Annotated in this window: 54 protein-coding genes, 1 rRNA gene and 1 pseudogene (2 of these 56 running past the window's edge); 43 read left to right on the top strand and 13 right to left on the bottom strand. The window is 44.3% G+C overall.

Going from position 1 to position 57,671, the window contains the following annotated elements:
• Positions 1 to 460: the 5' portion of an AraC family transcriptional regulator gene (locus tag IGI86_RS16070; protein ID WP_016620306.1), read on the bottom strand. Its footprint begins 539 nt before the window's first position; 460 of the gene's 999 nt are visible here — the first part of the coding sequence; the start codon lies at positions 458 to 460; its stop codon lies beyond the left edge, outside the window.
• 69 nt (positions 461 to 529) lie between these two features.
• On the opposite strand from IGI86_RS16070, the gene IGI86_RS16065 reads away from it, so the two are divergent.
• The 6 genes from IGI86_RS16065 to IGI86_RS16040 all read left to right on the top strand — a co-directional run bounded on the left by IGI86_RS16065 (position 530) and on the right by IGI86_RS16040 (position 7,768).
• The gene (locus tag IGI86_RS16065; protein WP_016620307.1) at positions 530 to 1,456 is read left to right on the top strand and encodes an ROK family protein; all 927 of its coding nucleotides are present in this window, start codon (positions 530 to 532) and stop codon (positions 1,454 to 1,456) included.
• Positions 1,457 to 1,702: 246 nt separating this feature from the next.
• On the top strand, positions 1,703 to 2,143 hold the full coding sequence (locus IGI86_RS16060) for a MarR family winged helix-turn-helix transcriptional regulator (RefSeq protein ID WP_086298782.1): 441 nt from the start codon (positions 1,703 to 1,705) through the stop codon (positions 2,141 to 2,143).
• Complete coding sequence (locus IGI86_RS16055; protein WP_430617535.1) at positions 2,140 to 3,576, top strand: MDR family MFS transporter; 1,437 nt, start codon at positions 2,140 to 2,142, stop codon at positions 3,574 to 3,576. Before IGI86_RS16060 ends, IGI86_RS16055 begins: the two co-directional genes overlap by 4 nt.
• Before the next feature lie 156 nt (positions 3,577 to 3,732).
• The gene (rarD, locus tag IGI86_RS16050) at positions 3,733 to 4,638 is read left to right on the top strand and encodes an EamA family transporter RarD (protein ID WP_194188694.1); all 906 of its coding nucleotides are present in this window, start codon (positions 3,733 to 3,735) and stop codon (positions 4,636 to 4,638) included.
• A gap of 278 nt (positions 4,639 to 4,916) precedes the next feature.
• On the top strand, positions 4,917 to 5,759 hold the full coding sequence (licT, locus tag IGI86_RS16045; protein ID WP_005233287.1) for a BglG family transcription antiterminator LicT: 843 nt from the start codon (positions 4,917 to 4,919) through the stop codon (positions 5,757 to 5,759).
• Positions 5,760 to 5,896: 137 nt separating this feature from the next.
• Entirely contained in the window at positions 5,897 to 7,768 is a 1,872-nt protein-coding gene (locus IGI86_RS16040) for a beta-glucoside-specific PTS transporter subunit IIABC (RefSeq protein WP_194188695.1), read from the top strand.
• A gap of 187 nt (positions 7,769 to 7,955) precedes the next feature.
• Here IGI86_RS16040 and IGI86_RS16035 read toward each other — a convergent pair whose 3' ends face one another.
• Positions 7,956 to 8,627 carry a cyclic nucleotide-binding domain-containing protein gene (locus IGI86_RS16035; RefSeq protein ID WP_005233292.1) on the bottom strand — a complete coding sequence of 224 codons (672 nt, stop codon included), beginning with the start codon at positions 8,625 to 8,627 and terminating at the stop codon, positions 7,956 to 7,958.
• A 196-nt stretch (positions 8,628 to 8,823) separates the two neighbouring features.
• Between IGI86_RS16035 and IGI86_RS16030 the strand changes: the two genes are divergently transcribed.
• The 5 genes from IGI86_RS16030 to IGI86_RS16010 all read left to right on the top strand — a co-directional run bounded on the left by IGI86_RS16030 (position 8,824) and on the right by IGI86_RS16010 (position 13,055).
• A complete protein-coding gene (locus IGI86_RS16030) occupies positions 8,824 to 9,756 on the top strand; it encodes a phosphate/phosphite/phosphonate ABC transporter substrate-binding protein (RefSeq protein ID WP_008380209.1) in 933 nt (310 codons plus the stop codon).
• 160 nt (positions 9,757 to 9,916) lie between these two features.
• Entirely contained in the window at positions 9,917 to 10,708 is a 792-nt protein-coding gene (phnC, locus tag IGI86_RS16025; protein ID WP_005230661.1) for a phosphonate ABC transporter ATP-binding protein, read from the top strand.
• Complete coding sequence (gene phnE, locus IGI86_RS16020; protein WP_008380208.1) at positions 10,680 to 11,459, top strand: phosphonate ABC transporter, permease protein PhnE; 780 nt, start codon at positions 10,680 to 10,682, stop codon at positions 11,457 to 11,459. Before phnC ends, phnE (IGI86_RS16020) begins: the two co-directional genes overlap by 29 nt.
• Positions 11,456 to 12,238, top strand: coding sequence for a phosphonate ABC transporter, permease protein PhnE (gene phnE / locus IGI86_RS16015; RefSeq protein ID WP_005230666.1), 783 nt, complete (start codon positions 11,456 to 11,458; stop codon positions 12,236 to 12,238). The genes phnE (IGI86_RS16020) and phnE (IGI86_RS16015) overlap by 4 nt, the downstream gene beginning before the upstream one ends.
• Before the next feature lie 4 nt (positions 12,239 to 12,242).
• On the top strand, positions 12,243 to 13,055 hold the full coding sequence (locus tag IGI86_RS16010; RefSeq protein ID WP_005233299.1) for a metallophosphoesterase family protein: 813 nt from the start codon (positions 12,243 to 12,245) through the stop codon (positions 13,053 to 13,055).
• Positions 13,056 to 13,124: 69 nt separating this feature from the next.
• On the opposite strand, the gene IGI86_RS16005 is transcribed toward IGI86_RS16010, so the two are convergent.
• Both IGI86_RS16005 and IGI86_RS16000 read right to left on the bottom strand, forming a co-directional pair.
• Complete coding sequence (locus IGI86_RS16005) at positions 13,125 to 13,601, bottom strand: ImmA/IrrE family metallo-endopeptidase (RefSeq protein ID WP_034858679.1); 477 nt, start codon at positions 13,599 to 13,601, stop codon at positions 13,125 to 13,127.
• Between the two features lie 5 nt (positions 13,602 to 13,606).
• On the bottom strand, positions 13,607 to 13,939 hold the full coding sequence (locus IGI86_RS16000; protein ID WP_005230670.1) for a helix-turn-helix domain-containing protein: 333 nt from the start codon (positions 13,937 to 13,939) through the stop codon (positions 13,607 to 13,609).
• 163 nt (positions 13,940 to 14,102) lie between these two features.
• Between IGI86_RS16000 and IGI86_RS15995 the strand changes: the two genes are divergently transcribed.
• Complete coding sequence (locus IGI86_RS15995; protein WP_005233306.1) at positions 14,103 to 14,468, top strand: hypothetical protein; 366 nt, start codon at positions 14,103 to 14,105, stop codon at positions 14,466 to 14,468.
• Between the two features lie 54 nt (positions 14,469 to 14,522).
• Here IGI86_RS15995 and IGI86_RS15990 read toward each other — a convergent pair whose 3' ends face one another.
• Both IGI86_RS15990 and IGI86_RS15985 read right to left on the bottom strand, forming a co-directional pair.
• A complete protein-coding gene (locus tag IGI86_RS15990; RefSeq protein WP_194188696.1) occupies positions 14,523 to 16,274 on the bottom strand; it encodes an ABC transporter ATP-binding protein in 1,752 nt (583 codons plus the stop codon).
• Between the two features lie 59 nt (positions 16,275 to 16,333).
• Positions 16,334 to 17,179 (bottom strand): MarR family transcriptional regulator, encoded by an 846-nt coding sequence (locus IGI86_RS15985; RefSeq protein WP_016612002.1) that lies wholly within the window; start codon positions 17,177 to 17,179, stop codon positions 16,334 to 16,336.
• Positions 17,180 to 17,380: 201 nt separating this feature from the next.
• Here IGI86_RS15985 and IGI86_RS15980 point away from each other — a divergent pair, with 201 nt between their 5' ends.
• From IGI86_RS15980 to IGI86_RS15940, 9 genes are all read left to right on the top strand, one after another.
• Positions 17,381 to 17,986 carry an NADPH-dependent FMN reductase gene (locus IGI86_RS15980; RefSeq protein WP_005233311.1) on the top strand — a complete coding sequence of 202 codons (606 nt, stop codon included), beginning with the start codon at positions 17,381 to 17,383 and terminating at the stop codon, positions 17,984 to 17,986.
• Between the two features lie 35 nt (positions 17,987 to 18,021).
• Positions 18,022 to 18,543, top strand: a complete 522-nt coding sequence (locus tag IGI86_RS15975; protein WP_005233313.1) for an NADPH-dependent FMN reductase — start codon at positions 18,022 to 18,024, stop codon at positions 18,541 to 18,543.
• A gap of 222 nt (positions 18,544 to 18,765) precedes the next feature.
• Positions 18,766 to 19,605, top strand: a complete 840-nt coding sequence (locus IGI86_RS15970; RefSeq protein WP_008380189.1) for a glycosyltransferase family 8 protein — start codon at positions 18,766 to 18,768, stop codon at positions 19,603 to 19,605.
• A 297-nt stretch (positions 19,606 to 19,902) separates the two neighbouring features.
• Complete coding sequence (locus IGI86_RS15965; RefSeq protein WP_008380187.1) at positions 19,903 to 20,220, top strand: PTS cellobiose transporter subunit IIB; 318 nt, start codon at positions 19,903 to 19,905, stop codon at positions 20,218 to 20,220.
• Between the two features lie 54 nt (positions 20,221 to 20,274).
• Positions 20,275 to 22,299, top strand: a complete 2,025-nt coding sequence (locus IGI86_RS15960; RefSeq protein ID WP_086332734.1) for a BglG family transcription antiterminator — start codon at positions 20,275 to 20,277, stop codon at positions 22,297 to 22,299.
• Positions 22,300 to 22,321: 22 nt separating this feature from the next.
• Entirely contained in the window at positions 22,322 to 22,636 is a 315-nt protein-coding gene (locus tag IGI86_RS15955) for a PTS cellobiose transporter subunit IIA (RefSeq protein WP_016620318.1), read from the top strand.
• Positions 22,637 to 22,651: 15 nt separating this feature from the next.
• Positions 22,652 to 23,155: a hypothetical protein gene (locus tag IGI86_RS15950; RefSeq protein ID WP_086332733.1), complete on the top strand. Its 504-nt coding sequence runs from the start codon at positions 22,652 to 22,654 to the stop codon at positions 23,153 to 23,155.
• Between the two features lie 7 nt (positions 23,156 to 23,162).
• A complete protein-coding gene (celB, locus tag IGI86_RS15945; RefSeq protein WP_008380179.1) occupies positions 23,163 to 24,518 on the top strand; it encodes a PTS cellobiose transporter subunit IIC in 1,356 nt (451 codons plus the stop codon).
• A 126-nt stretch (positions 24,519 to 24,644) separates the two neighbouring features.
• A complete protein-coding gene (locus IGI86_RS15940) occupies positions 24,645 to 25,112 on the top strand; it encodes a TspO/MBR family protein (protein ID WP_005233316.1) in 468 nt (155 codons plus the stop codon).
• 47 nt (positions 25,113 to 25,159) lie between these two features.
• Here the strand turns inward: IGI86_RS15940 and IGI86_RS15935 are convergent, their stop codons facing one another.
• A complete protein-coding gene (locus tag IGI86_RS15935; protein ID WP_034872886.1) occupies positions 25,160 to 26,965 on the bottom strand; it encodes a M3 family oligoendopeptidase in 1,806 nt (601 codons plus the stop codon).
• Between the two features lie 391 nt (positions 26,966 to 27,356).
• On the opposite strand from IGI86_RS15935, the gene arcA reads away from it, so the two are divergent.
• The 8 genes from arcA to IGI86_RS15895 all read left to right on the top strand — a co-directional run bounded on the left by arcA (position 27,357) and on the right by IGI86_RS15895 (position 34,873).
• Entirely contained in the window at positions 27,357 to 28,580 is a 1,224-nt protein-coding gene (gene arcA, locus IGI86_RS15930) for an arginine deiminase (RefSeq protein WP_008380174.1), read from the top strand.
• Positions 28,581 to 28,599: 19 nt separating this feature from the next.
• Entirely contained in the window at positions 28,600 to 29,619 is a 1,020-nt protein-coding gene (gene argF, locus IGI86_RS15925) for an ornithine carbamoyltransferase (protein WP_008380172.1), read from the top strand.
• A 17-nt stretch (positions 29,620 to 29,636) separates the two neighbouring features.
• Positions 29,637 to 30,572 carry a carbamate kinase gene (arcC, locus tag IGI86_RS15920; RefSeq protein ID WP_005233327.1) on the top strand — a complete coding sequence of 312 codons (936 nt, stop codon included), beginning with the start codon at positions 29,637 to 29,639 and terminating at the stop codon, positions 30,570 to 30,572.
• Between the two features lie 42 nt (positions 30,573 to 30,614).
• Positions 30,615 to 31,304 carry a Crp/Fnr family transcriptional regulator gene (locus IGI86_RS15915; RefSeq protein WP_005233329.1) on the top strand — a complete coding sequence of 230 codons (690 nt, stop codon included), beginning with the start codon at positions 30,615 to 30,617 and terminating at the stop codon, positions 31,302 to 31,304.
• 44 nt (positions 31,305 to 31,348) lie between these two features.
• Positions 31,349 to 32,800, top strand: a complete 1,452-nt coding sequence (locus tag IGI86_RS15910; RefSeq protein ID WP_008380167.1) for a YfcC family protein — start codon at positions 31,349 to 31,351, stop codon at positions 32,798 to 32,800.
• A gap of 77 nt (positions 32,801 to 32,877) precedes the next feature.
• On the top strand, positions 32,878 to 33,384 hold the full coding sequence (locus tag IGI86_RS15905; RefSeq protein WP_005233333.1) for an arginine repressor: 507 nt from the start codon (positions 32,878 to 32,880) through the stop codon (positions 33,382 to 33,384).
• 214 nt (positions 33,385 to 33,598) lie between these two features.
• Positions 33,599 to 34,114 (top strand): VanZ family protein, encoded by a 516-nt coding sequence (locus tag IGI86_RS15900; protein ID WP_008380164.1) that lies wholly within the window; start codon positions 33,599 to 33,601, stop codon positions 34,112 to 34,114.
• A gap of 63 nt (positions 34,115 to 34,177) precedes the next feature.
• Entirely contained in the window at positions 34,178 to 34,873 is a 696-nt protein-coding gene (locus tag IGI86_RS15895; protein ID WP_086332732.1) for a YoaK family protein, read from the top strand.
• 33 nt (positions 34,874 to 34,906) lie between these two features.
• Here IGI86_RS15895 and IGI86_RS15890 read toward each other — a convergent pair whose 3' ends face one another.
• From IGI86_RS15890 to IGI86_RS15880, 3 genes are all read right to left on the bottom strand, one after another.
• Positions 34,907 to 35,236, bottom strand: a complete 330-nt coding sequence (locus IGI86_RS15890) for an SdpI family protein (RefSeq protein WP_016611997.1) — start codon at positions 35,234 to 35,236, stop codon at positions 34,907 to 34,909.
• Positions 35,237 to 35,397: 161 nt separating this feature from the next.
• Positions 35,398 to 35,880: a VOC family protein gene (locus tag IGI86_RS15885; protein WP_005233337.1), complete on the bottom strand. Its 483-nt coding sequence runs from the start codon at positions 35,878 to 35,880 to the stop codon at positions 35,398 to 35,400.
• Between the two features lie 39 nt (positions 35,881 to 35,919).
• Entirely contained in the window at positions 35,920 to 36,798 is an 879-nt protein-coding gene (locus tag IGI86_RS15880; RefSeq protein WP_016611992.1) for an aldo/keto reductase, read from the bottom strand.
• Between the two features lie 97 nt (positions 36,799 to 36,895).
• Here IGI86_RS15880 and IGI86_RS15875 point away from each other — a divergent pair, with 97 nt between their 5' ends.
• The gene (locus IGI86_RS15875) at positions 36,896 to 37,264 is read left to right on the top strand and encodes a winged helix-turn-helix transcriptional regulator (RefSeq protein ID WP_005233339.1); all 369 of its coding nucleotides are present in this window, start codon (positions 36,896 to 36,898) and stop codon (positions 37,262 to 37,264) included.
• 64 nt (positions 37,265 to 37,328) lie between these two features.
• On the opposite strand, the gene IGI86_RS15870 is transcribed toward IGI86_RS15875, so the two are convergent.
• The 3 genes from IGI86_RS15870 to IGI86_RS15860 all read right to left on the bottom strand — a co-directional run bounded on the left by IGI86_RS15870 (position 37,329) and on the right by IGI86_RS15860 (position 40,433).
• On the bottom strand, positions 37,329 to 37,628 hold the full coding sequence (locus IGI86_RS15870) for a hypothetical protein (protein WP_005233340.1): 300 nt from the start codon (positions 37,626 to 37,628) through the stop codon (positions 37,329 to 37,331).
• A 154-nt stretch (positions 37,629 to 37,782) separates the two neighbouring features.
• Positions 37,783 to 39,180 carry a L,D-transpeptidase family protein gene (locus IGI86_RS15865; protein WP_005233342.1) on the bottom strand — a complete coding sequence of 466 codons (1,398 nt, stop codon included), beginning with the start codon at positions 39,178 to 39,180 and terminating at the stop codon, positions 37,783 to 37,785.
• A 269-nt stretch (positions 39,181 to 39,449) separates the two neighbouring features.
• Positions 39,450 to 40,433: an L-lactate dehydrogenase gene (locus tag IGI86_RS15860; RefSeq protein ID WP_005230720.1), complete on the bottom strand. Its 984-nt coding sequence runs from the start codon at positions 40,431 to 40,433 to the stop codon at positions 39,450 to 39,452.
• A gap of 355 nt (positions 40,434 to 40,788) precedes the next feature.
• Here IGI86_RS15860 and pth point away from each other — a divergent pair, with 355 nt between their 5' ends.
• The 13 genes and pseudogenes from pth to IGI86_RS15795 all read left to right on the top strand — a co-directional run.
• Positions 40,789 to 41,349, top strand: a complete 561-nt coding sequence (gene pth, locus IGI86_RS15855; RefSeq protein WP_008380153.1) for an aminoacyl-tRNA hydrolase — start codon at positions 40,789 to 40,791, stop codon at positions 41,347 to 41,349.
• Positions 41,350 to 41,360: 11 nt separating this feature from the next.
• The gene (mfd, locus tag IGI86_RS15850; protein ID WP_016611990.1) at positions 41,361 to 44,879 is read left to right on the top strand and encodes a transcription-repair coupling factor; all 3,519 of its coding nucleotides are present in this window, start codon (positions 41,361 to 41,363) and stop codon (positions 44,877 to 44,879) included.
• A gap of 15 nt (positions 44,880 to 44,894) precedes the next feature.
• The gene (locus IGI86_RS15845; protein WP_430617534.1) at positions 44,895 to 46,526 is read left to right on the top strand and encodes a polysaccharide biosynthesis protein; all 1,632 of its coding nucleotides are present in this window, start codon (positions 44,895 to 44,897) and stop codon (positions 46,524 to 46,526) included.
• Positions 46,513 to 46,779 (top strand): RNA-binding S4 domain-containing protein, encoded by a 267-nt coding sequence (locus tag IGI86_RS15840; protein ID WP_005230745.1) that lies wholly within the window; start codon positions 46,513 to 46,515, stop codon positions 46,777 to 46,779. Before IGI86_RS15845 ends, IGI86_RS15840 begins: the two co-directional genes overlap by 14 nt.
• A gap of 83 nt (positions 46,780 to 46,862) precedes the next feature.
• Positions 46,863 to 47,309, top strand: coding sequence for an FtsB family cell division protein (locus tag IGI86_RS15835; RefSeq protein ID WP_005233351.1), 447 nt, complete (start codon positions 46,863 to 46,865; stop codon positions 47,307 to 47,309).
• A gap of 74 nt (positions 47,310 to 47,383) precedes the next feature.
• On the top strand, positions 47,384 to 47,827 hold the full coding sequence (locus tag IGI86_RS15830; protein ID WP_005233352.1) for a S1 domain-containing RNA-binding protein: 444 nt from the start codon (positions 47,384 to 47,386) through the stop codon (positions 47,825 to 47,827).
• 100 nt (positions 47,828 to 47,927) lie between these two features.
• Complete coding sequence (gene tilS, locus IGI86_RS15825; RefSeq protein WP_430617958.1) at positions 47,928 to 49,328, top strand: tRNA lysidine(34) synthetase TilS; 1,401 nt, start codon at positions 47,928 to 47,930, stop codon at positions 49,326 to 49,328.
• 19 nt (positions 49,329 to 49,347) lie between these two features.
• Positions 49,348 to 49,893, top strand: coding sequence for a hypoxanthine phosphoribosyltransferase (gene hpt / locus IGI86_RS15820; RefSeq protein ID WP_005230750.1), 546 nt, complete (start codon positions 49,348 to 49,350; stop codon positions 49,891 to 49,893).
• A 73-nt stretch (positions 49,894 to 49,966) separates the two neighbouring features.
• A pseudogene (gene ftsH / locus IGI86_RS15815) lies at positions 49,967 to 51,968 on the top strand (ATP-dependent zinc metalloprotease FtsH); the annotation flags it as partial.
• Positions 51,969 to 52,217: 249 nt separating this feature from the next.
• Entirely contained in the window at positions 52,218 to 53,099 is an 882-nt protein-coding gene (gene hslO, locus IGI86_RS15810) for an Hsp33 family molecular chaperone HslO (protein WP_005233356.1), read from the top strand.
• A complete protein-coding gene (gene dusB, locus IGI86_RS15805; protein WP_144330818.1) occupies positions 53,100 to 54,113 on the top strand; it encodes a tRNA dihydrouridine synthase DusB in 1,014 nt (337 codons plus the stop codon).
• Positions 54,114 to 54,209: 96 nt separating this feature from the next.
• Positions 54,210 to 55,703 carry a lysine--tRNA ligase gene (gene lysS, locus IGI86_RS15800; RefSeq protein WP_430617533.1) on the top strand — a complete coding sequence of 498 codons (1,494 nt, stop codon included), beginning with the start codon at positions 54,210 to 54,212 and terminating at the stop codon, positions 55,701 to 55,703.
• Between the two features lie 663 nt (positions 55,704 to 56,366).
• Positions 56,367 to 57,671: ribosomal RNA gene (locus IGI86_RS15795) — 16S ribosomal RNA — on the top strand (it continues 255 nt past the right edge of the window).

Here is a 57,671-nt window from a genome sequence, read left to right as displayed (position 1 = left end):
AATTCCCGATCAAGCTATTATTTCGTTCTAACTGTAGGCAAAATAATGAAGTAAAGGTTTGATCATTAATTAATATATTGATGAGTAAGTCGTCTTCTTTTAATGGATCGATAGAGTGGGGAACATCGCGATCTAACACACAAAAATCGCCTTCAGTTAAGAGTATTTTTTGACCTTTGATGTATTGGGTACATTCGCCACTATAAACATAATTTATTTCAATAAAGTCATGAATGTGTTCAATCATCGGACCAAAACGATTGTGCTTTGCAATATATACCTGATTTCCTTGGAAAAACGGGGCTTTGGGCAGTCGGAAATGACCTGTCGCAGAATCAAATAAATCGTTACCGTTATCTGGAAGGTTCGGAATATTATTGATGCTCGTACCGGTTTTTCGTTGTTCTTTTTCATAGTCATTGATCTCTCTAAGGTAGGTTTCTAATTCTTGTTGGTTCAAGAGCGATAGCCTCCTATTAATTTAAGACATGGTATGTAATAAAAGTAGCAAGAGAAAGGAAAGATAGCAATGAAAACTTATTTGGCAATTGATATTGGCGGAACATATTTGAAATTTGCACTAATCGATGCGTTTGGAAAAATGCAAGACGTCCAAAGAGAGAAAACGCCGCAAACATTGTCCGGGTTAAAGCGATTGTTAGTATCGATCATAGCTGCACAAGGAAGAGATATTGCTGGGGTAGGAATTTGCTGCCCTGGTAAAATCGATCATACTCGAGGGATAATATTTAATGGAGGGGCATTACCGTTTCTACATGAATTTGCTATCTGTGATTTTATTGAAACAACATTTAATCTCCCTTGCTTAGTCTGCAATGATGGAAAGGCAGCAGCATTAGCTGAATTATGGTTGGGTAATCTAAAAGGAAAGAAGAATGCTGCAGCGATCGTTTTAGGAACGGGCGTTGGAGGTGGAATCATTTTAGATGGAGCGATTCTTCAGGGAGAGCATTTTCAGGCAGGGGAATTGAGTTTTTTGCCACGGACACCAGAATCTGGCGAAACAAAGAACCTCATGGGAGTTACGACTTCAGCTGTTCAATTTATTCAGCGTGCTGCAAAAGAATTAGGGTTACCAGATTTAGATGATGGAAAAGCTGTTTTTGAGACTTTAGAAATGGGGGATCCACGAATAAAAGAGCTCTTTAAAAACTATTGTCGAGAAGTTGTTCATATTATTTTGACGTTGCAAGCTGTGCTAGATATTGAAAAAGTAGTGATTGGTGGAGGCATTAGTCAGCAACCGCAATTGATCAGGGAAATTAAAGTTCTTTACCAGAATGTCAAGAAGCAGTCTTCTTTGGTTGAGGAAACCATCACTTCTGTTGTTATCGAAAAATGTAAATTTGGTAATGAAGCGAATCTTCTAGGGGCACTTTATTTGCTGCAATTAAAAATAAACGAGAAACAAAAAGATGTGTTTAACAATAACTAACGAGTGGAACCGCAGGCCTACAGGAGGAAATGGTCTTTTCTGTAGGTGTTTTTTTGTGGAGGCAAATATTTGTGAAGAATGACTGAAACATGAGCTGTGATTTGTTCTATTTTACTTTTATTTGCTGTACCCGCTCTCAATGTCAATCCTTTCTTGACAATAGATAGGTACCTATGTAAAATGGAGAACGGACTTTTAACTAGGTACCTATCTAAATAGTGAAGAGGCGAAAGGAGCTGAAGATCGATGGTTTCCGAACAAGAAATCGTGGAACGATTGTTTGAAGTGTATAAATTAAATCGGCGGTATGCGGAACAAAAGTATGGACGCTTTATGCCGGGACGGGGGCAGTTCAATTGCTTACTGGTATTGGACGAAAAAGGCACGTTGACCCAAAAAGATCTCGCCGCGTATTTAGCGATTCGTTCGACATCCACTGGCGAACTACTAAAGAAACTGGCTGAAAAAGGGCTGATCCAAAAAGAAGTCGATCCGAAAGATAAACGCAGCTATTTGATTTCGCTGACAGAAGCAGGCAAGGAAGAGGCACAGCGAATGAAAGAAAAACGCAGCAAGGCGCACCAAGAAATGTTGACCTATTTGACGGCAGAAGAAAAACAAGCCTTTGGTCAAGCCTTAGCAAAAATCGAACAGTTTTATCTTGAGAAGGAGGCGGACGTTGATTGAGTGAAACAGTCCAACGAACGGAACGTCAGCGGACGCTGATTTTTATTAATTTAATGATTACATGTATTGCCGTATCCATGTTGGCGACCGCATTGACGACGGCTTTACCCGCCATCGTCAATGACTTGCAGATTTCCGTCACTACGGGCCAATGGCTGACTAGCGGGTATTCTTTGGCAATGGCGATCGTTATGCCCTTGACGGCATATCTTATGAATCGTGTGCCAACCAAAAAGCTCTATCTCGCTGCATTAGGAATCGCTCTGGTGGGTTTGCTGCTTTGTGCCACAGCGCCCAATTTTCTAGTCATGATGCTTGCTCGTATTTTGCAGGCCGTAGGCAATGGAATCTTGACCGCGATGGCACAAGTGATCCTCTTATCGATCTATCCGATCAATCGCATCGGTGTCGTGATGGGCTGGTATGGACTCTCAATCACCGCGACACCCGTGATCGCACCGACGATCGCTGGGCTGATCGTGGACCGGTTGAACTGGCATGCAATTTTTTATATCGTTGCCGTGATTGTTTTGATCTCATTGATTTGGGCCATAAAGGTTTTTGATGATGTGTTGCCAGTAAGCAACAGCAAATTTGATCAGACCTCTTTTGTTTTGAGTGCCTTTGCTTTTGGTGGGATCACTTTAGGCTTTGGAAACATCGGCAGCTATGGCTTTTTCAGCTTGCCGGTTTTAGGAACCTTAGCGATCGGTTTGGTAGCAGGTATCTTCTTTGTCTTCCGTCAGTTAAGAGCAGAAACCCCATTTTTGGATCTGCGGGTCTTAAAAACAAAAGAGTATGCCATCAGTGTCTTTGGCAGTATCATGCTTTACTTGGTCTTGATGGGTTCGGCGATGCTGATGCCACTTTACGTGCAGTCGATTTTAGGCAAATCAGCGACGATCTCAGGGTTAGTCGTTTTGCCAGGTTCCCTAGTCTCGGCTTTTTTAAGTCCGGTGGCTGGACGAATCTATGACAAAGTCGGCATCCGTCTGTTGACGATTTTCGGCGGCGGCTCACTGGTCTTGAGCAACATCGGCATGTATTTCATCCATATACACACGGGTATTTGGGTAGCAGTGGTCTTGAACATGCTGCGCTGTGCCGCCACAGGCTGTTTGTTGATGCCCTTCGTGACGTGGGGAAATAAAAATATTCCGCCGCAGTTGACGGCGCATGGAACAGCATTATTGACTTCTTTGCGGACGGTGGCAGGCGCTATCGGGACAGCATTATTTGTCGGGATCATGAATAGTGTGGCGCAAAACAGCACGACCTTAACGGGGACGAGTGCACTGCTTCACGGGATGAATGTTTCTTTCTTATTGATGACGATCGCTTCTGGTCTGCTGTTTGCAACGGGGCTATTTTTGATTCGTGATCAGAAACCAGAAGCCGTGTGGCTGGAAGGTGCGGAGGAACCGCTGGAATAAAGAGGGGCACCTTTCTTTGAAGGGTGCTTTTCTTGATTTATTTCATGAAACTCTATGAAAAACCAAAAAATTCGATATAATAAGATAACTTATGGTTTAGGAGGAGTATTTTTTTTCAGGAAAGACTTGTTTTCATGGAAAAAAATCAGGGAGAAAATGAAGAATAAAGGCGTTTATTTTGGGTTGTCTGCCTATGTCTTGTGGGGCTTGGTCACACTATATTGGAAAATAATCGTTGGGGTTTCGCCATTAGCAACGATGTGCTACCGAATCGTGTGGTCCTTTGTTTTTATGGTGCTGTTTATTTTGCTTTCCGGGAAGAAAAAGCAATTTTTACAAGAAGCGCGTCTGCTGTGGAAGAACAAAGTGTTTGCTGGACTGATCGTTTTAGCTTCTGTGCTGATCTCCATCAACTGGTTCACCTTTATCTTTGCGGTGAGTGCGGGCCATGTGATGCAAGCCAGCTTAGGCTATTATATCAATCCGCTAGTCAATGTCTTGTTAGCAACCGTTTTTTTGAAAGAACGTCTTAGTCGTACTGGCATGCTGGCGTGTCTGCTGGCAAGTATCGGGGTGATCTTATTATCGATCCAAACAGGAACGATTCCTTATGCCTCACTGATCATGGCCTTTTCCTTTAGTACGTATGGCTTGATCAAAAAAAGAATCCCTATTAGTTCCGTCACTGGGTTAACGATCGAGACGATGGTGATTTTTCCCTTTGCGCTCGTGTATATTTTAGGGTTTTCAACCGTAGGTTTTATGAATTATCCCTTGCAAACCAATCTCTTATTGATGGGTGCCGGGATCGTGACGGCTATTCCGTTGTTGCTGTTTGCGGAAGCCGCGAAAAATGTTTCTTACATTACGCTTGGGTTTATTCAATACATCAACCCGACGATCATGCTTTTGTTGGCCATCTTTTTGTTTCACGAAACCTATTCACTGGCCCAATTTTCCGCCTTTGCGTTTATTTGGCTAGGGATCGCGGTCTTCACCTATGGTACGTTAGGCACGGCTATGAAAGAGCGGCGCATGGGACAGCAAAGAAAGCAACTCTGATACATTAGGAATGGCTGCAGCTGAGCCATTCCTTTTTTTATTAAAAAACAACTCAATTTAGATAGTGAAGGATGTTGCAAGGAGAATTGTTCAATGGTATAACAAAGGAAAAGCACGTTGCAGAAATTCTGATTGAAAAGGGTTGCATCTGCCACAGGGGTGTGTTATTATTCTTTCAGTTACAAGGATTGTTACTGTTCGGCAGGCAAAACCAGAATTGACCGTAGCGCGCTAATGGGGAGATTCTAGGTTTTTTTATTTTGGAGTGAGGGAAAACGATGGTTATTGGGAAAATATTAAATAATAATGTCGTCATCTCGACCAATGATGCCGGTCAGGAAGTGATCTATATGGGTCGTGGCATTGCGTTTAAGAAAAAGGTCGGCGATCCAGTGGATGAAGCCTTTGTCGAAAAAGAATTTGTGTTAAAGGATACGTTTACCGCAAATCAGTTTCAGCAATTGTTTTCAGACATTCCTGTGGAAGAAGTCGAAGCCGTCAAGCAAGTGGTGGATGATGCAGAAGCATCCTTGGGGATCGAGCTGTCGCCAAATATTTATTTGACACTGACCGATCATATCCATTATGCGCTAGTTCGGGCACGTGAAGGCATTGAGCTGCCGAATCCATTGTTGTTTGAGACCCGCAAATTTTATCCGAAAGAGTATGCGGTTGCAGCAGATGCCGTTGCTTATTTTGAAAAAGTCTTCGGGATTTCATTGCCGGAATCGGAAATTGGCTTTATCGCCTTTCATATCGTCAATAGCGAACAAGCAAATGGTACGATGGAAACCACGATGCAAGCGGTAGAGATCGTTCGTGACGTACTGGCGATCATCAGTCGTTTTTATGGACGAGTCTTTAACCCAGATTCCTTGAACTATCAACGGATCACCACGCATTTACAGTATTTTGCGCAGCGCTATTTAAGCGATGAACTTTCGGGGGAAAAAGATGAATTTTTATTTGCCCTTGTGCAATCGAAGTACCCTAAAGCGTTTCAAACGGTCCAACGGATCAACGAATATTTGATCAAAACCTACGACAAATCGATCGGTGAATCAGAAATGATCTACTTAACGATCCATATCGAACGTGTCGTCAATGATCAAACCAATTAACATTCAATCATTAACGGATTGTTACTGTCAGGCAGGCAATACCCAGATTGAAAAGACAACAGTCAGCGAGGAAAAGACTCGTTGGACGGTCGTTTTTTCAATCTGGGTTTTTTTATTAAAAAAGGAGTGTTGAAAAAATGAGTTCAAATAAAGAAATTGCAGTTCGCGTCCTCGATGCGGTGGGCGGCAAAGAAAATGTCAATAGCGTGGTGCATTGTGCGACCCGCTTGCGTTTCAAATTAAAAGATGAGAACAAAGCGGATACGGCACGCTTGAATCAAGACGACGACGTGATCCAAGTCGTTCAAAGCGGCGGACAATACCAAGTGGTGATCGGCAGTCATGTCAGCGACGTTTACCGTGAATTGAATGGAGTAGCGAACTTCGATGGTGAAGCAGATAGCAAAGTCGACAAAGGCAACCTGTTGAATCAACTGGTGGATATTATTTCGTCGATCTTCACGCCGTTTTTAGGCGCAATGGCAGGTGCCGGGGTCTTAAAAGGCTTCTTGACGCTGGCAGTCACCTTGAATTGGTTAGCAGCTGATTCTGGGGTCTACACCGTATTGTATGCGATTGCCGATGGGTTGTTTACCTATTTACCAGTGATGTTGGCTTTTACTGCAGCGAAAAAGTTTCGCACCAATGAATTTCTAGCGGTTTCCTTAGCGATGGCGTTGGTTCATCCAGACATTACCGCTTTGGCTGGACAAACCTTGAGTTTCTTAGGCCTACCGGTCATTATTGGTGCGAGTGCTTATACGTCTTCCGTCATTCCGATTATTTTAGCGGTCTTTTTACAAAGCTATGTGGAGCGTTTCTTTAAAAAAGTCATTCCTAGCTTCTTACAGATCATCTGTGTACCTTTAGCGGTCTTCTTGATCATGGCGCCATTGACCTTTATTGTCGTCGGTCCACTAGGAACGATTTTAGGAAACTTGTTAGGTAGTGCTTACGACAGCATTTACCACTTCAGCCCACTGATCGCTGGTGCTGTTATGGGTGGTTTATGGCAAGTCTTTGTGATGTTTGGCATGCACTGGGGCTTTGTGCCGATCATCATGTTGAATCTCAGTCAAACCGGTGTCGATACCATGGTACCAATGCTGTTGCCAGCTGTCCTTTCTCAAGGTGGTGCAGCGCTAGCAGTGTTCTTTATGACAAAAAATGTGAAATTGAAAGGCTTGGCCCTTTCTTCAACGATCACCTCAATTTTTGGGATCACAGAACCGACGGTGTATGGGGTAACCTTGCCATTGAAAAAACCATTTATCGCCGCGTGTATCAGTGGTGCCATCGGGGGAGCCTTCATCGGCTTCAGCCAAGTCGAAAACTATACCTTTGGGTTAGTCAGCTTACTAAGTCTTCCTTCCTTTATCCCACAAGATACGAAAGATCTAAGTGGTCTGATCGCAGCTTCAATCGGAACGGCTATCGCTTTTGGCGCCGCGTTTGTCTTGACCTTCTTCTTACGTTTTGAAGATCAGCCAGCAACCGAAGCCAGTGCAGCACCAGCAAAAGAGCCAGCAGCACCCACAGATAGTTCGTCTAAAGAACGAGTGATCCTCAGTAGTCCGTTAGAAGGCAAAGTGGTTCCCTTAGCAGAAGTCAAAGACCAAGTCTTTTCTTCTGGTGCATTAGGAAAAGGCATCGCCATCGAACCGACCGTCGGGGCTTTGTATGCGCCGGCAGATGGCACCATCACGACGCTCTTTCCTACCGGCCATGCTGTTGGTTTGACCACTACGGATGGAGCAGAAGTCTTGATGCATATTGGTATGGATACCGTGGAACTAGATGGCAAAGGCTTTGAGGTCTTTGTTAAACAAGACGATCAAGTCAAACGCGGTGATTTGTTGGTGAAGTTTGATCTAGATACGATCAAAGCTGCCGGCTTATCCACGATTACACCAATCGTTGTGACGAATACGCCGCAATATTTAGATGTGATGGATATGAATCAAACCGATGTCTTGCAAGGAGAAGACTTCTTAGCCATCGTAAAATAAGCAAAAGAAACCCGATCCTCGACTGAATATCAGCAAGGATCGGGTTTTTTGTAAGAAAATAAGGCGCAGTTGCCGGTCTCGCTTGCCTTCTTCGGTGGAGAATGCTTGTCACAGCGCTAGTTAAGGGCAAGACCAACAGCAGGAACGCGTACTCAGGGAAAATCCGAACATTCTTATGAGCTGCTCCTTATACATGGCTTAAATTTTCGGCAAGCGACTCTAAAGCGGGGAAATCGAGAATTGCATAGCCCTGTTTTTGTTTTTCGATCAGCTTGTCTTCACGAAAGCTGGTAAAGGTTCGCAGCAGGTGGCGATAGCTGACATTCAAGATTGCGGCACAGGTGGTTAACTGAAAGGAAAAGTGTTGGTTTTCTTGATGCGCAAGAATAAATTTGGCCAACCGTGTCTCTACAGGTTCCGTCAATGAATTCGCTAAGTTGATCCCCGAATTCAAGCGGGAACTGAGCAACTGACAGATGGTTTGCAAAAAGCGGACGTCTTGTTGCAAGGTGCTGCGGTAGCGATTCAAAGGGATGCAGACGCAGACGCAAGCAGAAGCGGCTTTAACACTGCTTTTCGGCAAGAGTTCCCATAAAGAGGAAGCTTCCCCTAAAGGTGCAGCCGGCTTGGCGTAATCAATACAAATCGTTTGGGTATCCGAAGAGAAGGAATAGACCATCACGGTTCCTTCCACGAGAAAATACAAGTATTCAGAAGGCGTGCCCGTTCGAATCAGGTGCTCTTCTTTTTCAAAGGAATGCAAAGTGGCCATCGCTAACAAATCATTGTCCATATAAGATTGCAGATCGTATGTGTCAATGTAATTACTGAGGCGTGCGGTATCATCGATTTTTTTCATGGGAATCAGCCACTCCTGAATGGTTTTCTTTAAGTATAGCTTAGTTCCCCTTTTGACTCAACACGAACGATAAATAAAAACTAATGTAAATTGTATGTAAAAATAAGGTAAAATAGGACATGTGTCACTTCATTTTGAAGGGATACTTGGTATGATTTGAATGTAAGAAAGCTTCAAACCATTAGGAGGAGAAAAAATGCCATTGAAACGAATTGTTAAAGGAATGTTAGGAATTGCGTTAGTTGCAGCATTGACCGGCTGTGGGAATGGGAGCAGCAGCAGCGACAGCAGTGCCGCAGCCGAAAAAGAAAAGCTGGTGGTACAATTCGTACCGACCAATAATGACGGCTCGATGCAAGCCAAAGCAAAACCGTTTGCTGAGTATTTATCAAAAAAATTAGACCGTGAAGTAGAAGTAACGTTAGCAACGGATTATTCGACGATCGTAGAAGCGATGGCTTCTGGACAAGTTGATTTAGGGATCATGCCGCCAGCCGCTTATGTTCAAGCCAAAGACATGGATGCAGCAGAAGCGATTTTGACTTCTCAATTAGGTGCCTATGATCCAGAGACCGGCTTGCCATTAGAAGGGGAAAAAACCAATACCTTCAAAGGGGAGATCTTGGTACGTGCGGATAGCGATATGACAGAATTGACGGACTTAAAAGGGAAAAAAATCGCTACATTGAGTCCGAACTCTGCCAGCGGCTATATTTACCCAGTTGCCGAGTTGAAAGATGCAGGAGTTGATCCAACGACGGATGCTACATTAACGACGGTGAACGATATTCCAAGTGAGATCACTGCAGTCTTGAATGGTCAGATGGATGCCGCCTTTGTGTTTCAAGGGGCACGGAATGTCTTTGCTTCAAGCTTCCCAGATAACGATTTATTCGAAGATCTAAAAGTTCTTTACTTAACCGAAGGGGACATCCCGAATGACGCCATTGCCGTTCAACCGACGATGGATGCTGAACTAAAAGAGCAGATCAAAGAAGTGTTCTTGAATATGGCAGACGATGAAGAAGGCGCCGAAGCAATGAGCTTGTGGGGACACCAAGGGTATGAAGAAGCAGCTGATTCTGCTTACGATACCATTCGCGACTATACTAAACGAGCAGCAGAGTAAAAAAACAGGGATTGCGGTAGAAGGATAACGGGACACGGAGATGTGCAGCGATTTACTAGGGGAATAGGTGGAATACGCAGTATCAGTGCATTTTTTAGTGAGATAGACCGTGACCGATTGGGGAAACTTTGCCGCGGTCCCTACATAATGGAGAAGACAGATGATAACTTTTGAGAATGTATCCAAAGTCTACCCGAATGGGGTCAAAGGATTACAGAACATAGATGTAACGATTGAACAAGGAGAATTTGTGGCAATCATTGGTTTGAGCGGTGCTGGTAAGAGTACCTTTTTGCGCTCGATCAATCGCTTAGTGCCAATCACTGAAGGAGATATCCGGGTAGATGGCAAATCAGTCACGAAAGCCAATAAAAAAGAATTGCGCTTGATTCGCCGACAAATCGGATTGATCTCCCAAAGCTTCAATTTGGTCAAACGTAGTACTGTCCAAAAGAATGTGCTATCTGGTCGTTTGGGGTATTACGGGACATGGAAAAGTATTTTAGGGTTGTTTACGAAAGAAGACTACGAAAGAACGAAAGAAGCACTAGCGACTGTCGGCTTGTCAGACAAACTGCAAACGAGAAGCGACCAGTTGAGTGGTGGGCAACAGCAGCGGGTATCCATCGCCCGTGCCTTGGTCCAACAAGCACCAGTGATTTTAGCAGATGAACCCGTGGCATCGCTAGATCCCATCACCACAGAGAAAGTGATGGAGGATTTGAAGAAGATCAATCAAGAAATGGGCAAAACGATTGTCATCAATCTGCATTCGATTCCCTTGGCTCGTCAGTATGCAACAAGGATCATTGCCTTAAAAGCAGGTGCAATCGTTTTTGACGGCAACGCAGCCGCTTTGACGGATCAGCGTTTAGAACAAATCTATGGGAAAGCAATTTTTGAAGAAAAGGCAGGAGAAATCGATGAAACTGAAAGAAACAGTTCATTTTAATTGGTACAAACACCTGCTGCTGATTCTTTTATTGCTGCTCTTTTTTCAAAGCAGTGCCTGGATCACGGGGGCTGATTTTGCACAAGTGTGGTCGAATCGAAGCCAGATGACGGCTTTCATGGCTCGATTTTTGCATCCGGATTTTAGTTATTTACCGCAACTGATGATGCCCTTGATCAAGACATTGCAAATGTCCTTTTTAGGCACTGTTTTAGGAGTAGTCGCAGCGATACCGGTGAGTCTGTTGGCGACGACAGTCGTGACAGAAAGCCGGTGGGTCTCTGTGCCGATGCGTTTTCTCTTAGGTCTGGTGCGGACGATCCCCAATTTATTGTTGGCGGCATTGTTCGTAGCGATTTTTGGGATCGGTGAAGCCACTGGTGTTTTGACCATCGCGGTCTTTACCTTTGGGATGGTTTCACAGCTGATGTTCCAAGCGATCGAAACCATTGATTTTGCGCCAATCGAAGCAGCGGCGGCGGTAGGGGCAAATAAATTTCAAGTGACTGTTTGGGCGATCATACCTCAAGTCATCAGCCAGTTTGCCAGCTATACTTTTTATGCCTTTGAAGTCAATGTTCGAGCTTCGACGGTGTTAGGATATGTTGGTGCCGGCGGGATCGGGGTCATCTTGAACGCCTCATTGGCATTGTTGAATTATGAACGGGTCTCGATCATTATCTTGACGATTTTGCTAACGGTAGCGATCGTTGATTTTCTAAGTGAGCGGGTAAGGAGGTCATTCCTATGATGATCAGAGAAGTGAAGAAAACGACTTGGCTGTTATGGGGACTCTTTGCTATCTTACTGGCATTATCTGCAGCGACGCTGGATTATTCCGGATTGAGTACTTTTTCCTTAGCGATGGGAAGAGATGTCCTGCAAGGGTTGAGTCAGCCAGACTGGTCTTTCTTTTACGACGGTAGCGGGGAGGATCTGTGGAGCTTATTGTTACTGACGATCGGGATCGCCTGTCTAGGAACGATGATCGCAACAGTCTGCGCGATACCGGTGACCTTGCTGAGTGCCGCCAACCTATGGTCTTCTGCGCCGTGGGTCGCGAAGATCGGCAAAATGATCTGCAATATCTTGCGGGCATTTCCAGAGCTAGTTTATGCGATTATTTTTGTCCGTGTGGTAGGTCCGGGACCTTTCGCTGGGGTTATGGCGATCGGTGTCCACCAGATCGGTATGCTGGGCAAGCTGTTCACGGAAGAAATGGAAGCCATGGATGAGCGCTTGACGGAAGAGATGCAAGCAGTTGGTGCCAACTTTTGGCAGACGATGTTTTTCGTGCGGGTCCCTTACTTAGCACCCATCTATAGTTCCTTTGCATTGAATCATTTTGAAATTGCGGTCCGCAGTGCGGCAACGTTAGGGTTAGTCGGTGCTGGCGGGATCGGTGCACCATTGATTTTTGCTATTCAAACCAGAACCTGGAGCAAGGTAAGTATTATTTTGTTGGGCGTCGTTGTGACCGTCTTCTTATTAGACCAGTTGACTGGAATCATCAGAAAGAAATTGAGATAAACCTATGAATATATTGCATATATCAGATATCCATTTTCGAGAAAGTTACCTGCCTTGTGAGGAAGGGTATCAAGGAATGCTGGCAGCCATGCAAAATCCCTTGATTCCTCTTGAAGAGTGTATCCAAGATGCCAAGGCGCGAGGGGCGATCGATTTGGTGGTGATCAGTGGCGATTTGACCGAAGATGGCGCGCCTGCCGATTATGCCTCTTTGAAGCAATATTTAGAAAAAGCCTTTGGCTCAGTGCCGATCGTGGTAACGCTAGGTAATCACGATATCAAACGGCATTTTCGCCAAGGCTGGCAAGGTAAGTCAGTTGAAACGGCCAGTGATACGCCTTTTAATCAAGTCTATGAAACGGAGACATTGGCGATCGTGACTTTCGATAATTCCTGCTATGGCTATGCCGACGGTATCGTAGATGAACGACAGTTTGAATGGCTGCAAGCCACGCTGGCGCAGCTCAAAGAGAAAAAGATCGTTTTTGTGACGCACCATCATTTGTTGCCTTATCAAGCAAGCACGCCGGCATGGGCCGGTGCCAATCGTTTGGTGGCATTATTGCAGCAGTATCAGATCTCTTGTATTCTCAGTGGACATACCCATCATGCATTTACGGGAACGATCGCAGGGATTCCTTACTATACTGTGGCAAGTATGTCGTTTGTCGGGGAAGATGAAGGCGAGGGGATGGTCCGTTTTGAAGAACGCTATGGATACAATTTGTATCGTTTTGAGGAAGGCGCGCTGGTTCATCAATCCTCAGAAAACTATCGACCGAACCGCGTATTGATGCGGGTCAACATGCAAGGATAAAAAACAGACGTTCCGTAAACGCTGAATTTAGCAGCAGGAAAGGAACGTCTGTTTTTGTGCAAAAAAGGCTTAACCTTGATTGCCAAAGGTTTTGACAACTTCAATCGTGCCGTCGATATGGAAAAACAAGGTATAGTTTTCTTCGGTTTTGATACCGTCAAAGCGGCGAGCATAATAGGTGACTGCGTCTTTGAAGGTTTGTGGGGGGACACCTAAAAAATCAGCGCATGCCGCCAACGTTTTGCAGCCTTCTTCAAAACAAGCGATGATATCATAGGGCGTGACCACGATCGCAGAACCAATGTCACGGGCTTTGCGTTCTTGTTTGCGTTTTTCGTTGGTGTCTTGGGCGGTAATGTCGCCAGCACTGGTCAAATAATGACCGATTTCTTCACCGATGGTGCTCAAGAGGTCTTCTTGTGATTGGTCAGGGTTCAAGTAAATATGGTGATCGATGTACAATCCTTGCTGACCATCAGGCATATTTTTATCGAAAATAAAGTGCAAGTCTGGGTAGGCGGCCATCAGTTCTTCTACTTTATCCATTTCCATCATTCCTTTTGGGCGTGCCGCTGTTTTATAAATTCAATGTAGCTGAGGATATCTTCCATCTGCTCATCGGTGACGTCATCATCAATATGGGCCGCAACGGTTTGAACTTTTGCAGAGGGCGGCGTAAAGCCTGCCGGGACTTGTCTGCCTAATAAAAAATCGGTGGATACTTGAAAAATCTCCGCGAGTTTGACGATGGTCTCGCCATCGGGTTCGTTACGATCATTTTCGAAATGCGAATACGCTGCGCGGGTGATCCCTAGCTGATCTGCGATCTGCTGTTGGGTTTGGTTGGTTCGTAGTCTGAGTGTTCTTAGCCGTTCGCCAAGCATGAGTGATCGCCTCCTTTTTTGTAGTATAGCACGTTGGATATAATTTGTATCTATTTTTGTATTATTTGATATAAAAAATATCACATCAGTTGACGATACGAATCGTATCTTTTATACTGGAAACAGATGATATGAATCGTATCAAAAAGAATGGGGGAGGATCATGGATACATCGATCGTAACAGTTGTCTTGCCGTCACTCATTACTGGTGTACTTACTTATTTGGCTACCCGAGTATCCAGCAAAGCGAATTTGGAACAAACGAATATCGAAAATGCCCAAAAGCTTTACCTAAAATATGAACAGATCAATCAAGAATTGACCCATAAAATCGATCAGTTAGAAGAAGAAGTCCAAAAGACCGCCAAAACCTACCAAGAAGAAGTCTTGGTCTATCAAGGAAAGCTTGCTACTGCCCAAAGCGAAAGGGATTTATTGCGGGCAGAAAACCAGGTGCTGAAAGAATTACAGCGAGGGAATCAAGTGCCTGTGGCGCGTGAAGAGAAGCAACATTCAGCCGTTGGCTAATAGAAAAAAACTGCTTATCCATCAATAAGCAGTTTTTTTTCTAGTTTTTATTCTTTAATTGATCATTTGTTCATTCACGTAGGCAGCATAAAGCGGGTGATTGTTGATCAATTCTGCATGGGTACCTTGACCGGTAATGGTACCTTTTTCTATAAAGTAGATTTGATCGGCATCCACGATGGTCGACAAGCGATGGGCGATCACTAATGTCGTGCGCCCTTCCATTAGATGATCCAACGCCCGCTGGACCTTTTCTTCCGACTGAGAATCTAGGCTGGCGGTCGCTTCATCGAGCATCAGCAGCTTGGGGTCTCGCAAGAATGCTCGTGCGATGGCGATCCGTTGTTTTTGCCCGCCAGATAGTTTGACGCCGCGTTCGCCGATTTGTGTTTCTAGTTTTTCGGGGAACTCTTGGACGAACTGATCGGCATAAGCCAATGCCAGTCCTTGCCACAATTCCTCCTCTGACAGTGTTCGGCTTAATCCGTATTGCAAGTTTTCCCGAATCGTACCGGCAAAGACCGCACTGTCTTGGGAAACATAGCCGATCTGTGCCCGCCAGTCCTGCAGATCAATGTCAGCTATCGGCTGTTCACCAATCAGCAAGCGCCCGCTGGTGGGTTCATAAAAGCGTTCCAGTAAAGCGAAGATCGTGGATTTTCCGCCGCCGCTTGGTCCCGCAAAAGCAATCACGGTGTTGGGTTTGGCTTCAAAAGAAATGTTTTGCAAAATCGGCCGTTTGGGATCGTAACTGAAATCGATCTGTTCTGCCCGTAGGACTGCGCCGTCGATAGCGGCTTTGGGTGCTGCCTGGATCGGCTCCAGCGGCGTATCCAAAATTTCTTGGATCCGTTCCGTAGCACCCATCGCTTTTTGGACTTGTGAAAAGAACATCGCAAACGTCGTCACAGGCGCAATAATATTAAAGAGATACAGTAGAAAAGCAATCAATGCGCCACTCGTCAAGGTGCCGGCTTGGACACGGATCGCGCCATAACCGAGGATTCCTACGAGTAATCCCAGCATTGCCGTCGTCATGATTGGCTGCAAAATCGCACTAACTTTCGCATCCTTGACCCCGAGGGTAAAGATTGCCCCAATGTTGCGCCGACCGTTTTCTTGTTCACTAGCTTCTCCGTTGCTGGCTTTGATCAAACGGATCTCTGAGAGTTTTTCGCTGGCATCCGCATTGAAATCGGCAGTCGCTGCTTGTAGTTGGCGTCCTAGTTTCGACATGATCTTGCCGATCGGCCACATGATCAAGGTGATCAAAGGCACCGCACTGAACATGATCGCCGCCATCTTCCAATCCATCAAAAACAAGATGATCATCGAACCAACCAATTGGATCAAGCCAGTGACAAAGCTGGGAAATTGCGAGGTGACTAGTTCTTTGATCACGGAAGTATCATTAACGAGTCGCGAACTGCTTTCCCCCGACTTATGGTCATCAAAATAGCTGACTGGCAAATGCAGCAGATGTTTCCAAAGACGTTCTCGTAATGTTTTCACGGCACTTTCTCCCACATAGCGCAAGAGAAAGCCGCCTAAAGTGCCTACGCCTAATTGCAGCACAAAGGCTAGGATCAAAACGACCAGCATGGAGGTGCTGAACGTGGGGGTGCCGCTGGCATCGACTAGCGTTTTCGTCAGCTGCGGCACGACCAAACTGGCGGCACTCGTGATCAGGCTAAAGAGCATCCCTGAAAGAAACAAGCCTTTCTTGGGATTGACACTGACGATCAGGTGGATAAAGTCTTTCATTTTAAATTTGTTTTTGTTCACTGTTGGTGTCGTTGTTTCCATTCGTTTTCCTCCGCTACAAGCAAGATGTCCTGCAGCTTTTTCTTTTTCATTAGGTGCTATTAGAAATCCTGCCAATCATCTTCGGCTGCTTCGTCTTTAGAAGCGGAATCAGGTCTTGCTTTGCGGTCTTGTCCAAACCCGTAGGCATCAAAAAAGTTGCCTTTTCCCCATGTGTCCCGTGGATCATTCGCCTCGCTACTATCAAATGGCCCAAATGGCCCAAATGACCGATTGCCAAACATGCCGCGGTGTCCAGGAAATGGCATTTGCCGCATGGCTTCTTTGATCTGCTTTTTCATTTGACGCCGCTCGTCAGCGCCCATATCTTGCCAAGTATCTTTCATTTGTTGCTTCATTTTTCGGCGATCGTCATTCGTCATTTCCTGCCAATTTCCACCCCATTGCTTCATCATCTGTTCCCGGATCTCCTGCATAGCTTGTAGACGATCCATCGGGTCAATAAAGCGTTGCGTCTGTTGCTGAAAGTCAGCTTCCCACCCAGTGGCGATGTTTTCAAGCAGACGGGCAAATTCGGTTTGTTCTTCCTCTGTTAACCCAGCAAAAAACGTTTGACTGCTGGCGGCTTCTTTTTGTGCCAGTAATTTTTCTGCTTTTTTTCGTCCAGTCTCTGTCAGAAAGATTCGTTTGATCCTTTTGTCGGCTGCATCTTCTTTGCGTTGGATATCCCCACTGCTTTCCATTTTCTTCAATAGTTCTGCCAAGGAACTTGGCCGTAAATCTAAAACTTCTGCGAGGTAATTTTGCACCAAGCCATCTTCTAAATTTAAAACGGCTAGGACGCGTTGCTGTCCAGAAAGGCGTTGGTTATTTTGACTCATAAAAGCATTGCTGGCTTCGCTGATAAAACGAAGCTGTTTCATTAAGTGATCGGTCATTGTACTCATTGAGAACACTCCTTTTGAATTATTGTTCGGTACCTAATGATATCGATGAGTTGATTATAGTTCGGTGCCGAACGAATGTCAAGAGGAAGTAGCTGGGATTTTTTTCTAACAAAAAGTAAGCAAAGTGATTGACTTACTAAAAGTAAGTTTGATATGCTGAGTCCATCGTTAAAGAAAACACAATAAAAGGAGTACAAAAGAATGGTCTTTGGATTTGGGAAAAAAGAACAAATAATTGAAAAAGAAGTAATTAAAGAGGTGTATCGCACTCCGGAAAAGAAAAAAGCGCAAAAAATCGGAATCATCGTTGGCAGTACGAGAGAAGGCCGCGTGAGTCCGCAAGTAGCAAATTACGTTTTACAAACAGCACGAGCACATAGCGACCGCTCATTTGAAATCATTGATATCAAAGACTACGACTTGCCCTTTATGGGTACAGGCGAAGCGAACCAAGCGTGGAACGAAAAAATCGCTGAATTAGACGGCTATATCTTCATCGTACAAGAATACAATCATGGGCTATCGGCTTCCTTGAAAAATGCGTTAGACAGCGCCCGCGAGGAATGGTTCAACAAAGCAGCAGCAATCGTCAGCTATGGTTCAGCAGGGGGTATTCGGGCCGCTGAGCAAGTTCGCTTGATTTTGGCGGAACAAAAAGTAGCCACGGTGCGCACTAATCCAGCCTTCAACTTATTTACTGATTTTGAAAATTTTGCCACCTTTACTCCTGGCGAACATATGACGGCAGGAATGAACGATATGTTGACGGAATTATTGGACTGGGCCGACACATTTGCCAATCGTTAAAAAACAAACGAAAACAATCTTAGGAGGAACCTATCATGAAATTTGGTATTATTTTAGGCAGTACAAGAGAAGGACGCGTAAGTCCGCAAGTCGGAGCATATATTCAAGAAATTGCTACTCAACGGTCAGAGCATCAGTTTGAGATCGTTGATGTAAAGGCATTTGATTTACCGTTTATGGGAACGGCTGAGCCAAACATGGCGTGGAACAAAAAAATCGCTGAATTAGATGGCTATATCTTCATCGTACAAGAATACAACCACGGTTTTGCGGCTTCCTTGAAAAATGCCGTAGACTCTGCACGGGAAGAATGGTTTGATAAAGCAGCTGGGATCGTCAGTTATGGTTCTGGCGGTGGGATTCGTGCCGCTGAACAATTGCGTAACGTTTTAGCTGAACAAAAAGTTGCCACCGTGCGGACTAACCCAGCCTTCAATCTCTTCACAGATTTTGAAAATTTCAGTACCTTCAAACCCGGTGCGCACATGGCTGCAGGTGTCAATGACATGCTGGATGAATTGTTGTTGTGGTCAAAAGCTTTTGCCACGATTCGCTGATCTGTTTTAGGAGGTCACCATTTATCATCGATCATTTGCTGTTTCATTCATTGAATGGAGCAGCATTTTTTTGCGTTTCCAAGGAATGGTTTTCACTGGAAAGGCTATTTCACTGAAAGAATGACTAAAAATCGGGTATACTAGAAGAACAGAAGATGCGGGCAACTGCGTTCGATTTTTTGCCCAACGAGTGCATCCAGTAACAGAGGAGTGAACAAGAGCATGAATCTACTTTTTGCGATTGATGATCGATTCAGTGAACAATTAAAAACAACGTTATATTCAATCAAACGCCATACGACAGCAGCATCTTTCGATGTCTATGTCTTACAAGAAAAAGAATTGAGGCAAGGTGCAGAGCTAGAGGTCTTTTGTCAAAAATTGGCGATGACCTATCATCCCGTCATCATCGGTTCTGGTTCGATCTTTAAAACGGCACCAGTTAGTGACCGCTACCCAGAATCAATCTACTATCGATTGTTGGCACAAAATTACTTGCCGCAGCAGGTGGAAAAAATCCTGTATCTGGATGCGGATATTTTGTGCATCAATGATTTGCGCCCCTTGTATGAGCTGACGTTAGGGGATTTTCTGTATGCCGCTGCCAGTCATTCCAAGCTGACAGAAGTGACGACGGTCATCAATAAAGTCCGTTTGCGCAATTATGAGTCAGAAGGCTACTATAATTCAGGTGTCTTGCTGATGAATGTGCACCAGCTACGGCAAGAGGTCAAAGAAACAGAAATCGCAGCCTTCATTGAGAAAAATCATTTGAACCTCTTTTTGCCGGATCAAGATATTTTAAATGGGTTATATGGTGATCGGGTGCTGGCGATTCCTGATCAGCTCTATAACTATGATGTACGGAAAAACCGTACGTATGAGACGATCAGCCTAGGGGAATGGAGTTTGGATTGGGTCATCGAACATACCGTTTTGCTGCATTTTTGCGGCAAAGAGAAACCATGGAAGAAAGGCTATCGCAGCCGCTACGGTTCGTTATACAAATATGTAGAAAATGAACGGCGGAAGTTTGAAGAGGAACAATCAAAGAGCGTATGATTAAAAAAGCTTTACTTGGACAAAAGACAGGTAAAGCTTTTTTTTCGATCATTTTTTGAAGGGAATTCTTGTAAAATCAAGTAGACGCATCTAATTTGCTTCCGCATCGATAAGGAAACACCTTGTGTTCAAAAAGAAAGCGCTATCTATTATGATGACATTATCAACCCATTGCCATGCTAAATCAGGTGAGCAACTGATTTATTCAACGTAAGGAAAATCAGTACTACACCACTATTTAGCAGCTACTGAACATAGATAGTGAAAATGAGTGTATTCGTTAAGGAGGAAAACTATATGAAAAAAGCATTAATCATCTGTGCAGGCGGTATGTCTTCATCGGTCATTGCCAAAAAAACGACGGAATATTTTAAAGAGCGAGGAAAAGAAATTGAACTAGATGCAACGTCTGCCTCTCAAGGAGCAGCCACGATCGCCAAAGATGAATACGACCTATACTTAGTCAGCCCTCAAACTAAGATGTACTTTGCGAATCTTGAAAAAGCTGCCATCAAGTACCAACGACCCATCGTAAATATTCCGCCCCAAGCCTATGTTCCGATACCGATGGGTATTGAAAAATTAGCTGCTGTGGTAGAACAAAATATCAAATAGCAGTTCAAACAAGTAGCTAGATGAAAATAGGTTGATGAAAAAGGTTGATGAATAATGTTGAGTAAAAAAGAAATCATCATGCTAAAGATGCTCTACCAAAACCGCAACACATACACTAGCAGCAAACAGATCGCAAATCAACTGGGGGTCTCGGATCGGACTGCTCGCAAGTACCTTCAAGGTCTGGGGCTTATCCTGAAGAACCATAAGCTTGGTCAAATTTGTGCCAAGCAAGGACAGGGGTATCGCTTGAACATCACGGACCAGCGTTCCTTTGATCTGTTTTATTCAGAGAAGACCAATCTCAGGCCAACAGCTGACGATCTAACCACGATCAATGAAGCCAATGACCGGCAATATTTTTTGCTAAATCAATTGTTATTTGGGCATAAGCCCGTTTTTGTTGATGATTTAGCAGCGGATCTATGTGTTTCGCGCTCGACGATTTCAAATGATATCGTTGAAATCAAGCAATTATTAAAGCCTTATACGATCGAGTTGAAACATCGAACCAGCCAAGGCATTTATGTTGAAGGATCTGAAAACAGTCTGCGGCATTTCATCATGAATTACTTTTTCATGAATCGCCTGCAAGACAATCTTTATGCATTCTCAATGTACAAACATCTGTTAGAGGGGATAGCGATCGAGGAGATCGTGATCATCGTCTTGGACACCTGCCGTAAATACTTTTTGAAACTCTCTGATTTTATGATCTACACGATCGTCCTGCATATAGGCTTAGCGATAAAACGGCTGCAGTCGGGCTTTGAGATCCAGCTGCATCCGCAGGATCCTGAATTGGAACAAGAAGCAGAATACCAGTCGGCTATAGAGATCGTTGAGAAGATTCGCCAACAGATGGGCATTGCTTTGCCGCCAGAAGAGGCTTTTTATATCGCCATTCACTTAAAAAACAAACTAGTTTCCGAAACTATCCGTGAACAGATCGATTTAGATGATAACGAGGTCAAACAACAGCTGTTAGCTGTTTTGCATAAAATCGATCAAGAAACCGGCTTTTGCTTAGTCGAAGATCCACTGTTGATAGAAGGGCTGATGATGCATATCACCCCCTTATTGCAACGATTGAACAACGGCACGAGCATGGAGAATCCTTTGCTAGAGACCATCAAAAAAGATTACAGTGACTTTTTTCAGTTAACGATTCGGCATTTTTCTGATGTTCCCTTCTTTGCCCCCTATAGAGTGACCGAAGGAGAGCTTGCCTATTTGACGATCCATTTAACTGCTGCGATGGAACGCTTAGCGAATCAACAAAAAGCCAAGGTCATAGTGATCTGTGCAACAGGAATTGGTAGTTCGCAAATGTTAAAAAATCGTTTGGAACACGAACTTGGTTCAAAAATCGTGATTGAAGATATGATCAGCTATTACGAAATCAGTGAACAAAAACTAGCAGGGATCGATTTGATCATTTCATCCATCAAAGTACCAGATGTGGTTCTAAATATCCCCATCGTCACCGTCAGTGTTTTTTTAGATAAAAAAGATATCCAAAAAATCAATCGCCAGTTGAAGCAGTATAAAATCAAAAAACAGTATGGTAGCATACTGAAACAACAGCCGAAATCTTTATCTGACAAGGAGCGGGAATTGATTGAGACCAGCTTTCGCTCAGAACTTTTTCTGCTGATAGAGGAAGAGACTGACAAAGCAACTGTTATGGATCAGTTGCTGACGAAAATTGAAGGCTTGGAAAAACGTTCAGTGAAAGAAGCGCTAGGCAAGCAGCTTGCTTTACGAGAAGCCTATAGCTCAGTAGCCTTTTCGGATCATTTGGCGGTGGCGCACCCCATTGAACCGATCACCAATGATGCTTATGCGGCCGTTGCTATACTAAAACAAGGCATAAAATGGGATGACAAGCATGACCAGATCCAGCTGATTTTCTTACTTTCCCCTGACCGATTGGGGCAAGTAGAATTGAACAAAATCAGCCAACTGTTAGTACCGATCATTGAAGATGAATCATTTAAAGATGCACTCATAGCAAGTGGTGATTTTGAACATTTTATGAAATGTTTTATTGGGTATCACCTAGAAGCACATATATAGCACATGTAAGGGAGAAAGAACAATGGAATCAGAAAAATTACAAGAGACCGCTTTTCAAATCATTCTTAGCAGCGGGGATGCTCGGACAATCGTTCATGAAGCATTCCAAGAGATGCGCCAAGGAACTTTTGAAGCAGCACAAGCAAAACTGGATCAAGCAAATGAAGCACTAGTAGAGGCCCATAAAGCACAGACGGGCTTATTACAAGAATACGCCAGCGGCGAAAAAATCGACATGGAGATTATCATGGTCCATGCACAAGATCATCTAATGACAACGATGACTTTGCGAGAAGTGGCGATTGAAATGCTGGCGTTATACCAGCGAGAGCGGTAGAAAGGAAGGGAACAAATGACCAATCAAGAACAACAGAAAAAAATGGCAGAAAAAAATTTTCGGTTTAATCGCTTTTTATTTCTAAGGTATGTATTAGCAGTGTTTTTCTTTGCAAATCTTTATTGGTTATTGGCTGCGATGGCCAGCAATGCCCTACTCCTGATTCTTCCGCTGGCGCTGTTGGTTTTGGCTATTTCGGCAATTGGAGAATACGTGCGCCTTTATGGCAGCCACTCAGAGCAAATAGCAGAAAAACTGCGGTGGACGCGCTTGTTTTATCTTTGTCAACTGACGATGAACCTCCTTTTATGCGCCGTTTGTTTCTTCTCTCCTCTGTTTTCATTCGTTTTTCCTTTTCTTGATAATACACTGCACAATCGAGGCATTCTTACACTCTGGCTTAGTGTGGGGCTAACGTTAGCTGCGCTATGTTTGCAGCGTGTGAATAAGATCCGCCACAAAAAAGATACGTATTATGGATATATTAAAGAATACCAAAAACTCATTGAAGGGAAGTAGTTACATTATGGAACAATCAAATAGCAAGTTGTTCAGTCTCTTAGAAACGGCCGTCATGGGACCGTTAGGAAAAGTGGCACAGTTCAAAATCGTACGTGCCATCATGGCTGCTGGGATGGCTTCGATTCCTTTTACCATCGTTGGCTCGATGTTTTTAGTTATCAATGTATTGCCGCAGACCTTTACCTTTTTAGAAGATTTCTTCAATAATACTTTTTTCAGAGTCAGTGAATTGTATATGCTGGCAAACAGCACGACAATGGGACTTTTGGCATTATATTTTTGTATCGTTCTCGGCTATGAATACACCAAGATCTATGCGGAAGAAGAAGAGTTGGATCTTGCGCCTATGAGTGGGGCGTTACTATCGATGTTTGCCTTTTTCATGTCGATCCCACAATTGATGATTGTGGATGGCAACATGTCACGGATCACCGATCAAGAAAATGCCATCATCAATGGCTGGGCGATCGGTGGCGACGGGGTGGAGCGTTTAGGAACGACCGGGATATTTACCGGTATCATTATGGCGGTGTTGGCCGTTCAGTTGTACCGTTTATGTGTGACGAAAAAATGGGTCATCAAAATGCCTGAAGAAGTCCCATTAGGGGTTGCCCGTGCCTTTACAGCATTGATTCCCGCCTTTGTTGTGGCCTTCACGGTTCTTATCATCAATGGCGCATTAGTTGCAGCAGGAACGGATATTTTCCAAATCATTGCGGTACCTTTTGGGTTTGTTACCAATTTGACCAACAGTTGGTTAGGTTTGATGGTGATTTACTTTTTAGTCAGTGCATTATGGTTAGTAGGGATTCATGGCGCAAATATCATTTTCTCTGTATTGACGCCAATCACCTTAGGCAATTTGACAGCCAATGCTGAGGGCGCCAATTTTGCATTAGCTGGTGAGTTTAACAATGCGTATGTGACCGTCGGTGGTTCAGGGGCAACGCTAGGTCTCGCTTTATTCTTGGTTTATCTGGCGAAATCAAAACAATTAAGAGTGTTAGGAAAAGCTTCGATCATTCCAGCATTATTCAATATTAACGAGCCGTTGATTTTCGGGATTCCTTTGATTTATAATCCTTTCTTAGCGATTCCCTTTTTCTTAGCACCGATGGCATCCGCATCGATTGCCTATTTTGCGATCGAATTGGAAATCATTCGACCGATGATCGCCCAAATGCCATGGCCTTCTCCAATCGGCATCGGCGCATTTATTGGAAGTGGAGGCGATTGGAAAGCCGCAGTTTGTGCTTTCTTATGTGCAGGCGTTGCCTTTTTGATCTACTTCCCATTCGCTCGTTCTTATGACGCAGGCCTAGTCAAGCAAGAAGCCCAAGAAGGGGAACAAGCAGCATAAATCGAAAGGAATAAGAAAGAAACGTCCACACGGCCGTTTCTTTTTTTAAGCGTTCTATTCTGCTTTTTTTCGATTCGATGGTACGATGAAACTAGTGAGTTATGAAAAAAAGAAGGAGTGGAGAACATGAAATTTTTAATTTGGCTGGTCTGTGTGATCGGCATTGAAGCAACAGGAATCATCTCGAGTTTGTTTGCAGGGGACATTGCCGGAACGTATGCGCAAATGGAAAAACCCTTTTTAGCCCCTCCTGGCGGGATCATTGGGATCGTTTGGACGATTTTGTATGCCTTTATGGGAACGGCGTTGTATCTGTTGATCGTCGCCAAAGTCAATCCAGCGCTTAAAAAGAATGCCTACATCTTCTTTGCGATCCAGCAAGTATTAAACTTCTTTTGGAGTATCGTTTTCTTTGGCTGGAATGCTTACTGGGCAGGAACGGTCATTATTGTCTTGTTAGTGTTATCAGTGATTATTTGTATGATCCTCTTTGCTCGCATCGACAAAAAAGCGATGTACTTGTTTATTCCTTATTTGATTTGGTGTTTATACGCCGGCTACTTAACGATTGGCTTAACTTTATTGAATGCCTGATAGAAAAACCCTCTTCCAAGCGTCTTGTTGGAAGAGGGTTTTTTCTTTTAGATATAGTCTTCAGTCAATTCCATAAAGCTGGCAACATCTTTTAGGACCATGTCGATCCCTGCTTGCCAGAAGTCTGGTTTCGTTAAATCGACACCAAGGTGTTTTTGCGCCAGTTCTTCCGTCGTCATTGAAGCAGTATCTTGCAATAAAGCAATGTATTCTTCTTCAAAGCTAGACCCTTTTTCATTGGCATACGCGTAGATCCCCATACTAAAGAGGTAACCAAAGGTATAAGGGAAGTTGTAGAACGGCACATCGTCAATAAAGAAGTGCAATTTGGCTGCCCAGAAATGTGGGTGATAAGTCGCTAACCCATCCGCATAGCTTTCTTTTTGCGCCGCAGTCATCATTTCCGTGATTTGTTCCGCTGAAACCAAGCCCTTTTGACGAGCTTGATAGAAGCTGTTCTCAAAAATAAAACGTGCGTGGATGTTCATGAACATCGCGATCGCATTTTGCATTTTAGCATCCAATAGATTGATTTTTTCTTCTTTTGTCGTTGCTTCTTTGAGGGTTGCATCAGCAACGATCAATTCAGCAAAGGTACTTGCTGTTTCGGCAACGTTCATGGCATAGTTGCGGTTTAATTCTGGCAGCTCCCAAAGAACGCTGCTGTGAAACGCGTGACCTAGCTCATGGGCAAGCGTCGCTACTTCGTTGACTGAATTGCTGTAGGTCATGAAAATACGTGACTCTTTGGTTTCTGGCAAGCTGGTGCAATAGCCGCCAGGACGTTTGCCGGGACGATCTTCTGCTTCGATCCAGCTTTTTTCAAAAGCAACTTGGGCAAAGTCAGCCATTTTCGGACTGAACTTACGGAAGTTGGTCAAAATAAAGTCAGCTGCTTCATCAAAGGTGTAGGTTCTTTCTTCCATGTCCCCAAGGATGATTGGCGCATCTTGGTCTTGCCATTCCATTTTTTCTTTGCCGAAAAGCTGGGCTTTGCGAGTCAAGAAATCAACGATTGGCTGTTTGTTCTTTTGGATTGTGCCCCACATAGCATCCAATGTCGCTTTTTGCAGACGATTGTATTCTAATGGTTCCTTCAAGTAATCAGTGACACCGTGAAGTTTGAAGGTAGAAAGGCGGAAACCGTCTAAGTGGTTCAAGGTATCCGCAAAGAGGTCTTCTTTTTCTGCCCACGTCTTTTCCCAAGTGTCGAATAAACGCGCACGAACTTCCGGATCAGGATCACCCATCATTTTATTGAAGGCTTGACCAGCTGAAAACTTGATCGTCGTGCCGTCTTCTTGAAGGAAAGGAATTTCGATCGAGGCAACGATCGTATCGTAATGTTGGCTCCAAGCATTCAAGCCATCTAAATTTAAAGTGTTGATGATGGTCTCTTCTGCTTCGGATAACAATTCTTTGCCGTCGCGGCGAATCTCGCTTAAACGAAAAGCGACAGGTGCTAAGTTTTCCGCTTTAACTAGTGCTGTCCAATCATCCTCAGAAATTTCTGTCAATTTTTTCGAGAAAACGGTTTGTGCTGCTTGCAGTGCTGGCAATTTTGCGTAGAGGTCACCCGTCAGGATTTTGGCTTTGCTGTCATTGACATTCGCTGAAAGCAAGGCATTGATAAAGCTGCCGCATTGTGAAAATCCTTGACTAATAGTTGCGGATAAATCAAGTAACTCTTCTAATTTTGCTGCATCGTCTTCGCTGTTGGGCGACCATGCATCGACTGTTGTTCGGTAATTTGCAATTTGTTCTTCCAGTTGGCTCATGCGTTCTTTTAATTGAACAGAATCGCTGCCTCCCGGAAAGATTGTTTCCAGATTCCAATTGATTGAATAGGTCATTCCTATCAAACCCCTTTCTTTTCCTTCGATCTTATTAAGTATAGCATAACGAAATTTGGTCGCAACCATCAGAATCCTTATGAAATAAGGGTTCTTGATGAAACTGTACCAAAAACAAAAAATGGAATGTATAACTCCTTGATCTATTGATAGGGCGGAAAAACGTCAAAAATAAAAAAACTATCACATCCTCATCAAATTCTTAGAAAAAAATCGATGGATAAATATTACATATGAAAAAAAACAGCGAGTAAAAAAACGCCTGATGAGCGATATTCGCTTTTTCATGCATAATGCCAAATCCTTTGCGAAAAGAACACGAAATATACCACTGCGAAAGCGTATACAATTAGGTAGCATAGAGGTGTAAACAGAAGAAGGAGGAAGAAAAATGCCAAATGCTATTCATGTTTTTTCAGAGATTGGACGATTGAAGCAAGTCATGCTTCACCGCCCTGGTCGGGAATTGGAGAACCTTGTTCCTGATCATTTGAACCGCCTGCTATTTGATGATATTCCTTTTTTGGAACAAGCCAGAGCAGAACATGATCGGTTTGCGGAAGTCCTACGTCAAAATGATGTGGAGGTGTTGTATCTAGAAGATTTAGCTGCTGAATCGCTCACGTCACCAGAAATCAAACAGCAATTTCTCAAGGATTATTTAGCGGAAACTACAATCCAAAGTTCTGAGATCATCAAAGAAGTCACGGATTATTTTATGTCTTGTGACAATGATCGGGAACTGATCGACAAAACTATGGCTGGTTTAGCCAAAAATGAACTGGAGCTGCCAAATACCCAGAGCCTCGCTGGGACCGTGGATGATCAATACCCATTTCTGATCGATCCAATGCCAAATTTGTATTTTACACGAGATCCCTTTGCGACGATTGGTAACGGAGTATCCTTGAATCGCATGTATTCAGAAACAAGACGGCGCGAAACGTTATACGGCAAATATATTTTTGCTCATCATCCAATGTTCCAGCAAAATCCGCCTCATATGCTTTATGATCGCGCTCAACCAACCCGCATCGAAGGTGGCGACGAATTAGTTCTGTCAAAACATGTGTTGGCGATTGGTATCTCGCAACGAACGGATGCCGCTTCGATTGAGCAGCTGGCCCGCAAAGTGTTCGAAAATGAGCCAAGCTTTGAGTATGTTCTAGCGTTTGACATTGGTCAAGAGCGCAAATTCATGCATTTAGATACGGTATTTACAATGGTCGATCATGACAAGTTTACGATCCATCCAGAAATCGAAGGAGAGCTGACGGTTTATTCAATCTCACGAGCAGGTGATGGGGTGACGATCAAAGAAGAAAAGGACACGTTGGAAAATATTTTATGTCGCTATCTAGAACTAAATACGGTTGAATTGATTCGTTGCGGCGGCAGTGATTTGATTGCAGCAGCTCGGGAACAATGGAATGACGGTTCCAATACCTTGACGATCGCACCTGGCGAAGTCGTCGTATATGACCGCAATACCATCACCAATCAGAAGTTGGCAGAAGCCGGTATCAAATTGCACAAAATCTCCGGCAGTGAATTGGTTCGTGGTCGTGGCGGTCCTCGTTGCATGAGCATGCCATTTGTTAGAGAAGATATTTAAATCAGAGGAGGAATCATCGATGGAACAAGTATTTAAAGGAAGAAGTTTTTTAGCAGAAAAAGATTTTACGAAAGCCGAGTTAGAATACCTCATTGATTTTTCAATCTATTTAAAACAATTGAAAAAACAAAATATTTCTCATCGTTATTTAGAAGGCAAGAACATTGCCCTTTTGTTTGAAAAAACATCGACTCGGACACGGGCGGCCTTTACGACAGCTGCCATCGATCTTGGTGCCCATCCAGAATTTTTAGGCGCGAATGATATTCAGCTAGGCAAAAAAGAATCTGTCGAAGATACAGCAAAAGTTTTAGGCAGCATGTTTGACGGTATTGAGTTTCGTGGATTCAGTCAACAAGTCGTTGAAGATTTAGCCAAATTCTCCGGTGTTCCTGTTTGGAATGGCTTAACCGATGAATGGCACCCAACCCAAATGATCGCTGACTTTATGACCATCAAAGAAAACTTCGGCACCTTGGAAAACATTACGCTAGTTTATGTGGGCGACGGCCGGAACAATATGGCGAATAGTTTGTTAGTGACGGGGGCAATTTTAGGGGTCAACGTTCGTATCTGTGCACCAAAAGAACTTTTCCCAGCGCAAGAAGTGACAGACTATGCCAACAAATTTGCTAAAGAATCTGGCAGTCAGTTGATGGTAACAGATGATATCCAAAAAGGCGTCAAAGATGCAGACGTCTTGTATACCGATGTTTGGGTGTCAATGGGGGAAGAAGACCAGTTCGAAGAGCGGGTGAAGCTGTTGAAAGATTACCAGATCAACCGCGAAATGGTGATGGCCACCGGAAAACAAGACGATGGCTTGATCGTGCTGCACTGCTTGCCAGCGTTCCATGATACGAATACGACGTATGGAAAAATGATCGAAGAAAAATTTGGCATTTCTGAAATGGAGATCACAGACGATATTTTCCGTAGTCACTGGGGTCGTCAATTTGAAGAGGCTGAAAACCGGATGCACTCGATCAAAGCGATCATGGCAGTAACATTAGGCGATCTATTTATTCCTAGAGTGTGAGAAGGAGCAGTGAGCAGATGAGTGAAAAGAAACCAACGATCGTTGTCGCCCTTGGCGGCAACGCCATCTTAGCAGAAGATGCCAGTGCCAAAGGGCAAAAAGAGCGACTCAAACAGACCGTGGACTATCTGATTCCCTTGATCCGAAAAGACGTCAATTTGATCATTACTCATGGGAATGGTCCCCAAGTGGGAAACCTGGTTTTGCAGCAGCAAGCGAGCGATTCTAGCAAAAACCCAGCAATGCCTTTAGATACCTGTGTCGCCATGACCCAAGGCAGTATTGGCTATTGGTTGCAAAATGAGCTGAGAATCCAGTTGAAAGCAGCACAAATAGCGAAGCCGGTGGTGACTGTGGTCACGGAAATTACAGTCGATGCCCAAGATCCAGCATTTGCCCATCCGACAAAACCAATCGGGCCTTTCTTAACGGAAACGGCTGCCAAAGAAGCCATGGCGGCTTCAGATGCCATCTACCGGGAAGATGCTGGTCGTGGCTGGCGGAAAGTCGTGGCTAGTCCTGCACCACAAGCGATCCAAGAAGTTGCCAGCATCAAAGCGCTGATTGAACAAAACACGATCGTCATTTGTGCAGGAGGCGGCGGCATTCCCGTGCTAGACAATGGCCTGGGTGTTGAAGCCGTGATCGATAAAGATTTTGCTTCTGAAAAATTGGCTCGATTAGTCGATGCGGATCAGCTGATCATTTTAACGGGCGTAGAAAAAATCGCTTTGAACTTTGGCAAGGAAAGTGAGCAGTGGTTGGATCATGTGACCGCCGCGGAATTGGAAACCTATGTCGATGAAGGCCATTTTTCACCAGGTAGTATGTTGCCGAAAGTACAAGCCGCTTTGAACTTTGTCAAAATGGGGGCGGAAAAACGGGCAGTGATTACTTCTTTAGACAAGCTGGCAGCTATCGATGATGCTGGCACGCAGATCACCTGGAAGTAAGCGAAGCAGCAAAGCAAGACCCAAAACATTGGAGTGAGAAAAATGATCGACCACCAAATAAAAGATCCATCAACAAGAGCGAACAGCTTTCAATGGCTGGAAGAAGAAAATCAGCAGCGTTTGAAAGAGCATATTTACTGCCGTACGTACAAAAAAGGTCAAGTGCTTTTTTATGAAGGCGACGTAAGAGATCGGATATTCCTTGTGATAGAAGGACTTGTACGGATCGAAAAGACCGACGGAACTGATTCCTATTGTTATGTAGATTTTGTTGGGCCAGATCAGTTATTTCCTTTGATTGGCTTGTTTGAAAGAGACAACTATGATGTATCGGCATTCGCTGCAACAGACATTGTCGTGCAGTTTGCAGCGATGTCACTGTTTGAACCGCTAGTCGTTTCGTCTACAAGTCAGTTGCTGTGGCTCAATCAGCAAATGAGCCGGCAGTTGGAAAAGCAAAGACGCCGTGTCGAGTATTGTGTCACCTCCAGCGCGCAAACAAGAGTCGTCAATACGATTGGTCTTTTGATGATCGAGCATGGGCAGACACAAGGTGAGCAGATTCGCATCCCTTTTCCAGTTTTTATCAATGATATAGCCAAGTACAGTGGAACGACGCGAGAGACAGTCAGTCAAACGCTCAAGGCGCTCGTGCATAAAAGAAAGATTTATTATCGCTACAAAGAACTCATTATTTATGACCAAGATTATTTTTCTCATGTTGCCAAGTAATGGCTGGCAGCAAATAGGATCGATTCAAAAAAGGGGGAACACAGATGAAAAAAAAGCAAAAAGAAAAAAAGTCGCTGACATCATTCAGTATCTTATTTCTGATCATTATCGCCTTGACGGTCGCTTCCTGGCTCTTAGCAGGGCAGCCTTTTGCGCCTTCTTTACCAGCAGGCCAAGAAGAGATGGTCAGCCAAGTGGTGGGTGCCAAGTTTTCTGATTTCTTTATGGCGCCTTTTAACGGATTTCGTGATGCGATCGAGATCTGCGTGTTTATTCTCTGTTTGGGTGGTTTTTTGAATATCGTCACGCGAACAGGCGCTTTGGAAGCCGGGATTCAGCATTTGGTCAAAAAACTCAAAGGCAATGAGTTGATTTTGATTCCGATTTTAATGATCTTGTTTTCGATCGGCGGCTCCACTTATGGAATGGCAGAAGAAACGATTCCTTTTTATTCCTTATTAGCAATAACGATGGTGGCATCAGGTTTTGATACGATCGTCGCAGCAGGAACCGTTATGCTGGGTGCTGGTGCCGGCGTGATTGGCTCCACCGTCAATCCCTTTGCGACCGGCGTTGCGATGGATGCCTTGCGAAGCATCGATATTGCCCCAAACAATGGCACGATCTTAGTAGTCGGGGCATTGCTTTGGTTAGTCACGACCGCATACTGTATCTTTGTGGTGATGTCTTATGCCAAAAAAGTCAAAGCCGACAAAGGCTCCACGATCTTATCGCTGCAAGAGCAAAAAGAAATGGAAGAACATTTTGTCAAAGACACGAACGAAGCCTTGGTGTTTACGCAAAAACATCGCCTGATTTTGACGATTTTTGGCTTATCCTTTGTGATCATGGTGGTTTCCTTGATTCCTTGGGGCGACTTTGATATCCATGTGTTTGACGGTTGGACCGCCTTTTTGACCGGCAATAGCTTCGGTGAATGGTATTTTGGTGATTTGGCCATGTGGTTCTTCTACATCAGTATCATCATTGCGTTGATTCAAGGATTCTCAGAAAAAGAAATCGTGACCAACTTTATCGATGGGGTCAAAGACATTTTATCCGTTGTCTTGATCATCGTTGTGGCACGGGGTGCTTCCTACATTATGCAAACGACGTACTTGGATCTGTTTATTTTGGATCGGGCTTCCCATCTTTTAGAAGGTCTATCACCTGTCCTGTTTGTGATTGGCGCCTACATTTTGTATCTGCTCTTATCGTTCTTGATTCCATCGACTTCCGGACTAGCGTATGTATCGATCCCGATCATGGGGGCCTTGGCGCAAAGCATCGGACTCAATCCGAACGTCATGGTGATGATCTTTACTGCTGGTTGCGGATTAGTGAATTTGATCACACCAACTTCTGGCGTCGTGATGGGGGGATTGGAGCTGGCTCGGGTCAACTATTCCACTTGGACCCGCTTTATGCGCAAACCGTTACTGGTTATTGGAATTTCCAATCTTGCCATTTTAATCTTCTCAATGTTGTTCTTGTAAGCTACGTTTCAAGATGTGAACGAGACGGATCAACTATTTCAGTAAGCGAGGCGACTTGAGAGGAGCGGATCAAGTAAATGAAAAAAAAAGAGCGGCAAGCAATTATCAAAAAACTCTTTGTCCTACATCGGATTGAGTCTCAAGAAGAATTGATGAATTTATTAAAAAAAGAAAATGTTTCAGCTACCCAAGCCACGATTTCTAGAGACATGCGGGAAATGAACATCGCTAAAACGTATGCTAAAAACGGTCGGCCGTATTATTCGATCTTTGAATCCAAAGAGCAGGATCTAGAAGACAGAATTGCGTTTTCGATGTATGAGTACCTAAAAAAGATTACGCAGATTGACTTTTTAGTTGTCGTTCATACGGCTGAAAACGGCGCCGATGTGATCGCCAATTATCTTGATGAAATGGAGCTACCAGAAATTGTCGGCACGATTGCAGGGTTTGATATTTTATTGATCATCACGCCGTCACAAGAAGCGGCAGCAGAGGTCGTCGATCGGTTGAACCATTATGTAGAAGGCTACGAGATGGGTTCGTCATTGTTTACTGGAGAAAAAAACGCAAAACAGCCCTGAGAATCGTTGAAGGAGCTGAACGTCACAAGCCCCAAAATCTCACAACCAAACGGGTGACGGCTTTTCATACCGATGGCTATTTTTAAAAAGAAAGAGTGCTTCTAATCTTCACGGAAGCACTCTTTTTGTGTGTGCAATGTCACCACGGTTTGCTGGAAAAACAGTTGCATCACCAAATGAAAATGGTAAGATAGGAAAATGAGGAGTGAAAACTATGAAAAAATTACTGAAAGAACCGAATTTTTACTTTTGTATCGCACTTGCGGTTATGGTCATCCTCTTTATCAGTTCTTCACAAACCTATGAGCAGCAATCACAAATCGGGTTGCTTTCACGAATCTTAAAAAATGAACCATTGAAAGAGTGGCTAGAGAAGATTTCTTTTTCCTATGCTGGTTCGGAGATCAGTATTGCGGAAAAAGGCTATTTCTCATTTGTGGAATTTTTCATTCGTAAAGGCGCACATTTCTTTACCTATTTTGTCTTAGGGGGCAGTCTGTTCTTCGTTCTCGTATATCGCCGTACGCCGTATTGGCTAGCCGCTTTTTTTGCTTGGTTAGCAGCTACCGGCTATGCTGGGATCGATGAATACCATCAAATGCTGACGGGAGGACGGACGCCGCTTTTTCAAGATGTCATGCTGGATTCAGCTGGAGCACTGACCGCCGTTCTTTTGGGGTGGTTGATTTGTCAGTTATCGAAAAAGTCACCTAAACGCCGCAAAACATAACGAGTTGTCGGCGTTTTTAAGCGTTAAGCTGTTAGAAAGTATAAAAAACAAGAGGCGAAACCAATGGAAAAAAGTTTGAGTAGTGTCAAAGGCAAAACCGAGTTTGTCGTGCATGAAAGTTTGCCGGTGGGGGTTCTTCTCGCGATGGCTGGCGGCTTTTTAGATGCCTATACCTATCTCTTTCACGGTGAAGTGTTTGCGAGCATGCAGTCGGGGAATGTTATTTTATTAGGGATCAATCTTTCAACGGGGCAGTTTGAACAAGCCTTTCGGTATCTGCCACCAATCTGTATGTTTTTAGTGGGGATCGTGGTGACGAATTATCTGCAGCATCATTTTCCGACTGGTGGTTGGATCGTTTGGCAAAATGCTGCATTGATCTTTGAAGCGGTCGGTATTTTGGTTCTGGGCTTTTTTGCGCGTTCTTTACCCAATGTCCTGGTTGATTCCGGGTTATCTTTTTTTGCAGCGATTCAATATGCCGCTTATCGGCGCTTGGCAGGGATGCCCTATGCCACCACGATGACCACTGGCAATTTACGTTCGCTGGCTGATTACTTGTATTTGCGCGGGTTTAAGCAGGACCGATCAGTGACACCCAAGATCATTTCTATTTCCTTGATCATCGGCGGTTTCTTTTTTGGGGCGGTTTTAAGCAGCTTGCTAGGAATTTTCTTATTCCACCGGACCATCTGGGTGGTTTCAGGAATTTTAGCCCTGGTGTTGGGAATCACGATCCACAGTCAAAATAAAGAATAGAAAAAAGACATTCCCCGGAATGTCTTTTTCGTCTTACTTTTTGGTGCTCGCGCGTGAATCTTTGAGATAAAGCGCTATTTCTACCAGCAGTGCTGCTAGAAGATAGCTACCAAGGACGGCTATCTGGTAAAATTTCTCTTCAATCAGCTCGTTGCGCTGCAGCAAAATGACCCCACCTAGAAAGAGCATCGCCAACAGGGAGAACCACTGCTGGGAAAAACGCCAATTGCTGACACTGGCTGTACTGCGCTTGGTGCGAAAGCCGAATATATAATTGGGTTCTTCTCGGTAAAAGAACCGGAAGACGATGAAAAAAATACCCGTAAAAATCAACAACAAAAGACCAATATCGATCGAGATCACTTCCTTTCAAGCGAGGTTTGTTGGGAAAATCAGCGAATAAAAAGGATTATCTATTTATTGTACTCGCTGTAAAGGGTTCTATGAAGGGGAACTATTGAAAAAATAGATAGTTTTGCGTAAATAAAAAGGGAGGGCGCTATAAGTCGCCATCCCTTTTTCAATTATCCGCGTTGAAATGGTCCTTTAGGTGCAATCAGTTCAAGATTGGTACCATCTGGATCTGTAAAGTAGGCAACACCTGTCCCGAAGCCGCTTTTTAAACCATCTTGTTCTTCAAAAACGATTGGGGTACCGTCAGGTTCAACCCCGATGGCTTTTAGACGAGCAACGGCTTCATCAATATTTTCGACTTCAAAACAAAGATGCATGGCACTGATTTGCTCATTGGAATAGCTAGCTTTGTTGGATTTTGGTTCGACGTATTCTAAAAGGTCGATGTTGAGATTGTCTAAATGAAGATTGGCGTATTTGATCAATGTATCCTCTAAACCTTGCGTTTGCGCCATTCGTTTGCCACCGATCGTATCTTGATTGGCGATTTTCTTTCCAGTTAATGCTTCATAAAATTGGATGGAACGTTCGAGATTGCTGACGGTGATTCCCACGTGGTTCACCATTGAAAAGCCTGTGTTTGTGTTTGTCATTATACTTCCTCCTAAGGTTTTGTTTAGTATATCGTTTGGTTAATGAAAATCGAATGTGTCTGGATCTGGACCCACTCGCAGGTCCTCATTTAATGCGTTCAAGCGAGCCATTTCATCTTCTGATAAATGGAAATCAAAAATCGCTGCATTGGCGCGCATTCGCTCAGGGTGTGTCGATTTGACATTGACTAAGATTCCTTGTTGGATAGCCCAGCGTAAAAGCACTTGTGCCGCTGATTTTTGCTGTGCATCGGCGATCGCCAAGACGGTTTCCTCTTTCAGCAGTTTGCCTTGCATCAAAGGTGACCAAGCTTGGATCGCAATCCCCTTTTCAGCACAAAAGTCCCGCAGGTCTTGCTGCGTAAGTTTGGGATGCAGTTCGATCTGATTGACGACAGGAACGACCTTAGCAGCGGCCAATAGTTGCTCCAAGTGATGAATCTGGAAGTTGCTGACCCCGATTGCTTTGATTTTTCCAGCGGCATACAAGTCTTCCAAGGCGCGCCATGACTCTTGAAATGCCTGGTTTCCCGGCCAATGGATCAAGTACAAGTCGAGATACTCGAGGTTTAAGCGGGCCAAACTTTCATTGAAAGCATGGATCGTTTCATCATAAGTTAAATGATCGTTCCAAAGTTTGGAAGTGACAAAGAGTTCTTCACGAGCCAACCCCGTTTCTTGTAAGCCTTGTTTGATTCCTTCCCCTGTTCCTGTTTCGTTGCCGTAAATAGCCGCCGTATCAATCAGGCGATACCCATTGATAATGGCCTGTTTCACGACCTCTGCTGTTTCAGCTTCAGGGATTTGAAAGACACCTAACCCCAAACCGGGGATTTTGCTGCCGTTGTTCAGTGTAACGGTATCCGATAATTTTTCGATCATAAAAACATCTCCTTTATTTTTTTCTGTAATCATCATATAATGAGGAGGTAAGGTTGTATAGTACGTACTTTTTTGTTTGATACACACCTTTTGGTAACATTTGTGTGTTTACAGACTTGATGAGGTGAAAAAAATGGAAGAAAAAATTTATAATATCGGTGTAGAAGCAACGATGGATGTCATCGGCGGGAAATGGAAACCAATCATTCTTTGTAATTTACGCCATGGGGCATTGCGTCCTAGTGATTTACGGCGAAAAATTCCTGGCATCAGTCAAAAAATGTTGACGCAGCAATTGCGGGAACTAGAAGAGTCTGATATCGTTACCCGCAAATCCTATAATCAAGTACCACCCAAAGTTGAGTATTCCTTGAGTGAATATGGAGAAACGTTAGGCGGCTTATTGGATACCCTTTGCCAGTGGGGCACGATGCACGTCGCTGCGCTACAAGACAAAGGAGAACAAGTTACTTTGTTAGAACAAGAAGAGGCGATTGTCTAGCAGAGGGCAAGTGGCATGAGAAAAGGCCGGCAGAAACCATTGGTTTCCGTCGGCCTTTTTTAGGCTATGCTTGTTGGATCAATTCTAGAATGGCTTCAGCATTCATGCCGCTGTAATGATTGATGGGAAATGACAGGCGCTTGATTCGCGGCGGGATGGCCTGCTTGATCATCGGATCTGTTAAAGAAAGCAAAGGATCGACCAAAACGATTTTTTCTTGCGAAAAACGATAATTCATCAGACGTTCTGGTGTCACAACAGTCACGCTGATTTGATCCTCGGACAGCATTTGGATGTTGCGGGCGAAAATTTTAATCAGACTTCCAGCTAAAGTAGAACGATCAATAAAGACAACTTTTTCCAAAGTGATTCTCCTTTTTAATTAATATGCTTAATTAAGTATATTAATTAAATGACGCTTTGTAAACAGGAACATATGGGAAACAACAAAAAAGCCGCAAAAGAATTTTTTTTGCGGCTTTTGGTTCATCTATAAAAAGGTTTGACTCTTTTTTTCATTAAATCACGATCACGGGTGTCCCGACTTCGGCTTTGCTGTACAATTCTTTCATCACGCCTGGCGGAGTATTGATACAGCCGTGAGAGCCGCGGGTTTTCCAAAGATCACCACCGTATTCCGTTTGCCAATCAGAATCATGGATTCCGACACCGGTCCAATCGATCGGCATCCAGTAATCAACAGGGGACGCATAATCTTCACCGGTCAAGGTTGCATCTTCTTCTTTGTTCCAGACATAGAAGACACCAGTTGGCGTTGGTGTGGCTGGTTTTCCAGAGATAATTTTCGTATCTAGCACCAGCTCGCCATCTTTATAATACCACATGTGTTGGTTTTTCAGATCAACTTCGATATACGTGTTGCCAAATAACGGGCTGCCAGCATCGGTGCTTCCTTGAGCGATCGGTGTGCGCGTGAAGTCTTCGCCGGCTTTTAACGCCTCAATCAATGCTTCTGTTTCCGCATCGGTTTGGATCGTCCAGCTGAGGGTGCCGGCTGGAACCGTTACTTCGCCTTGTTTGGTACTCTTGAAGGTCGAAGAATTGGTGCTGGTGTTGTATTGCTCTCCGATCGAAGCGACATAGCTTCTTACTTTGTCTTCGTCGATCGTGGTGTTGCCATCTTTGTAAGAGAGCCAATCCATGATCGATTCTCTTGGAATTTGAAACGTGTTTCCGTTGATCGTATAATTGCCGGTTACTTTGGCGATTTTATTCAACGAATCCATTTCTTTGGTTAGATCAGGATCATCAGCGGTCACACTTGGTTTTGTGACGTAATCGACGAGATTTAATTCCTTTTCGCCACTGACGATGGCTTCTTGTAAGTCTGCTACTGCTTTGTCCACATCAATGGCATCGCCGTCAACTTCTGGTTTGATAGAAAAGCCGTCTTCGCCTTTTTCCAATGTTGCATCGGCTGACTTGGTACGATCCTCATTTAAAGTTTCTAGTTCCTTTTGGATCGTGTCCGTTTCGCTGTTTAGCGTATCTTGATCCACCGAGAGATTGTCCAGTGTTTTTTCTTCTGCAGCGGAAACATAAGCCATTCCCCAACTCCACTGGTTCTGTTCATCTTTTAATGATTGCAGCTCATTGGTGAAATCCGTTTGTAACCCAAATTGAGCAAGGTTGATTGTCTTCCATTCGCTATCGCCTTCTTTGATGGTGAAATCTTCTTGCGAGTAGCGGTCATGCAGCAGGGCATTGGCCTCGGCAACAGTTTTGTTGCTGATGTCGATCCCATCGATTTCAGTCTTTGGTAAAAAACGGTTTGCATAATATGTACTTCGGTAGGTATAGCCGCCAGCGATCACTACTAATATAGCAGCCACAACGATTAGAACAATTTTCTTGGTATTGTTCTTGGCGTCAGTATGTTTGTTTGAACGAGTCATTCAACTACTCCTTTTTTTCTAATGGCATAATAGATAATAACGCTTAAATCATACCATATTCCCCCAAGAAAGCGAATATGGCAAATGAAACTTCCATGAAAAATAGAAAATTCTTAAACTATCTTTAGCTAAGCTGTAGAAAAGCATTTCTTTGCATAAAAAAACTGAACGAACCGCAGCAAATCATCTTGATCAAATTGTTCTGAAAAAGAGTGAGCTGTAAGGTTCGTTCAGTGGCATAGTTGACTAGCTAAACGAAGTGAAAGAAATTATTGATTGTCTTCTGCATCTAGTTTCGCAAAAGCTTCATCAAGAATATCTTTTAATTGTTTTGCAGAAGCGGCCATCCGGTCTTTTTCCCCATCCGTCAATGGGATCTCAATCACTTTTTGAATCCCTTGGGCGTTGATAACTGCAGGCGCACCGATGTACAAGTCGTTTAAGCCGTATTCGCCGTTCATGTACACAGACAATGGTAAAACAGCATTTTCATCGTCTAAGATCGCACGAGTGATCCGTGCTAAGGCTACCGCGATCCCGTAGAAGGTCGCACCTTTTTTCTCGATGATGGTGTAGGCTGCATCACGAACACTGAAGAAAATGTTGACCATTGCTTCTTCATCGATGTCTGGGTTATTTTTGACCCATTCATAGATTTGCAAGCCGGCTACGTTGGCATGAGACCAAACAGGGAATTCTGAATCCCCGTGTTCGCCTAAGATATAGGCATGGACGTTACGGGCATCAACATCGACTAATTCAGCCAAAGCTTGACGGAAACGTGCAGAGTCTAAAGAAGTACCTGAACCGATGACGCGTTCTTTCGGGAAGCCTGAGAATTTCCAAGTCGAGTAAGTCAAAATATCGACTGGGTTCGCTGCTACTAAGAAGATTCCGTTAAAACCTGAATCAACGATTTGGGTAACTACTTCCCGGTTGATTTTCAAGTTTTTATGAACCAAATCTAAGCGGGTTTCACCTGGTTTTTGAGGCGCACCAGCTGTAATAACGACTAAATCAGCATCATGTGCATCTTCATAAGAAGCGGCATAGATTTTTTTAGGGGAAGTAAAGGCCAAGGCATGGGACAAATCAATTGCGTCGCCTTCTGTTTTTGCTGTATTTATATCAATGATTCCGACTTCTTGCGCAATGTTTTGGGTCACCAGCGCAAACGCGTAACTAGAACCAACCGCACCGTCTCCAACAAGAATTACCTTTTGGTGATCTTTTTTGTTCGTTTTTGCAGTCATCTGTGTATCATTCCTTCCGCATAATTGTTTTACTCGCTATCATCCTACCATTTTCAAGTATATTTGTCATGTGATTTGCACAACAATATTACACAAAATATCGCTGTTTCAGTTGTAAATGCTTTCTTTGTTATTACGTCAAAAAGAGGATATATCAACGTTTTATTAAGATTCGTTAAGAAAGATAAAAACTGAGCAAGAGGACGCCACCATAACAGTCCATTTCGTGTTATAATTATTTCAGCAAAAGAACTGGGCGCATTTGTGTGCCCAGTATTTTGTGTTTGGATAAGAAAACCGATAAAATAGATGAAGAATCAGCTTGAAACTAGAAATAATGGAGCGTAATCGAAAAATGAAAATGATTGTAGGCTTGGGAAATCCCGGCAAAAAATATGAGAAAACCAAACACAATGTTGGCTTTATGGTAGTGGATGCCTTGGCACAAAAGTACCAAGCAACCTTTAAAAAGTCGGCTTTTGAAGCAGAAGTGGCAGAGTTTTTCTTGAAGGGTGAAAAAATCCTTTTGGTCAAACCGCAAACCTTCATGAATGAATCCGGTCGTTCGGTAGGTCCGTTGATGACCTATTTTGGCATCTATCAAGAAGAATTAGTAGTGGTCTATGATGACCTTGATTTAGCATTAGGGAAAATCCGCTTGCGCCAAAAAGGCAGTGCGGGGGGACACAATGGAATCAAGAGTTTGATCGCGCATTTGGACTCGACAGTCTTTGACCGCATCAAAATCGGGATCGATCGGCCACGTCCAGGACAAACCGTGGTCAATCATGTACTGAGTCCTTTTGCAAAAGACGATCTGCCCATCGTTTTACAAAGTATTGATAAGGCGGTCGAGGCAAGTAGTGATTACTTGACCAACGGCGACTTTCTTGCCACAATGAATCGATTTAACTAAGGAGGGCCGAGATGGATTTAATTGAATTAATAAATAAAGTGCCGACAGTGGCGGCTTGGCATGCAGGTTTACGTGAACAGGCCCCCCGGCAATTACTGACCGGTCTAGCTGGATCGGCAAAAACATTGGCGATCACCGGTGTGTATCAGGCATTTCAAAAACAAGTGATCGTGGTGACACCAAATCTGTATTATACGAATCAACTAGCCGAAGATCTGCGCAACGTGACGGATGATGTCTATGTTTTCCCAGTGGACGAAGTGTTGTCAGCCGAAATGGCTTTTTCTTCACCAGAAGCACGAGAAGAACGAGTGGCAGCGCTGAATGCTGTTTCTCAAGGAAAAACCGGGATCTATGTGTTGCCGGTAGCGGCTTTGCGAAAGTATTTACCTGAGAAGAAAACCTGGTTAGCCAACCAATTCCAATGGCAAATCGGCGATGAGATCGATTTAGAGCGTTTGCCGCAACAATTGATCTTGATGGGTTACGAACGGCAGTCAATGATTGGCAAACCCGGCGAATTCAGTATTCGTGGGAGCATCCTCGATATTTATCCATTAAATGCCGAATACCCCGTACGGATCGAGTTATTCGATGTAGAAATCGACTCGATGCGTTCTTTCAACGTGGAAACGCAACGCTCAGTGGAAACGCTGCAGCAAGTGGCTATTTTACCGACTACCGAATTGGTTTTCTCAGCGGAAGATTTAGCGGCGGGGCAAAAGCAGCTGCAAGAATTATTGAACAAACGGTTGGCAGTCACCAAAGAAGCAACCGATCGCGCCTTTTTAGAAGACTATTTCGGCCAATTGGCCTCCCAATGGCAAGCGGGGATTCCCGGTGAAAGTGCCCGTTATTACACGGATTTGCTTTATCGTCAGCAAACGAGTGTCTTAGATTATTTTTCTGAAGACGCCTTTTTGATGATCGATGATTATGCTCGGATCATGGAGACCAATCGTGAGATCGAACGGGAAGAAGCGGAGTGGCATACCCAAAAATTAGCGGAGCTGCGGGTCTTTTCTGAACAGCAATTCGGGATCGATGTCCATCAACTGCTGCAAAAAGAAACCTTTGTGACCAGCTTCTTTTCTTTATTCCAAAAAGGAATGGGGAACATTCGCTTCCAAGCGATCCATCAATTCCAATACCGGCCGATGCAGCAGTTTTTCAGCCAAATGGGTCTCTTGAAAGTTGAGATCGATCGCTGGGAGAAGCAACAGCAAACGGTGATTTTTCTGGTCAGTGACCAAGAACGGGCCAAGAAGTTAGAGCAAGATCTGCGAGATCATGATATCTATGCCGTGCAGACGCAACAAGACCGCCTGTTTACGGGACGCACCCAAATCGTGGTGGAACGTTTGCAAAGCGGCTTTGAAATGCCGCAAGACAAGCTAGTGGTGGTTACAGAAAAAGAAATTTTCCAAAAGATGAACAAAAAAAGAGCCCGCCGGCAAAATGTCACCAATGCGGAACGTCTCAAAAGCTACAATGAGTTAAAAGCCGGCGATTATGTCGTCCATGCGAATCATGGGATCGGGAAGTACATCGGCATGGAAACCTTAGAAGTCGATGGCGTCCATCAAGATTACATGACGATCTTGTACCAAAACGAAGACAAGCTCTTTATTCCAGTCACCCAATTGAATTTGATTCAAAAATATGTGGCTTCCGAATCGAAAACACCGAAAATCAATAAATTAGGCGGCAGTGAGTGGGCGAAGACCAAGCGCAAAGTGACGGCTAAAATTGAAGACATCGCAGATGATTTGATTTTATTGTATGCCAAACGCGAATCAGAAAAAGGCTATGCCTTTCAACCAGACGATGCCTATCAAAAAGAATTTGAAGATGCCTTTCCTTATTCGGAAACCGATGATCAGCTGCGCAGTACGGCAGAGATTAAGCGGGATATGGAAAAAGAAAAGCCGATGGACCGTTTGTTAGTTGGAGATGTCGGTTTTGGGAAAACAGAAGTGGCGCTGCGGGCTGCTTTTAAAGCGATCAAAGAAAGCAAACAAGTGGCTTTCTTAGTGCCGACAACGATCTTGGCGCAGCAGCACTATGAAACGATGGTCGATCGTTTTGAAGGATTCCCCGTCAATGTTGGGGTGCTGAGTCGTTTTCGGACGAAAAAACAGCAGAATGAAACGATCGAGCAAGTGCGCAAAGGGCAAGTCGATATTTTGGTGGGGACCCACCGATTATTGTCAAAAGATGTCGAGTTTGCTGATTTGGGCTTGTTGGTGATCGATGAAGAACAACGTTTTGGGGTCAAACACAAAGAGCGCTTGAAACAACTGCGTTCGCAAGTCGATGTGTTGACGTTGACGGCAACGCCGATCCCAAGAACATTGCATATGTCGATGCTGGGCGTGCGGGACCTATCTGTGATCGAAACACCACCGGAAAATCGTTACCCGATCCAAACCTATGTGATGGAGATGAATCCAGGAGCGGTGCGAGAAGCGATCCAACGGGAGATGGCACGCGGGGGCCAAGTGTTTTATCTCTATAATCGTGTCGATACGATCGAGCGAAAAGTCGAAGAACTGCAGGCGTTAGTGCCAGATGCACGAATCGCTTATGCCCACGGGCAAATGACCGAGATCCAATTGGAAAATACCCTGTTTGACTTTATTGAAGGGCAATACGATGTGTTGGTGACGACGACGATCATTGAAACCGGTGTGGATATTCCCAATGCCAATACGTTGTTTGTGGAAAATGCCGATTACATGGGGCTTTCGACGTTGTATCAGTTGCGTGGCCGTGTCGGTCGGAGCAATCGAGTCGCTTATGCGTATTTCATGTATGAACAGCAAAAAGTGTTGAACGAAGTCAGTGAAAAACGTCTGCAAGCCATTAAGGACTTTACGGAGTTAGGTTCAGGATTCAAAATCGCGATGCGAGATCTTTCGATTCGTGGGGCAGGAAATCTATTGGGGGCGCAACAGCACGGCTTTATCGATGCAGTCGGGTTTGACATGTACTCACAAATGCTGTCGGAAGCAGTCACTCGTAAACAAGGGAAAAATACCCAAACAGAAAAAACGACCGTTGAGATCGATCTGGGGATCGATGCCTACTTACCGACTTCGTATATTGAAGACGAACGGCAAAAAATCGAGATCTATAAACGAATTCGTGAGCTGGAATCACAAGAAGCAGTTGATGAACTTCAAGATGATTTATTAGACCGTTTCGGAGAATACCCTGTAGAAGTGGCGCACCTCTTAACGGTGGGCGAGATCAAAATGAACGGCGATCGTGCCTTGTTAGAAACTATCCGCAAGCAGCAACAAACCGTGTCGTTCACTTTGAGTAAAGTCGGCACGAAAAATTATTCGGTGGAGCAGCTGTTTGAAGCATTGAAAGCCACTAAATTAAAAGCCACGATGGGTGTCGATCATGAGCAAATGACCATCAAATTACAGATTCCGCCAGTGATGAAAGAAAGCACCTGGCTATTAGAAATCCAAGATTTTGTCAAAGCGTTACGGGAACAAAAATACGCCAGCCAAGGCTAGAAAGGAACCAGAGGGATGCCGAAATCACAATTGAAGCGTACGATGGAAGGGGCGTTTATTTTAACGATCGCTTCCTTTATCGCAAAAATCTTAAGTGCCGTTTATCGGGTCCCTTTTCAGAACCTGGTAGGCGACGAAGGGTTTTATGTGTATCAACAGGTCTATCCGATTTATGGATTGGCAATGACTTTGGCGTTGTCAGGTTTGCCGCAGTTTATCTCCCGCATTGTTGCTGAAGAACCTGATCCTTTGAAAAGCAAGGAGCGGCTGCAAGCGTTGACGCCTTATGTGCTTTGGTCGGCGATTGGCTTATGGGCTGTGACCTTTTTATTTGCCGGTCCAATCGCGCAAGTGATGGGGGACCATCAACTGGCAGGCTTGATTCGAGTCGTTTCCTTTACCTTTTTGTTTGTCCCACCCTTGACCTTTTATCGAGGAATGTTTCAAGGAAATCTACAAATGGTGCCAACCGCAGTGTCTCAAGTTGTAGAGCAGCTGCTTAGAGTTGGTGTGATTTTAGGTGCTGCGGCAGCTTTCCAGCAATTGGGCTGGACGATTTATCAAACGGGGACTGTCGCCATGATGGGTGCCTTAGTCGGGGGCCTTGCGGCGTGGTGGATTTTAAGTTATTATAGCCGACAAATCAACGGCAAACGCCTATCGCTATGGCATAAACCAGTCACCCGTACAGGAGAAAATACCGCTGTGTTATCCGCCTCGTTGAAAAAAAGGTTCTTCTTAGAAGGCGGTCTGTTGACGATTTATAGCGGCTATTTGATCTTGTTCCAGTTAGCGGATTCGTTTTTATTGACCAATGCGCTAGAAGCGGGGGGATTGACGGCACAAGCAGCCCGGATTTCGAAAGGGATCTATGATCGCGGACAACCCCTCGTCCAACTAGGTCTTGTGGTGGCGATGGCGTTAAGCTCGACGTTTTTGCCAACGTTGACCAAGTATTTGACGGTAAAAAATCAGCAGCTGTTTGAAAAGTCGGCAAAAATGTATTTGCGCCTAACGATCGGGATTGCTTCGGCTTCTGCGGTAGGGTTAGCGATTTTGCTGCCTTATATCAATTTTGCCTTATTTAAAGACGGATCTGGCAATGTTGCGCTGGTATTGTTTGTCTTTTCCATCGCTCTGATGGCGACGATTCAAGCCTATCAAAGCATTCAACAAAGTCGCAATACCTATACCTTCGGCTTGCTCGCTGCGGGGATTGGTCTTTTGGTCAAATGCCTATCGATGTGGCCACTGACCGCTTCTTATGGGACTGCAGGAGCAAGTATCAGTACGCTGTTGGGGTTAGGCGCGACCTTATGCTGTTTTGTGGTTTCCGAACAGCGTCGAGCACAAAGTAGCATCAATCGCTTTTGGTATGAAGGAAATTATGGAAAAAAATTATTTCTTTGTTTAGGGATCATGACAAGCGTGCTATTCTTATATTATAGCTTCGTTGCGATCTTATTGAACGGTCCTTTGACCCATCGACTACAGGCGCTGATTTTTTGCCTAGGCGGTGTCGGTCTGGGAGGCGCAGCCTTTATCGGGGCAGCGATCAAAATCAAATTGTTAACGATTCGCGAATGGCTGTTAGTTCCATTTGGAAAGAAACTATTAAGAAGAGGTGAAAAACATGAGATTAGATAAATTTCTTAAAATCTCCCGCATCATCAAGCGTCGCTCTGTTGCCAAAGAAGTGGCAGACAAGGGACGTATTCAGATCAACGGCAAATTAGCCAAGTCAAGCAGTGACGTCAAAGTAGGCGATACTATGCGTATTCAGTTCGGGAATAAGGTCTTGGAAGTAAAAGTCAATGAATTGCATGAATCGACGAAAAAAGAAGACGCTGCAAAAATGTATGAGATTGTTTCAGAGGAAAGAATCTCAGAAAATGCTTGATTTTTACGGCATTTTCAGTTAGACAAGCTTTGCGGATGTTGGTATAATGTAAAAAACAAAGACAGCGACGGGAGCGAGTTCAGGTGGCAAAAGAATCAAATAAAAAAATAGAACTATTGCAGACCGATTATGCGAAAGAGCAATTTGCCAAGTTTGAAAAAGAGCGGCGGCAAGTCGTGTTTCGCCGACGTCGGCTGGTGGCGTTTTTCGTGGCGGCATTAGCGATATTTGCAGTCGTGGGGATTCAGATGTTTAACGACCAAATGCGCCTGCAAAAACTAAAGGAATACAAGGCGGAAACAGTCGCCGAACAAAAAGAAGCTGAACAAAAAGTGGCTTCATTGGAGCGAGATGTTGCCTTATTGCAAGACGATGAGTATGTGGCAAAATTGGCCCGCAGCCGATTCTTCTACTCAAAAGATGGCGAAAAAATTTATCCTGTCTTGCCCGATGGAACGGATTCTCAAAACACTAATGAGCGTTCTGCGCAAAGCGAACAAGAATCATCATCCACAGAGTCACAAGATTAAGCAATGTCATACCTACTCAGCGCAGTAGTTTGAATTATTTTAAATGGGTAAAAATTAGGAGGAACATTTTTTATATGTCAATCGAAGTTGGAGCGAAACTAAAGGGCAAAGTGTCTGGTATTACAAATTTTGGTGCGTTCATTGATCTTGGTGAAGGGAAAACTGGTTTGGTGCATATCAGTGAAGTATCAAACGGATTCGTCAAAGACATTCACGACGTGTTGTCTGTTGGGGATGAAGTGACAGTACTTGTTACGGCAATCGGCAACGATGGGAAAATTGGACTATCGATCCGCAAAGCAGAAGATAAGCCGGAAGAAAAACGTGAATACCCGAAAAAAGAATTCAATCGACCAAATCCGAAAAAATCTTTTTCACGCAATCAAACTACGAATGTAAATAAACAAGACTTCGATTCATTGATGAGTTCTTTTCTAAAAGATAGTGATGATCGTCTTTCATCATTACGTCGAAATACAGAAGGAAAACGCGGTGGCCGCGGCGGACGCCGTAACTAAACATGAATAGCAAGTTGGAAAAAGCTGAAACAAAACTGTTGGTTCGTTTTGTTTCAGCTTTCTTTCTTGTGGGTCTACCAAATGAGAAGGAGGGCGAATGATGGTCATTCAAACCGTTCGAGGGCAACTCACTGCCATCGATCCTGAAAACAAACGCCGCTTTTTGCTGGCGGTATCAACGGGAGTCGACTCCATGGTCTTGCTGCAGGTCTTTTGTCAGTTGTTTCCCGAAATGCAAAAAGAGCAGGTCTTTGGTGTGGCACATGTAAACCATCAATTGCGTCCAGCATCTGCTGAGGAAGCTGCTTTTTTACGGCAGTACTGCCAAGAACGCGGCATTCCTTTTTATGAGCGATGCTGGGAAAATCCGCCAGAAACCGGCATAGAAGCTAGCGCTCGGGACTTTCGCTATACGTTTTTTGCCGATGTCATGTCCCGAGAAGGCTATGATGTTTTGCTGACTGCTCACCACAGTGATGACCAAGTAGAAACGATGCTGATGAAGATGATGCGAGAAGGCCGCTTGCAATCGGCTGGCGGGATGCAGCAGCAGCAGCCTTTTCACGCTGGAATCCTGTTGCGGCCGTTGCTTAGTGTCAGTAAGACAGCGATTTACGACTATGCGCAAGTACAGCAGATTCCCTACTTTGAAGACGAAAGCAATCACGAACCGCTGTATTTGCGAAACCGACTACGCCAGCAAGTAGTGCCGGCATTAAAAGCGGAAAATCCGCAACTGTTGCCGCATTTTCAACAGCTTTCTGTAGAAATGCAGTTCGCCAATCAGTTGATCCAGCAAGAGCAGCAGCAATGGTTGTCTGCGTTCGTTCAACAGCAAGCTACTCGCTTAGTGATCGATCTGCAACAGCTGCCGACGTTTTCGCCGGCGCAGCGCTATTTTTTCTATGCGGGGTTTTTGCAACAAGCAGAAGCCTTTACAAAGCATCCACTCAATCAAAAACAGCTGCCACAGCTATTGCGTTTGCTAGACGAAAAGAAAGGGCAATGGCAATTGGCGTTGCACAAACAGTGGCAGCTGCGGCGCAGTTATGACCAATTACTATTGGAACCTGTAGCTGTTTCCCAAAAGCCTGCAACGCCGTTGACAGAAGTCAGTCAGCGTCTGGTTTTAGGGGAGGGGATCTATCTTTCTGAAAAGGAATGGATTGGGTATTTTCCGATAAATGAACAGCATATTCCCAAAAAAATCACAAATTGGTCAGAGTTTTCCCAAGATTTACCGCTAAACTATTCCTCTGAGCTGATCGTACGTAAGCGTCAGCCAGGAGACCGAATCCGCTTGGCGCGTGGCCTGACCAAAAAGATCAGTCGTTTTTTTATCGATTCAAAAATTCCTAATGAAGAGCGAGAAAAAAGTTGGGTCGTCACAAACCTTGATAAACAGGTGATTGCCTTACTACCTCATGCATTTTCCTATTTGAGTATTGCGCCAGAAACTGATAAAATACACTACATACTTCTTTATAAATATCAGAAGTAAGAGTTGGAAGGAGAACTTTATGCTAGATAAAGATATTGAGAAAATTTTGATTTCCCGTGACGAAATCAAAAATCGTTGTGTGGAACTTGGTCAAGAATTAACGGCGGCTTATGCGGATAAAAATCCTCTAGTCGTAGGTGTACTGAAAGGTGCCGTTCCTTTCATGGCAGACATCGTTCGTGAGATGGATTGTTACTTGGAGTTAGACTTCATGGATGTCTCGAGTTATGGCAATGCCATGATTTCATCTGGAGAAGTCAAAATCATCAAAGATTTAGATACAAATGTTGAGGGCCGCGATCTTTTGATCGTTGAAGACATCATTGACAGTGGTCGCACGTTGGCTTATCTGGTAGATCTATTCAAATACCGTAAAGCGAAATCAGTGAAAATCGTGACGTTATTAGATAAGCCGGAAGGCCGTGTTGTTGAGATCGATGCTGATTACGTCGGCTTCGATGTGCCAAATGAGTTTGTTGTTGGATATGGACTGGACTATGCAGAGCAATATCGAAACTTACCTTACGTTGGCGTCTTAAAACCTAGTGTTTATCAGTCAAATTAGTGACTGTTCTAAATCAATTGTGATACAATTAAATGGTCAGGATTGATAAAACAAAATAGCCAGGGAGGTACGCATGAATAAGAAAAATAACGGTATGGTAAAAAATACCTTATATTATGTACTTGTCTTGTTGGCGATGGTCATGGTCGTTTATTTCATTTTTGGAAATGGCAATCAGCAGACCCCAACGATCGAGTACTCCACGTTTACAGAACAACTGAAAGACGGGAAGGTCAAACAATTTACTGTCCAACCCGCTAACGGTGTTTATCGAATCGTGGGTGAATACAATGAAGAACAAACTGTCAGCAATGACAACAGCTTGTCTGTTTTAGGCAATACACAGGCGAGTTCGACCCGCTTTTCAACGATCATTTTACCAAATGATTCTACGCTGAGCGAAGTCACCAGTCTGGCCTCAGCACAAGGGGTCAAAACTACCATCGAAGAAGAATCCAACAGTGGTATTTGGTTATCGCTTTTGGTTAGCTTCTTACCACTTGTGATCATCATTTTCTTCTTCTATATGATGATGAGCCAACAAGGCGGCGGCGGTGGCGGTGGCGGCCGTGTGATGAACTTTGGCAAATCAAAAGCCAAAGAAGCGGACAAAAAAGCCAACCGCGTACGTTTTTCAGACGTAGCCGGTGCAGAAGAAGAAAAACAAGAACTTGTCGAAGTCGTGGAATTCTTGAAAGATCCTCGACGTTTCGTTGAATTAGGTGCCCGTATCCCAGCAGGTGTCTTACTTGAGGGACCTCCGGGAACCGGGAAAACGTTGCTAGCCAAAGCCGTTGCCGGTGAAGCTGGCGTACCGTTTTACTCGATCTCTGGTTCAGATTTCGTTGAAATGTTTGTCGGTGTCGGTGCAAGCCGGGTACGTGACTTATTTGAAACAGCGAAGAAAAATGCACCAGCCATCATCTTTATCGATGAAATCGATGCCGTCGGTCGCCAACGTGGTGCCGGTATGGGTGGCGGACATGATGAGCGGGAACAAACATTGAACCAATTATTGGTTGAGATGGATGGTTTTGATGGGAATGAAGGCGTGATCGTCATTGCCGCAACGAACCGTTCGGATGTTCTAGATCCAGCGTTGCTGCGTCCAGGTCGTTTTGACCGTCAGATTTTAGTTGGTCGTCCAGACGTGAAAGGCCGTGAAGCAATCCTCCGTGTTCATGCTCGGAACAAACCTTTATCAGATGATGTTGATTTGAAAGTCGTTGCCCAACAAACACCGGGCTTTGCCGGTGCGGATCTGGAAAACGTCTTGAACGAAGCCGCCTTAGTTGCTGCTCGTCGTAACAAGAAAAAAATCGATGCTTCAGATATCGATGAAGCAGAAGACCGCGTGATCGCTGGTCCTGCGAAGAAAGACCGTGTCATCAACAAACGCGAACGTGAAATGGTTGCTTACCATGAAGCAGGACATACCATTGTTGGTTTAGTCTTGAGTCGTGCCCGTGTGGTACACAAAGTAACCATCATTCCTCGGGGGCGAGCTGGTGGGTACATGATCGCCTTGCCGAAAGAAGATCAATTCTTGATGACTAAAGAAGATATGTTTGAACAAATCGTTGGCTTGCTAGGTGGACGTACGGCTGAAGAAATCATCTTCGGTGTGCAATCAACGGGGGCTTCCAATGACTTTGAACAAGCAACTGCGCTTGCAAGAAGCATGGTGACAGAATATGGAATGAGCGATAAATTAGGTCCAGTTCAATATGAAGGAAACCATCAAGTCTTTGTCGGTCGCGATTACGGTCAAACAAAAGCATACTCTGAACAAGTTGCCTTTGAAATTGATCAAGAAGTTCGCAAGATTTTAATGGATGCCCATCAAAAAGCCCATGAAATCATTGAAGAACATCGTGCCCAACACAAATTGATCGCTGAAAAACTACTTGAACATGAAACATTGGATGCTAAAGCAATCAAATCCTTGTTTGAAGAAGGCAAAATGCCTGCAGGGACTGAAAGCTCTGAGTATCCTAGTGAAAAAGCCCAAACGTTTGAAGAAGCGAAACGTGCGCTGGAAGAAAAAGATGCAGAGAAGCAAGCTGCAGAAAAACACAGCGAAGATGCATCATCAAACGATTTTGATCAACAATTGGAAGACGTTCGCCGCAATAGCGAAAGCCAACCGACTGATCAAGAAAACAAAGATGATAACGCCTAAAACAAGACGTATCAAGGCGCCGAGGAAACTCGGCGCCTTTTTGTTTCTATTTAAGAAGACTTTTCTTAAATTCAAACACATTCAGTTGAAAAAAGCGGCGCTTCCTAGTATGATTCATTAATGAATAAAAAGGAGAATCAAGATGAAGGATTATTTAGTAAAAGCACTCGCATATGACGGCTTCGTCCGAGCATACGCCGTATCGGCAACAGAGACGATCGCCGAAGCACAACGACGCCATGAAACATGGAATACGGCATCTGCTGCTTTAGGGCGAGCGATGGTGGGAAGTTTGTTATTAGGCAGTACCTTAAAAGGGGAAGACAAATTGACCGTCAAAATTCAAGGAAATGGTCCTGCTGGGGCAATCGTCGTAGACAGCAATGGCCGTGGGGACGTAAAAGGATACATAAAAAATCCACAGATCAGTCTGCCATTGAATCCTCAAGGAAAATTGGATGTTCGGGGCGCAGTGGGAGACCAAGGAATTTTTACCGTAATCAAAGACTTAGGGCTAAAAGAACCTTTCTCTGGACAAACACCGATCGTCTCTGGGGAACTTGGGGAAGACTTTACTTATTATTTAGCAGTGTCAGAACAGATTCCTTCTGCTGTTGGTCTGAGTGTATTAGTAGAAACCGATGATTCGATTCGGGCAGCCGGTGGATTTATGCTACAGATCATGCCTGGTGCCAGTGAAGAGATCATTGATGCCATCGAAAAACGTTTGGGAGAATTGCCTCGAGTGTCAACCTTGATCGATGAAGGCCAATCACCAGAAGAGGTCTTAGCGACATTGTTACCAGACACGACGATCGAAGTACTAGAAAAAATGCCCGTCCAGTTCCACTGTGATTGTACGAAAGAAAAATTTGCGACAGCGATCATCACCTTAGGGGCTGAGGAGATCCAAGCAATGATCGATGAAGATCATGGGGCAGAGGCAGTCTGCTCGTTTTGTGGCAACAAGTATCATTTTGATGAAACGGAATTGGCGGCGTTGAAGAAAGAGGCGGAAGCGTAAGTGAAAGATAGACAGACATGGCAGATCGGCTCGGTTGAGATTCCTAACCGCGTCGTCGTTGCGCCAATGGCGGGGATCACCAATTCTGCGTTTCGTGTGACAGTCAAAGAATTTGGCGCGGGTTTAGTCGTCTGTGAGATGATCAGTGATCGAGGGATTCAACTGCGTAACAAGAAGACCCTTGAGATGCTGTTTATTGACGAGACCGAGCATCCTCTTAGTATTCAGATTTTTGGTGGGAATAAAGCATCCTTAGTAGAAGCAGCGCAATTTGTCGCAGAGAACACAACTGCCGATATCATTGATATCAATATGGGGTGTCCTGTAAACAAAATCATCAAAGCAGAAGCTGGTGCGAAGTGGCTTTTAGATCCCGACAAGGTTTATGAAATGGTCCATGCTGTTTCCAGTGCGATCGACAAGCCCGTTACCGTCAAAATGCGGATCGGTTGGGATGAGCAGCACGTCTTTGCGGTTGAGAATGCCCAAGCCGCGGAAGCAGCGGGTGCCGCAGCAATCGGTATGCATGGCAGAACCCGTGTACAGATGTATGAAGGATCGGCTGATTGGGACGTTTTAAAACAAGTGAAGCAAAGTATCACCATTCCCTTTATGGGCAACGGCGATGTCAGAACCCCTGAAGATGCGAAACGAATGTTGGAAGAAGTCGGCGCTGATGCAGTGATGATCGGACGGGCAGCCTTAGGCAATCCGTGGATGATCCACCGCACCAAGCAATACTTGGAGACAGGCGAGTTGTTGCCGGAACCAACACCACGAGAAAAAATTTCGACAGCGAAACTTCATTTAGAACGGTTGGCTGATCTAAAAGGGGGAAAAATCGCTTCGCGAGAATTCCGCCAACATGCTGCGTACTACTTAAAAGGTATTTCACGGGCAGCCAAAGTGAAGGCAGCTATCAATCAAGCAGAAGATAAGCAAACGATTTTTGATTTATTGGATGCATTTGTAGAGAAGACCGAAAAACAGCCGGTAGCAACTTTTAAGGAATAAGAAACAAATCAAGTCGATTCGAAAGTTCGGCTTGATTTTTTGCGTCATCATTGGCATTATAAGAAGGAAACCCAAGTTAAGAATGGAGGAAAACTCGTGACAGAGGAACGACAAACACAAGAAGAATTGAATGATCAAATGTTGGTTCGCCGTGAAAAGATGGAAAAACTACGGGAAGAAGGCATTGATCCTTTTGGCAAGCGATTCGAACGCACCCATAATTCTGCCGAGTTACATGAGTTATTTGATCAAAGAACCAAAGAAGAATTAGCCGAAATGAATCTTTCAGCAAGCATTGCAGGAAGAATCGTTACAAAACGTGGAAAAGGGAAGGCTGGTTTTGCGCATTTACAAGACCGCGAAGGCCGTATTCAAATATATGTACGTAAAGACCAAGTCGGGGACGAACCTTACGAAGTATTCAAGCATGCAGATCTAGGTGATTTCTTTGGTGTATCTGGTGAAATCATGAAGACCGATACTGGCGAAGTGACCATCAAAGCCAAAGAAATCGTGATCTTATCCAAAGCATTGCGTCCATTGCCAGACAAATACCATGGCTTGACGAACGTAGAACAACGCTACCGTCAACGTTACTTGGATTTGATCAGTAATAAAGAGAGCTTTGATCGTTTCATGAAACGAAGCCAAATCATTAGCGAAATTCGTCGTTACCTTGACGGACATGGATATATCGAAGTCGAAACGCCAGTATTGCATAATCAAGCAGGTGGTGCAGCGGCTCGTCCCTTCATTACACACCACAATGCCTTAGACATGGATCTGTATTTACGGATCGCACTTGAGCTTCACTTGAAACGATTGATCGTGGGTGGCATGGAAAAAGTCTATGAGATCGGCCGCGTTTTCCGAAATGAAGGAATCGATACGACCCATAATCCCGAGTTTACGATGCTAGAAGCGTATACAGCATATACAGATTTCAAAGATGTGATGGATTTGACAGAAGGCATTATCCGTAATGCTGCTGAAAAAGTCTTGCATACAGCAACGATCCAATACGATGGACAAGAAGTCGATTTAGCTAGCGACTTTGCACGAATCCATATGGTCGATGCAATCAAAAATCAAACAGGTGTTGATTTCTGGCAACCAATGTCCGTTGAAAAAGCGCGTAGTTTAGCAAAAGAACATCATGTTGAAATCACTGATGCCATGACTGTTGGCCATATCATCAATGAATTCTTTGAGACATTTGTTGAAGAAACGTTACAGCAGCCAACCTTTGTCTTTGGTCATCCAGTGGAAGTTTCGCCATTAGCGAAAAAGAATCCAGAAGATGAACGCTTTACGGATCGCTTTGAATTATTTATCGTTGGTCGTGAATTTGCGAATGCCTTCACGGAATTGAATGACCCAATCGATCAAAGAGAACGTTTTGAAGGACAAGAAAAAGAGCGCGAAGCAGGAAATGATGAAGCCCATGGGGTGGATGAAGATTTCTTAGAAGCACTTGAATACGGTATGCCGCCAACTGGTGGATTAGGGATCGGGATCGACCGCTTAGTGATGCTGTTGACCGATGCACAATCGATTCGTGACGTTTTATTATTCCCGACAATGAGATAAAAAAGCTCCGTCCACTCGCAAGAGATGGGCGGCTTTTTTTCTTGTCTGCTGGATCAGGGAGAAAAACAGTGAGGAATTAGAGGGGAAAAAGCCAGGGTAATTGCTAGAAAACGGATTAAATGCGAACGATAAAAGCTGGATTCAATGTGATTAGACGGGTTTGTAAAAATTAAAAAAAGCCATAGAAAATGATTGACCGCAAGGGATTTAGTTGGTATATTATTACATGTGCCAAATGACTGAAATGAATTCGTAAAAAGAATTGAAAAAAGTGGTTGACGCACAGCTCGACAGATGATATTATAACGAAGTCGCAATTTTAAAATAGTTAATCGACGTTGATACATCAACAAATTTAATTAAAGAAAGTTGTTGACAAATAACAAATCATTTGTTATTCTAATGAAGTCGCTGAGACAGCCGCTGCGAAGTTGAAAAACAACGAGCGAAAAAAACTTTTTAAAAAAGAGTTGACAATCAAACGTCGCTCTGATATGATATAAAAGTTGCTAACACAGCACTGTAGACCTTTGAAAACTGAACAAAGCAAGCAAACGAACCAATGTGTAGGACGTTTCAATTTATTGAAACAAATACATGCAAGCAATAGCTAGCAAAGTTAATTTTTATGAGCTTAATGACCGTATGGTCATTCAAACAAATCATTATGAGAGTTTGATCCTGGCTCAGGACGAACGCTGGCGGCGTGCCTAATACATGCAAGTCGAACGCTTTTTCTTTCACCGGAGCTTGCTCCACCGAAAGAAAAAGAGTGGCGAACGGGTGAGTAACACGTGGGTAACCTGCCCATCAGAAGGGGATAACACTTGGAAACAGGTGCTAATACCGTATAACACTATTTTCCGCATGGAAGAAAGTTGAAAGGCGCTTTTGCGTCACTGATGGATGGACCCGCGGTGCATTAGCTAGTTGGTGAGGTAACGGCTCACCAAGGCAACGATGCATAGCCGACCTGAGAGGGTGATCGGCCACACTGGGACTGAGACACGGCCCAGACTCCTACGGGAGGCAGCAGTAGGGAATCTTCGGCAATGGACGAAAGTCTGACCGAGCAACGCCGCGTGAGTGAAGAAGGTTTTCGGATCGTAAAACTCTGTTGTTAGAGAAGAACAAGGATGAGAGTAAAACGTTCATCCCTTGACGGTATCTAACCAGAAAGCCACGGCTAACTACGTGCCAGCAGCCGCGGTAATACGTAGGTGGCAAGCGTTGTCCGGATTTATTGGGCGTAAAGCGAGCGCAGGCGGTTTCTTAAATCTGATGTGAAAGCCCCCGGCTCAACCGGGGAGGGTCATTGGAAACTGGGAGACTTGAGTGCAGAAGAGGAGAGTGGAATTCCATGTGTAGCGGTGAAATGCGTAGATATATGGAGGAACACCAGTGGCGAAGGCGGCTCTCTGGTCTGTAACTGACGCTGAGGCTCGAAAGCGTGGGGAGCGAACAGGATTAGATACCCTGGTAGTCCACGCCGTAAACGATGAGTGCTAAGTGTTGGAGGGTTTCCGCCCTTCAGTGCTGCAGCAAACGCATTAAGCACTCCGCCTGGGGAGTACGACCGCAAGGTTGAAACTCAAAGGAATTGACGGGGGCCCGCACAAGCGGTGGAGCATGTGGTTTAATTCGAAGCAACGCGAAGAACCTTACCAGGTCTTGACATCCTTTGACCACTCTAGAGATAGAGCTTCCCCTTCGGGGGCAAAGTGACAGGTGGTGCATGGTTGTCGTCAGCTCGTGTCGTGAGATGTTGGGTTAAGTCCCGCAACGAGCGCAACCCTTATTGTTAGTTGCCATCATTTAGTTGGGCACTCTAGCGAGACTGCCGGTGACAAACCGGAGGAAGGTGGGGATGACGTCAAATCATCATGCCCCTTATGACCTGGGCTACACACGTGCTACAATGGGAAGTACAACGAGTTGCGAAGTCGCGAGGCTAAGCTAATCTCTTAA

Origin of the sequence: Enterococcus sp. AZ188 (genome assembly GCF_050544075.1) — a bacterium.
Taxonomy (GTDB): Bacteria; Bacillota; Bacilli; order Lactobacillales; family Enterococcaceae; genus Enterococcus_D; species Enterococcus_D entomosocium.
The sequence above is the reverse complement of the archived record's forward strand: the minus strand, read 5'-3'. Positions and strand labels throughout refer to the sequence as shown.

Bases quoted from the DNA above. Each gene is read 5' to 3' on its own strand.
- celB (WP_008380179.1), top strand. From the start codon at position 23,163: ATGGAACAATCAAATAGCAAGTTGTTCAGTCTCTTAGAAACGGCCGTC.
- phnC (WP_005230661.1), top strand. From the start codon at position 9,917: ATGATAACTTTTGAGAATGTATCCAAAGTCTACCCGAATGGGGTCAAA.
- pth (WP_008380153.1), top strand. From the start codon at position 40,789: ATGAAAATGATTGTAGGCTTGGGAAATCCCGGCAAAAAATATGAGAAA.
- hslO (WP_005233356.1), top strand. From the start codon at position 52,218: ATGAAGGATTATTTAGTAAAAGCACTCGCATATGACGGCTTCGTCCGA.
- IGI86_RS15845 (WP_430617534.1), top strand. From the start codon at position 44,895: ATGCCGAAATCACAATTGAAGCGTACGATGGAAGGGGCGTTTATTTTA.
- IGI86_RS15915 (WP_005233329.1), top strand. From the start codon at position 30,615: ATGATCGACCACCAAATAAAAGATCCATCAACAAGAGCGAACAGCTTT.
- rarD (WP_194188694.1), top strand. From the start codon at position 3,733: ATGAAGAATAAAGGCGTTTATTTTGGGTTGTCTGCCTATGTCTTGTGG.
- mfd (WP_016611990.1), top strand. From the start codon at position 41,361: ATGGATTTAATTGAATTAATAAATAAAGTGCCGACAGTGGCGGCTTGG.
- IGI86_RS15900 (WP_008380164.1), top strand. From the start codon at position 33,599: ATGAAAAAATTACTGAAAGAACCGAATTTTTACTTTTGTATCGCACTT.
- IGI86_RS15995 (WP_005233306.1), top strand. From the start codon at position 14,103: ATGGATACATCGATCGTAACAGTTGTCTTGCCGTCACTCATTACTGGT.
- IGI86_RS15910 (WP_008380167.1), top strand. From the start codon at position 31,349: ATGAAAAAAAAGCAAAAAGAAAAAAAGTCGCTGACATCATTCAGTATC.
- phnE (WP_008380208.1), top strand. From the start codon at position 10,680: ATGAAACTGAAAGAAACAGTTCATTTTAATTGGTACAAACACCTGCTG.
- IGI86_RS16060 (WP_086298782.1), top strand. From the start codon at position 1,703: ATGGTTTCCGAACAAGAAATCGTGGAACGATTGTTTGAAGTGTATAAA.
- IGI86_RS16005 (WP_034858679.1), bottom strand. From the start codon at position 13,601: ATGGATAAAGTAGAAGAACTGATGGCCGCCTACCCAGACTTGCACTTT.
- IGI86_RS16040 (WP_194188695.1), top strand. From the start codon at position 5,897: ATGAGTTCAAATAAAGAAATTGCAGTTCGCGTCCTCGATGCGGTGGGC.
- IGI86_RS15990 (WP_194188696.1), bottom strand. From the start codon at position 16,274: ATGGAAACAACGACACCAACAGTGAACAAAAACAAATTTAAAATGAAA.
- IGI86_RS15830 (WP_005233352.1), top strand. From the start codon at position 47,384: ATGTCAATCGAAGTTGGAGCGAAACTAAAGGGCAAAGTGTCTGGTATT.
- licT (WP_005233287.1), top strand. From the start codon at position 4,917: ATGGTTATTGGGAAAATATTAAATAATAATGTCGTCATCTCGACCAAT.
- hpt (WP_005230750.1), top strand. From the start codon at position 49,348: ATGCTAGATAAAGATATTGAGAAAATTTTGATTTCCCGTGACGAAATC.
- IGI86_RS16000 (WP_005230670.1), bottom strand. From the start codon at position 13,939: ATGCTTGGCGAACGGCTAAGAACACTCAGACTACGAACCAACCAAACC.
- IGI86_RS15840 (WP_005230745.1), top strand. From the start codon at position 46,513: ATGAGATTAGATAAATTTCTTAAAATCTCCCGCATCATCAAGCGTCGC.
- argF (WP_008380172.1), top strand. From the start codon at position 28,600: ATGGAACAAGTATTTAAAGGAAGAAGTTTTTTAGCAGAAAAAGATTTT.
- IGI86_RS15975 (WP_005233313.1), top strand. From the start codon at position 18,022: ATGAAATTTGGTATTATTTTAGGCAGTACAAGAGAAGGACGCGTAAGT.
- IGI86_RS15885 (WP_005233337.1), bottom strand. From the start codon at position 35,880: ATGACAAACACAAACACAGGCTTTTCAATGGTGAACCACGTGGGAATC.
- IGI86_RS15950 (WP_086332733.1), top strand. From the start codon at position 22,652: ATGACCAATCAAGAACAACAGAAAAAAATGGCAGAAAAAAATTTTCGG.
- IGI86_RS15965 (WP_008380187.1), top strand. From the start codon at position 19,903: ATGAAAAAAGCATTAATCATCTGTGCAGGCGGTATGTCTTCATCGGTC.
- IGI86_RS16065 (WP_016620307.1), top strand. From the start codon at position 530: ATGAAAACTTATTTGGCAATTGATATTGGCGGAACATATTTGAAATTT.
- IGI86_RS15895 (WP_086332732.1), top strand. From the start codon at position 34,178: ATGGAAAAAAGTTTGAGTAGTGTCAAAGGCAAAACCGAGTTTGTCGTG.
- tilS (WP_430617958.1), top strand. From the start codon at position 47,928: ATGGTCATTCAAACCGTTCGAGGGCAACTCACTGCCATCGATCCTGAA.
- IGI86_RS15980 (WP_005233311.1), top strand. From the start codon at position 17,381: ATGGTCTTTGGATTTGGGAAAAAAGAACAAATAATTGAAAAAGAAGTA.
- IGI86_RS16010 (WP_005233299.1), top strand. From the start codon at position 12,243: ATGAATATATTGCATATATCAGATATCCATTTTCGAGAAAGTTACCTG.
- arcC (WP_005233327.1), top strand. From the start codon at position 29,637: ATGAGTGAAAAGAAACCAACGATCGTTGTCGCCCTTGGCGGCAACGCC.
- IGI86_RS15865 (WP_005233342.1), bottom strand. From the start codon at position 39,180: ATGACTCGTTCAAACAAACATACTGACGCCAAGAACAATACCAAGAAA.
- IGI86_RS15960 (WP_086332734.1), top strand. From the start codon at position 20,275: ATGTTGAGTAAAAAAGAAATCATCATGCTAAAGATGCTCTACCAAAAC.
- arcA (WP_008380174.1), top strand. From the start codon at position 27,357: ATGCCAAATGCTATTCATGTTTTTTCAGAGATTGGACGATTGAAGCAA.
- IGI86_RS15905 (WP_005233333.1), top strand. From the start codon at position 32,878: ATGAAAAAAAAAGAGCGGCAAGCAATTATCAAAAAACTCTTTGTCCTA.
- IGI86_RS15955 (WP_016620318.1), top strand. From the start codon at position 22,322: ATGGAATCAGAAAAATTACAAGAGACCGCTTTTCAAATCATTCTTAGC.
- phnE (WP_005230666.1), top strand. From the start codon at position 11,456: ATGATGATCAGAGAAGTGAAGAAAACGACTTGGCTGTTATGGGGACTC.
- IGI86_RS15875 (WP_005233339.1), top strand. From the start codon at position 36,896: ATGGAAGAAAAAATTTATAATATCGGTGTAGAAGCAACGATGGATGTC.
- IGI86_RS15985 (WP_016612002.1), bottom strand. From the start codon at position 17,179: ATGAGTACAATGACCGATCACTTAATGAAACAGCTTCGTTTTATCAGC.
- IGI86_RS15880 (WP_016611992.1), bottom strand. From the start codon at position 36,798: ATGATGATTACAGAAAAAAATAAAGGAGATGTTTTTATGATCGAAAAA.
- IGI86_RS15860 (WP_005230720.1), bottom strand. From the start codon at position 40,433: ATGACTGCAAAAACGAACAAAAAAGATCACCAAAAGGTAATTCTTGTT.
- IGI86_RS16035 (WP_005233292.1), bottom strand. From the start codon at position 8,627: ATGAAAAAAATCGATGATACCGCACGCCTCAGTAATTACATTGACACA.
- IGI86_RS15935 (WP_034872886.1), bottom strand. From the start codon at position 26,965: ATGACCTATTCAATCAATTGGAATCTGGAAACAATCTTTCCGGGAGGC.
- IGI86_RS15970 (WP_008380189.1), top strand. From the start codon at position 18,766: ATGAATCTACTTTTTGCGATTGATGATCGATTCAGTGAACAATTAAAA.
- IGI86_RS16030 (WP_008380209.1), top strand. From the start codon at position 8,824: ATGCCATTGAAACGAATTGTTAAAGGAATGTTAGGAATTGCGTTAGTT.
- IGI86_RS15940 (WP_005233316.1), top strand. From the start codon at position 24,645: ATGAAATTTTTAATTTGGCTGGTCTGTGTGATCGGCATTGAAGCAACA.